Below are 53998 nucleotides of genomic sequence, written 5' to 3'. Positions count from 1 at the left end.
GCAGAGGATGCCGTCATGCTCCCAGACGGGCACGCCGCGCCACTTCCATTCCTCGGTCACATCAGGATCGGCCTGCTTGATCAGTGCTCGCAGCCGCGCCAGCATGTCGCCGCGCCAGTCGGCGAGCTCGGTTATGCGCTTGTCGATCAGCATCGAAGGGGATTCGGTTTCAGCCGTGCTCATGATCTCATCCTGTGTCAGAGGCGCTCGCCGGGAAGCATGCTTGCCTGCCGGATCCAGCCGGAAAGCAACGCTTCATCGAGCGCTTCGCCCTCGTGAATATGAAAATAGCGGGTTTCCGCGGTTTTCGAGGCGACCGGCGGTACCGGATCGAGCGCGGTGCCGCGAAAGAAGGTCAGCTTTATGTATTTCGCAAAACAGTGATAGCTGAGAAACCAGCCGTCGCCCGCCTTGCCATAGAAGGGCGAATTCCACTTCACCGCCTTGGCCACACCGGGCACGGTCTTTTCGACCAGCGCATCCAGCCTGCGGCCGACATCGCTCTTCCAGCCCGGCATTGCGGCGATATAGGCCTGGACCGGCCCGTCGCCATCGCCTTTCGGGATTTGCGGGTTGCCGCCGGATAAAAGCACCGGTTTATCGCTCATCCTTGCCTCCTAGCCGCGTCGTATGCGTGCAATATAGGGCAGGGCGAAGAGATAGAGGCCGCTGACCAGCAAAAGGATCAGCGGAAAGAGCGCCAGAAGGCCGATCCAGATCGGTGGCTGGCCCTGCGTCATCGCCGCGATGTTGACGAGCACGGCAAGCGTGAAGAGGATCGAAATCCAGCGGTGGCACTGACGGATCAGAAGGTTCCAGTTCATCGTGACTACTCCCTATTCCAGTCCCGCCAGAACCCGCTCGAGGTTGGTGAAATGTGCTTCCCAGCCATAGCGGGCGCCGCCGAAGGCCTGTTTCTGTTCCGGACGGAAACCGGTCTGTTCCATGCGCAGGCGCGTGCCCGTCGCCGTCGGCGTGAGCGTGAAGCTGACCACGCTCGTGAGGTTGAAGGCCGGGTCCTCGTGCGGGTGGTCCCAGCGATAGGTCAGCGCCTTGCCGGGCTCGACCGCCAGGACCTCGCAATCGACACCGCCCCAGTCGCCGCTGAGCCGGAACGCGTGGCCGGCGACGGGCTGGAAGTCGTCGTTGCGCATCAGCCATTCCGAAATCAGGTGCGGCTGTGTCAGCGCGCGCCAGAGCTTTTCCGGCGGATGGGCGATATCGCGCTCGACGACGACGGAGCGCGTCACGGATGCAGTGCTCATTGATCCATTCTCCTCAGCAAATTTTCGAGATCGTCGAAGCGCTGCTCCCAGAACCGCGCCATCTGGCTGGTCCAGTCGACCAGCGGGGTGAGCGCGCCGAGCTGCGCGCTGTAATGCGTCTGCCGCCCCTCGTGGCGGTCGCGCACGAGGCCGGCCTGTTTGAGCAGGCCGAGATGTTTGGAGACGACAGGCTGCGACACCCCGGCCTGCGCCGTCAGCGCCCCCACCGTCTTTTCCCCCTCGCGGCACAGGCGCTCGAAGAGCGCGCGCCGCGTCGGATCCGCAAGCGTGCGGAACAACATGTCATGGGCCTCAGCCATTATATCCATACCTCGTTGGCTATGGATTTTATATAGCTGAATGGCTATGAATAAGTCAACATAAAAAAGAGAGGCCACTTACCAGCGCCTCCCTCTCGTATTTCCTATGCCGATAAAGCTATATATCACCCGGCCGGAAGCGGAACGAATTCTTCCTCGTCGCCCGGCACGATGTCGAAGCGGCCGGTGCGCCATTCCTCCTTGGCCTGCTCGATGCGCTCCTTGGAGGAGGAGACGAAGTTCCACCAGATATAGCGCTTGGAGCCAAGCGCCGCGCCGCCGAAGACCATTATGTGACAGCCTTCGGGGCCGGCCTTGAGCGTGATGGCATCGCCGGCACGGAAGACGAGCAGCTGGTCGGCGGCAAAGACGTCGCCCGCCACATCCAGCGTGCCGGACAGCACATAGACCGCGCGCTCTTCCCAGTCCGCGGCGAGCGGTGCGGCAGCACCCGGCGAAAGCATCAGGTCGGTATAGAGCGTATCCGTGGGCACGCTGACCGGCGAGGCGTGGCCTTCATATTTGCCGATGATCGTGCGCCCGGTAATGCCGTCGGCCGAGAAGGCGGGAAGCTCGGCCTTCGTCGTGTGCGAAAAGACCGGCGCCATTTCCTCGTGGCTGTCGGGCAAAGCAAGCCAGGTCTGCAGCCCGGAAATCGACTGCGGCTTGCCGCGCAGGTTTTCCGGCGAGCGCTCGGAATGCACGATGCCGCGCCCTGCCGTCATCAGATTGATGTCGCCGGGCGCGATGACCATTTCGGTGCCGAGGCTGTCACGATGCTTGATCTCGCCGTCGAACAGATAGGTCACGGTGGAAAGCCCGATATGCGGATGCGGCTTGACGTCGATCGCTTCACCCGCTCGCAGCAGCGCCGGCCCCATGCGGTCGAAGAAGATGAACGGCCCGACCAGCCGGCGCTTGGCCGTCGGCAACGCACGCCGCACCTCCAGCCCGCCGATATCGCTGGTGCGCGGAATGATCAGATGTTCCAGCGCATCACACGCCGCCGCATCGCCGGCCTCGGGGTCTTTTCCGGGAAAGAAGCTCATTGCGCCCTCCTGTGATTGGGTTCGTTGGGTGCATGCTAGCGGGCAGGGTGGGGTGTGGATAGGGCGGCTGATGTTGACGGTGTGGTCAATCTTTTCCGGCTCTGGCATTTGACGCGATCCGCACCATATTCGCCGAGAGCAGGGAGACGACAATGAACGGACAGGAACTGGCAGCACTCTATCGCGGCTATATTGCCTGCCTCAACAGGCAGGATTGGGCCAGTCTCGGCAGCTTCGTCCACGAGGAGGCGCACTACAACGGCAAGCGCATCGGCCTTTCAGGCTATCGCACGATGCTGGAGGGCGATTTTCGCGCCATCCCGGACCTGTATTTCGCCATCGATTTCCTGGTGATCGAACCGCCACGCGTGGCGAGCCGCCTGCTGTTCGACTGCACGCCGGTAGGCGAACTCTTCGGCCTGCCGGTCAATGGCCGCAAGGCCTCCTTCACCGAAAACGTCTTCTACGAATTCGAGGATGCGCGCATCCGCAATGTCTGGTCGGTCATCGACAAGGCGGCGATTGCCGCACAGCTCTGAGGTTCACGCCCCGTCGAGCGGCTCCGTGCCCTGCGGCTTGCCGGCGCGGTCGAGGCGGATTTTCTCAATCCGGTTTTCGGCGGCCGAGAGCAGCGTTTCGCAATGCTTCTTTAAGGCCTCGCCGCGCTCGTAGATCTCGATGGAGCGGTCGAGCGGCACGTCGCCGCGTTCCAGCGCGGCAACGATCTTTTCCAGTTCCTCGACGGCCTGTTCGAAGGTGAGGGCGGAAACGTCAGGCCCGGAGGCGGCAGCAGGATTGGTCATGGTCAGCCTCTCATCAGGCGATAGATATGGGTGGCGGCGGATTCGGCCAGGCCCGTGAGGTCGTAGCCGCCTTCCAGCAGGCTGACCACCCGGTTGTTTGCCGATTTTTCGGAAAGTTCCATCAGCTTGGCCGTCGCCCAGTCGAAATCGTCGGCGACGAGGTTGATCTGCGCCAGCGGATCGCGGTGATGCGCATCGAAGCCGGCGGAAATGATGATGACGTCAGGTTTGAAATCCGCGACGCGCGGCAGGACGCGGGATTTGAACGCCTCGCGGAAATGGTCGCTGCCGTCATTGGCCGAGAGCGGCGCGTTGACGATATTGCCGGCCCCCGTCTCGGTCTTGGCGCCGGAGCCGGGATAGAGCGGCATCTGGTGCGTCGAGCAGAACAGCACCGACGGATCGTCGTAGAAAATATCCTGCGTGCCGTTGCCGTGATGCACGTCCCAGTCGACGATGGCGACGCGCTCGGCGCCGTAGGCCTTCTGTGCATGGCGGGCGGCGATGGCGGCATTGTTGAAGAAGCAGAAGCCCATCGCCTTGTAGCGCTCGGCATGGTGGCCTGGCGGGCGGGCAAGCACGAAGGCATTGTCGGCCTTGCCGGTGAAGACCGCATCGACGGCGGCAATCGCCCCGCCGATACCGGTGAGGGCCGCCTGAAAGCTGGCGGGACTCGCATAGGTATCGGCCTCCACCTGCTCGATGCCCTCTTCGGGCATTGCCGACATCACGGCGCGCAGATGGCTTTCCGGATGGGCAAGCAGCACGAAATCCTCGTTGGCCTGCGGCGCCTTCTCGCGCTTGAGCGGCGCAAAGCGCTCGTGTTCCAAGGCGAGATTGATCGCGCGGATGCGGTCGGACCGCTCGGGGTGGCCCTCCGGCGTGTGATGCTCGAGGAAGATCGGGTTCTCTAGGAGACACGTCGTCATGGCCGGAAGCTACCCATTGCAATTGGCGAGGTCCACGGGAAATGGGCCAGCCGCACCGCCTTTTCAACAGTCACGGTGCAAGCAGCAGTTTTCCAGCGCGGGCCGGATCGTCCTGCCGGGCAAGGGCGGAGGGCAGGTCGGAGAGGGCGAAAACCGTGTCGACGGTGGAGGCGAGATACCCCGCACGGATGCCGGCGAAGCTGCGCTCGAATTCGGCGGCGATCTCCGCCTGCGGGGCGGAATGCACCCAATTGCGCAGCCAGAGGAAGGAGAAGGCGATGTCCTCGCGGCGGGCGCTGACAAGCGCGGGATCGAGCTGCGCGCCCGAAAGCGCACCGTATTGCACAAAAGCGCCGCCATGGCGGAGGGTGCGGAAAAGCGCATTGCCCGCCTCGCCGCCGACGGAATCGAGGACGGCATCGAGCGGCGGGGCATTGGCGATGACGATTTCACCGGAAAAGCCCTCGGCCAGCCGTTCGGCCGTCGCGGCGCCGCGCACCAGAGCGACGGGCTGGAAACCGGCCTCGGCCAGAAGCGTGAGCAGCATCCTGCCGATGGCGGATGCGGCGGCTGTCACGCCGATGCGCTGGCCTGTGACCCTGCCGAAGTGCGTTTTCACGGCATCGACCAGCCGGAAGGCGGTCAGCGGATTGACATAGGCCATGGCGGCCTGGTCGTCGGAAAGATCGTCCGGCACGGCAAAACACCATGCCGCCGGGCGCACTAGATGTGCCTGCCAGAACCCGCTCGCGCCGATCGGCAGCACGCGCTGGCCGACGGCAAAACCGCTCACGCCCTCACCGATCCGCACGATTTCCCCCACGCCCTCGAAGCCGGGCACGAAGGGCAGGGCGGTGCGGCTGCGATAAGCGCCGGTGACGGGAATGAGGTCGGAAGGGTTGATGGCGGCGCGGCGGATGCGGATCTCCACCTCGCCGGGGCCGGGGACGGCGCGCTCTACCTCTTCCAAGCCGATCACTTGCCGGGGATCGCCGAAGGCTCTAACAACGGCACGAAGCATGGATTGACCCCGGGATACGACGTGGAACAGGCGGCAGACATCACGGTCAGCGAAGTCAGGATACCGTTCCGCGATATAGACATGCACGGTCATATGCACAATGCGGCCTATTACGCCCATGCGGAAGCGGCCGTCGCCGGCCTCTGGCGCCACCGCCCGGTCGGGCCAAACGATCCCGTCTATTTCGTGCGCAAATCCGGCTGCACCTTCCACAGGGGGCTGCGGCTGGATGATCTCGCCCGCTTCACGGTTTCGGTGACGCGCATCGGCGCGACCTCGCTCAGCTTCGCCGTGGTGATCGCCTGTAATAGTGCCCCAGTAGCGGATCTGGAGATCGTCTGGGTCGCCGTCGATCCCGCAACCCGCCAGCCCGTCAACGTGCCGCAGCCGATCCGCGACTGGCTGAAATCATTCCTCGCCTGAGGCGGTCTCGACGCTGAGCCAGCCCGGCCGGCAATCCTCGAAGGAATGGTATTGCGGCGTGAATGCCGGATCAGTGGGCTCGTCGAAGCCGCCGATCAAGAGCGCCACGACCGGCTCGTCATCGATCGCACCGATGGAGCTGCCGCAGGTGGGGCAGAAGGCGCGGCTGGAATAATCCGACGAGCGCCAGGTCGCGGGTTTTGCACCCGCGCCTGTCCATTGCACGCACTCCGCGGGAAATTCCACCCAGGCGGCGGTCGGTGCGCCGGTATGCTGCTGGCAGAAGCGGCAGGAGCAGGTATGCGGCTTTTCCGCCGGCCCCGTCGCCTCGAAACGAACGGCGCCGCAGAGGCAGCCGCCGTTATAGATCTTTTCGCTCATCCTGTTCCCCCAAGCTTGCGAAACAAAGTCGCGATGCCCATGCCACCGCCGATGCCCATCATGGCGAGCGCTTCGGTTTCCGCATCAGCCTCCCGCATCTGCGCAAAGAGCCGCGTGACGAGGATCGCGCCGGACGCACCGTAGGGATGGCCGAGCGCAAGCGCACCACCCTCGCGGTTGACGATCGCGTGATCGATGCCGAGCGCATCGAGGCTGGCGAGCACCTGGGCGGCGAAGGCCTCGTTGAACTCGATATAGGGGACGGCCGCGGCATCGAGACCGGGATTGCGCGTGACAAGTTTTTCCATCGCCGGAACGGGGCCGAGGCCGAGCAGGTTCGGGTCGACGCCGACCGTGGCGCTGTCGACGAGTTCCAGGAGCATCGTCAGGCCGCGCCGCCGGGCTTCGGCCAGCGAGGTCACCAGCACGACGGCGGCACCGTCATTGACCGGGCAGGCATTGCCCGCCGTCACGGTTCCATCCGGGCGGAAAACCGGTTTCAGCGCCGCAAGCTTTTCCAGCGAAGTGTTTTCGCGCGGGCATTCGTCCTGCGAAACGCGACCGGCTTGTGTGTCGAGCGGCACGATCTCGCCGGCAAAGCGACCGGCCTTCTGTGCGGCTACCGCGCGGCGATGGCTTTCCAGCGCAAAGGCATCCTGCCGTGCGCGGCTGATGCCGGCGTGGTTGGCGACGTTTTCGGCGGCGATGCCCATGTCGGGGTCGCCGATGGCATCGGGCGCCATGCGGGCGCGGCGTACCGGCTCCGGCGCATCGCCGGATGTGAGCGGTGGGCGGAAGCGTAGATGGGCACGGCTGCTGCTCTCGGTGCCGCCGGCGAGATAGAGGCGTCCGGCACCTACCGTCACCAGCCGGGCGGCGAGCGTGATCGCCTCCAGCCCCGAGCCGCATTGCCGGTCGATGGTCAATCCGGGCACGGAAACCGCAAGCCCCGCCTCCAGCGCTGCCAGCCGCGCCAGATTGCCGGCGCTGTTGGCGGCATTGCCGAGGAGGACGTCGTCGACGGCATCCGCGGCGAGGCCGGTGTCCTGAAGGATGCGGCGGATAAGGGGTGCGGCGAGGCTTGCCGGCTCGATGGCCGACAGCGTGCCGTTGACCCGGCCGATCGGCGTGCGGAAGGCGGCGGCGATGACGGGAATACGTTCGGGATCAGCGGAGCGGTTCAAGGACATCGCTCTCCTCCGCCACCCATTGCCGCACGGTTTTCGCCTCCACCTTGCCCGAAGGGGTCGTTGGCATTTTCGCGCAGAGCCAGAGCCGGCGCGGCTGCTTGTAGTGCGGCAGGAGATCGGCCAGCGCCGCCATGAGGGTTTCGGCCGTCAGGCCCGACGCGGCAGGCTCGATCACCGCCACCAGTTCGCTGCCGAGATCAGCATGGTCGCGGCCGAAGACATGGGCGGCGCGCACGAAGGGCAGGCTTTGCAGCGCCGCCTCGACCTCGGAGGGATAGATATTGTTGCCGCCCGACAGGACCATGCCGCCGGCACGCCCGAGCAGATGCAGCGTGCCATCCGTCTCCAGAAAACCGAGATCGCCGACCGTCGCCAGCGCGCCGAACCGCGCCAGCCCCGCACCGTCGCCGGCCCCGAGATAACCGGTGGCGACAAGTGGGCTTTCGACGAAGACGATGCCGGTCTCGCCTGTGGGCAGGGGGGTGCCGGCCGCGTCGAGCACCGAGATCGCAACACCCGGAAAGGCCTTGCCGACGGCGGTGGAGGAGGCGGCATCGTCGGGTGCCGTGACGGTGATGAAGCCGAGCTCCGAAGCGCCGTAATATTCCCGGAGCGCTGCACGAGGGAAATGTCTGCCGCAGAGCGCGTGATCGCCCGCTGTGAGCTTCGCGCCGGCCACGGTGATGGCCGCGACTTCCTCCAGCGGCGCGCGCTCGCAGAGCCGGCGCAGCATGGTGGGCACCAGAACGAGGCGCTGCACGGCGTGCTGCCGGATCGTCTCTTGTGCCGCGTGCGCGTCAAAATGCCGGGTGGAATGGAAGGTGGCGCCGGCCAGCAGGCACTCCGTCATGGCATAGAGCGCAAGCCCATGGGCGAGGGGGCCGGGGGCATAGGTGATGGTCTGTGCCGTAATACCGAAGAACGGCGCGCCGGTGGCGAGGCTGATGCGCCAGGAGCGGCGGTCGCGGATAATCGGTTTCGGATCGGCCGTCGTGCCCGAGGTGAAGACGATGAGGAAAGGCGCATCCGCCTGCCCCTCGGCCAAAGCCGGATCGGTCGCGTGCTCCTGTTCCGCGACGATTTCGGAAATGTCCCGCCTTGGATCGGTGATCCGCAGATCGGCGCCTTCGGCTGTGACGATGAGGTCGGGTGCGATCGTGTCGAGCAGCCGTTGCCGGGTCGCTTCGGGCAGATGCGGGTCGATCAGCGCGGCGCACATATGGCCCGAGGTCGCGGCGGCGAAGGCGGCGGGGAACAGCGCATGGTTGCCGGTGACGAGTGCGATCAGCCGGTTGTCAGGGCCGATGCTGCTTTGGCCGCCCGGCGCCAGGTTCGAAAAAATAGCGTGCAGGCGACGTGCCGTGGCTGCAAGCGCACCGTAGGACAAGACCCGGCTGTCCAGATGAAAGGCCGGGTTTTCGGGGTTTTGGGCGGCGTGCCGTTCGAGGGCGCCGGAAAGCGGCATCGGCTCAGGCGCGCTGCGGCAGCAGCGGATAGCCGGCCAGCACCGCGCGGCCGGCGAGCATCGCGACGAACGCCTTGATGAGGTCGCCCGGCAGGAAGACCAGCGAGGCGGCGGCCGTCTCGAAGAAGGCCTTGCCGCTCATATAGGCGAGCCAAGGCATGCCGAAGAGATAGACGACGGCAATGCCGCCGATGACGGAGGCGGCGAGGAAGGAGAGGTACTGCGACAGTTCCGGCTGCTCTTCGCGCACGAGGCGTTCGGCGACCAGGCCGCAGACGAAAGCGCCGAAGACCCAGCCGACGAGATAGCCCGCCGTCGGGCCGGCGAAGACCGCAAGGCCGCCGCGACCGCCCGAAAGCACCGGCAGGCCAATGGCGACGAGCAGCAGCACGAGCAGCACGGCGCTCGCACCCCGCTTGGCACCGAGGATGCAGCCGGCCAGCATGACGCCGAGCGACTGCGCGGTGATCGGCACCGGAATGAAGCCGAGCGTGATCGGCGGCAGCAGGCCCAGCACCACGATGATCGCGGCGAAGAGGGCGATGAGGACGATGTCTCTGGTGTTCATGGCAGGGCTCCCTGTCGGACAAAAATGGGTCAAATGCTTACTGCCGCCGAAAGCCGCGGGCGTCAATCGCCATGGCGATCGTGTCGGCGTCCTTCAGCGTCAGGATGATGAGCGGCACGAGCGTGGTCAGCGGCCGCACGGGCAGGCCGCGCGCCTTGTGCGCGGCTGCGATCTCGCCGTAGCGCGCAAAAATCTCCGGCACGAAGCGGATGACGAGGCCGACCGCGAGGCTCACATCCGCAGCCCTTACGAAGCCGAACCGCTCCAGTGGTGTGATCAGCCGGGTGATCTCGTCCATGAAGGCGGAAATGCCCGTCGTTGCCGTCACGGCGGCTGCCAGCAGCACCAGGGTCGACAGCCGGCAGAAGACGACCGCGCCCTCGTGCGGCGACTGGAAGAAATAGTTTGCCGCCGCGACGAGCAGCACGGTGAACAGCACGAAGCGGGTGCGCCGCGCCGCCTCGCCAAGACCGATCCCCGTCGAGAGATAGAGCGCCACGGAAAGGGCAAGAGCCGGCACGAGCAGGCGCAGATCGGAAAGCAGGAACAGCACGATGGCGGCGGCAAACAGCACGATCAGCTTGCCGCGCACCGGCATGCGGTGCAGCGGCGAATTGCCCTCGATATCGAGCCCGTTCAGCATGCCGCGATCTCCCGGTAGGCATGGATCGCTTCCGCCGGCCGGCCATCCGCCGCCATCCGCCCGTCGTGGAACACCAGAACGCGGTCGAAATCCTCGATCAAAGCAAGATCATGGGTGATCACCAGCACCTGCTCGGGCAGGCCGGCAAGGGTGCGTGCGATCAGCGCGCGGTTCTTCAGGTCGAGCTGGTTGGTCGGCTCGTCGAGGATCAGAAGCTCCGGGCCGGTGACGAGCACGCTGGCAATGGCGCCGAGCTGCGTCTCGCCGCCGGAAAGTTCGTGCACGCGGCGGCGCGCGAGATGCGAAATGCCGAAACGGGCGAGCACGGCCTCGGTGCGTTCGGCGATCTCCGCCTTGCCGAGCCCGCGGTTCTTCAGGCCGAAGGCGATGTCCTCTGCCAGGATCGGCAGGATCATCTGATGCTGCGGGTTCTGGAAGATGAAGCCGGTTTTGCCGCGTGCGGCCTGTTCGTCTCCCACCGTATCGAGCCCGCCGACCGTGACGGTGCCGGCGGTCGGCTTGACGAGCCCGTTGATCAGCCGCGCCATGGTCGTCTTGCCGGAACCGTTGAGGCCAACGACGCCGATGCGCTGCTCCGAGAGCTGCAAATCCAGCGGCTGGAGCGCCGTGCGGCTGCCATAGGCCACCGTGGCGGCGGAGAAGACGATGTCCAAGAGCAATGTCCCGGTTCGCGGTTGGGTGCAGGACCTATAAGCAATTTGGCGGAAGCTGCGAAGGGTTTTTGCACTGGCTCCCCTGATAATGTTGAACAATCCGCAGAGGGTGTTGAAGCCGCCTTTCCCGTCGTGCGGAAAACGGGTGGAACAAACCAAGAATATATGCCTATCATCGGCTATGACGATTCTTCTTTCGAATACCGAAGCCCGGCGTATCTTCCTCGCCCGCCAGGGGCTCAGTGAACCACCCGGCCGACAGCTCGGCAAGGCGGGGCTGCTGCAGCTCATCCACGATATCGGCTTCGTGCAGGTGGACAGCATCGCCACCGTCGAGCGCGCGCATCACCAGATCCTTTTCTCGCGCAACCAGACCTATCGGCGCGAGCACCTGACGGAGCTTCTCGAAAAGGACGGCGATCTCTTCGAGCACTGGACGCACGACGCCTCGATCATTCCGAGCGCCTTCTTCCGCTATTGGAAACACCGTTTCCGCCGCAAGGAGGCGTCGCTCCTCGAGCGCTGGAGCAAGTGGCAGGGCGAGGGCTTCGACAAGGCGTTCGGCGAGACCTATGAGCGCATCGCATCTGGTGGTGCCGTCCTGTCGCGCGAGCTGAAGACGGACGACCACAAGTCCGGCGGCTGGTGGAACTGGCATCCGAACAAGACGGCGCTGGAATTCCTCTGGCACACCGGGAAACTCTGCATCTCCCGGCGCGAGAATTTCCAGAAGGTCTATGACCTTACCGAACGCGTGGTGCCGCCACATCATCACAAGCCCGCCGTCGAGCACGACGCCTTCGTCGACTGGGCCTGCCGCAGCGCGTTGACCCGGCTGGGTTTTGCCACCCATGGCGAAATCGCCGCCTTCTGGGCGCTGATCTCGCCGGAGGAGGCGAAGACCTGGGTGGACGCGCATCGCGACGAGCTTCGCCCCGTCTCGATCGAAACCGCCGACGGCGGCAAGCCGCGCATCTCCTACGCCTTCGACGGTTTCCCTGATAATCTCAGCGATATTCCCGAGCCGCCCGCCCGCCTGCGCGTCCTCTCGCCCTTCGATCCCTTGATCCGCGACCGCAACCGCACCGAACGCCTCTTCGGCTATTACTACCGTATCGAGGTCTTCGTGCCCGAGCCGAAGCGCCAATACGGCTACTACGTCTTCCCGCTGCTCGAAGGCGACCGCCTCGTCGGCCGCATCGACATGAAGGCCGACCGCAAGGCCGGCACGCTCGACGTCAAACGCCTCTGGTGGGAACCGAAGGTCCGCGCTTCGACGGGACGGCTGGAGAAGCTGGAGGCGGAGTTGGCGAGGCTCGCGAAGTTTACCGGGGTGGAAGGGGTGCGCTATCTGGATGGGTGGCGCGGAGATGACGTTTAGCGTCAGGCTTACGTGTTCTGTCGTTTAAGCAGCAGCAGGAGCGGAGGAGGGACGTCTCGACGTTGCTCGCGAAGTGTCTTCGCAAATTTGATCATCGGTTCCGGTGCGATGCGTGCCAATGCGGAATAGTCAAGCTGACGGGTCAGATCCAGGGTTATCGTGTGTTCCCTGTTCTTCACGACAAGAGAATACGCGTTGTTGCCGCGTCGGCTTTTTGTATGCCGATAGGTGATGCTGGCTTCAGCGAGCGGGATTCTTTTGGAGTATGTTTCTGTCATCTGGCATCCGGTCTCGATGAGGATCGAACCATCCGTTGCAAAACGTGTGATACTTGGCGATGCCGCAGTCGTCCACCCGATGCCGATAAACACGCTTGTTCCAAGAACAATTGCAAGCGGGCTTTTAATCCAACGGTAGTTGGGCTGCTCTTTTCCCCGTATCCAATTCCCTAGCCGATGCAGGTAGGCAAAAAGTATCCCAAGAAGTATAAAACCAATCAGTTTGAAAAGTGGAATCATTACCATTCGGGAGCCGCAAGACAAAACGCTCCAAATGCTTTCTTCCAATACGATCAATGAATGTTCCCTCGATGAATGCGAGAGAACATAAAGGTGAATTGCACAACTTCCGGTAACGGGTTCGATAAAATTTTCTGTGTCTCGCTTGGTTTCAGGCCGTCACCGGCCTCCCGCCGAACGTGCCCTTGGCCTGCTCCGTCAGCGCGCGGAACTTCTCCGAGGCACCCGTCAGCTTGGCGTCCCAGTCCGGGTCCGGCACCTGGCCGCGGATCGTGTCGAAATAGACGGCCATCAGGGCGGCGATCGCGAAGGGTTCGAGCACGGCAGCCTTAAAGGCCCAGGCGAAGACGATGGCGACGATGAAGGTGAGGGCGGTGAGATCGCCGGGGAAGAGGTACACCACTGCGGCGGCCGGTGCCAGCGCCAGGAGGAAGACGACGATGGAGAGGATCCACAGGAAAACAGAGAGCCAGACGGCGTTCTTCACCATCTTCAGGCCGTTCTGTGCATAGAGCACGAGGCCGCGGCGCGAGCTTTCCCAGGCATTGTCGCTGCCGGTGCGGATGTTGTAGCCGAGGATGATCTCATCGACATAGGTCAAGGACAGGCGAATGACGGTGTTGGCGAAGCGCACGATGCCGTCGAGGCCGGGAATGGGCAGAAAGGCCGCGATGCCGCCGAGAAGGCCGGTGATGGCGGCGATCACGCCCTTGATGAGCTGGTCGAGCGCGAAGAGCACGTTCGCCTCGCCGAAGCGGGCGGTGACGACCTCGCGGCCATAGGCGACCTGGCCCTTGCCGTCCGGCAGCGGCTCACCGTCGATCAGCTTGACCATGACGGCGATATGGGCGGCCTTGACCATGTAGAGCAGCCATTCGCGCGCCCAATAGACGGCGGTGCCGACCAGCCCCATGCCGAAGATGCCGCCCCAGACGGCGAAGGATTCCGGGCTGTCGGAGAGCGAGCCGACGCCGTAGCCGATGCCGGCCCCCGTGCCCGTCGCCAGGATGAAGGCGAGCGTGATGACGAAATAGATCACCATCCGCGTGATGATGAAGGGCATGGTCTTCAGCAGAATGCCGATGGTCTTGCCGATGCTGAAGTCCCACATGCCCCGATGTCCCCACAGAAAATCCCGCGATCCGAACCGTCGCGCCAAAGGCAAACGTTTCGGAGCCGCGGGATATTCGGGGTTTAGCAGAGATCCGTCGAGCTGATCTCGATGCCGAAGCCTTCGAGGCCGACATAGTGGCGCTCGCGCGAGGCCATCAGGCGGATCGAGGTGATGCCGAGATCCTTCAGGATCTGTGCGCCGAGGCCGATTTCCAGCCATTCGCTTTCGCGCGCCTGCGCCTCGTCATGGCCTTCGCGGTCATGTTTGCCCTTGCGGGCCGTCGAGGACTGGCCGACGCCGACGGAGCCTTCGCGCAAATAGACGATGACGCCGCGGCCCTCATCGGCGATGCGCTTCATGATCGCATCGATCTGGCGTCCCGCGCCAAAAACGTCGTCGCCGACATTTTCGAGATGCAGGCGCACGGGGATATCGACGCCGTCCCTGATATCGCCGAAGACCACGGCGAGATGCTGCATCGGATCCCAGGGCAGGGTGTAGGTCGAAGCCTTGGCCTTGCCGTAGGGCGTCTCGATGTCGAAGCTGCCGACCTGCTCGATCAGGGTTTCCTTGCGCTGGCGGTAGGCGATGAGATCGGCGACGGAGACCTGCTTCAGGCCGTTCTTCTCTGCGAAGGCCGCGACCTGCGGGCCGCGCATCACCGTGCCGTCGTCGTTGACCAGTTCGCTGATCACGCCGATCGGCGGCAGGCTCGAGAGCTTGCAGAGATCGACGGCCGCTTCGGTGTGGCCCGAGCGCATCAGGACGCCGCCTTCGCGCGACACGAGCGGGAAGATATGGCCGGGGCGCACGAAATCCGCAGCACCGACATTCGGATTGGCGAGGTTGCGCACCGTCAGCGTACGGTCGTCGGCGGAAATGCCCGTCGTCGTGCCGTGCTTGAAATCGACGGAGACGGTGAAGGCGGTGGTGTGGGCCGAATCGTTTTCCGCCACCATGGCATTGAGGTTCAGGCGCTTGGCCTCCTCGCGCGGCATGGGCGTGCAGACGATGCCGGAGGTGTGGCGTACGATGAAGGCCATCTTTTCCGGCGTGCAGTGCACGGCGGCGACGATGAGGTCGCCCTCGTTCTCGCGGCCGTCGTCATCCATCACGACGACGATTTCGCCGGCCTCGAAGGCGCGGATGGCATCGACGACACGCTTCTGGTCGTAGCTCATGGCAAAAATCCTATTTCAGGCGGCCGGTCTGGCCGCGATCGCGGAGATAGTGGTCGGCAACGGCACAGGCGACCATGGCCTCGCCGATCGGCACGGCGCGGATGCCGACGCACGGGTCATGGCGGCCCTTGGTGCGCACATCGACATTGTTGCCGTCGGCGTCGATCGAGCGGCGCTCGGTCAGGATGGACGAGGTCGGCTTGATGGCGAAACGCGCGACGACCGGCTGGCCGGTGGAAATGCCGCCGAGAATACCGCCGGCATGGTTGGACAGGAAGATCGGATTGCCGTCATTGCCCATGCGCATTTCGTCGGCATTGTCCTCGCCGGTGAGCTCGGCCGAGGCAAAGCCTTCGCCGATCTCCACGCCCTTCACGGCATTGATCGACATGAGGAGCGAGGCGATATCCTGGTCAAGCTTGCCGTAGATCGGTGCGCCGATCCCGGCCGGAACGCCCTCGGCGACCACTTCCACGACCGCGCCGATGGACGAGCCGGCCTTGCGGATGCCGTCGAGATACTCTTCCCAGACGGGCACGATGGCCGGATCGGGCGCGAAGAACGGGTTGTTGCTGACCTCGTTCCAGTCCCAGTTGCGGCGGTCGATCTTGTGTTTGCCGATCTGCACGAGGGCGGCGCGGACGGAAAGCCCCGGCACGACCTTGCGAGCGAGGCCCCCGGCGGCAACGCGCGCCGCAGTCTCGCGGGCTGACGAGCGGCCGCCGCCGCGATAGTCGCGGATGCCGTATTTCACGTCATAGGTATAGTCGGCATGGCCGGGGCGGTAGCGCTTGGCGATCTCGCCGTAATCCTTCGAGCGCTGGTCGGTGTTCTCGATCATCATCGAAACGGGTGTGCCCGTCGTGATCATCGTCTCACCGTCCTCGTCCAGCATGACGCCGGAGAGCACCTTCACCAGATCGTCCTCGCGGCGCTGCGTCACGAAGCGCGACTGGCCGGGCTTGCGCTTGTCGAGCCACGCCTGGATTTCGGCGAGCGTGAAGCGGATGCCGGGCGGGCAGCCATCCACCACGCAGCCAAGTGCTATCCCATGGCTTTCGCCCCAGGTGGTGACGCGGAAAAGATGACCGAAACTGTTGTGCGACATGAGCGGACCCGGACCCGATAAACGTTCGCCCCCTCCTTAGTGGAAAAGGCGGGGGCGGGACAAGGGTTTCGCGTCAAGTCGGATCAGGAAGCGAGCTTCCAGCGCATTTCGCTGCCGAAGGCAAAAAAGGCGTCGCGGGAGAGTGGCTTGGCGAAGGCGTAGCCCTGCAGGAGGTCGCAGCCGAGCAGGCCGAGCATTTCGGCGTGGTCCATGGTCTCGACGCCTTCGGCGACGATCTCGATATTGAGCGAGCGGCCGATCTCGATGATCGAGCGCACCAGCGCCTGCTCGTTGTGTGACTTGAGGATCGGCGCCACGAGCTGGCGGTCGATCTTCAGGCGCTTGGGCTTCAGCTTCAAGAGGCTGACGATCGAGGTGTGGCCGGTGCCGAAATCGTCGATTTCGATATCGATGCCGAGCGCCTTGATGCGTTCGAGATTGGAGAGAACGATGTCGTCGCTCTCGTCGAGGAAGATCGATTCCACCAGTTCGAAGGAAATCTGGCCGGGCTGGATGGAGAGGCCGGTCAGGCTGTCGATCAGGCTCTCGTCGCGCAGGCGGCGCGCCGAGACGTTGACCGAGATCTTCGGCATGACCAGACCGCGGGCCGCCCAGCGGGCGCAGTCGATGAGCGCCTTTTCGAGCACGATCCGGTCGAGCGTCGCCATGACGTTGAGGTCTTCGGCGATCTTGAGGAAGCGGTCGGGCGTCAGGAGCCCGTCGCGCGGGTGATTCCAGCGGATCAGCGCCTCCGCACCGGCGAGCTTCAGCGTGCCGGCCTCGATCTGCGGCTGGTAGTAGGGCACGAACTCGTTGTTCTCGATGCCGGCCAGGATGTCGTCGGCGATGCGCTTGTTCGAGATGATCTCGGCCTGCAGCACCTCGGTGAAGAATTCGTGGCGGTTGCGGCCCATGGCCTTAGCCCGGTAGAGCGCGATATCGGCGTTGACGAGCAGCTTTGCCGTGTTGATCGATTGCCCCTCGGCGAGCGCCACGCCGATGCTGACGCCGAAGCGGCACAGATGCCCCTCATAGTCCACCGGCTGCTGCATCAGCGTGATGATGCGGCGCGCCAGCGTGCTGAGATAGGCCTGGTCGGTGGCGTTGGTGACGACCACCACGAATTCGTCGCCGCCGATGCGCGCGACGAGATCGCCCTTGCGGGTGGAGGCGCGCAGCACTTCGGAGGCATGCACGAGCAGCGCATCGCCGGCTGCATGGCCGAGCGTGTCGTTGATCTGCTTGAAGCGGTCGAGGTCGATATGGAGGATGGCGACGCGCACGTCCATCGTCTCGCTGAGCTCGGCGATGCCTGTCAGTTCGTCGTCGAGCATGCGCCGGTTGCCGAGCCCCGTCAGCGGGTCGTGCAGGGCATTGTGCTCGATGCGGTCCTTCGCCTGTTCCAGCTCGACATTCTTTGCGTCGGCCTGTTCCTTGGCGGCCTTGAGGTTCTGCTTGAGGATGACGTCCTCGGTCACGTCGAAGGCAAGGCCGACGAGCTTTCGCGTGCCGCCGTGGCCGTAGTGGATCTTGCCGACGGAGCGGACATAGCGGATGGCCCCGCCCTGCAGGGCGACACGCGCCTCGTGCACATAGGGCAAGTCCTGTTCGATGCAGCGGGCAACATTTTCGACGATCGCATCGCGGTCGTCGGCATGCATGGCGGCTAGCCATGCCTCGTGGGTGACGATGCCGTCGGTGAATGTCAGCCCGTAAAGCTGGTGCATGCGCGGATCCCAGAAGGTCCGGCCGAGATCGAGATCAGCCTCCCAGAGGCCGCACTGGTAGGAATCGAGCGCGAGGTCAAGACGGCGGGTCGTCTGTTCCAGTTCGCTGTTCTGGAGTTCGGAGCGTTCCTTCGCCTCCTTGAGGCGCGCGGTGATGAGCACGTCCTCGGTAACGTCGAAGGCGAGGCCCACCAGCTTGCGCCGTCCGTCCTGCTCGACATGCAGCTTGCCGACGGACTGGACGTGGCGGATCGTACCGTCAGGGTGCACGACGCGAGAGGTGCGCATATAGGGCACGCCTTCCTCTATGGTCGTATCGGCCTTGCGCTGGGCTTCCTCGCGGTCGTCGGGGTGGATCGCATTGACCCAGGTCTCGTTGGTGATGCGCTTGCCGGTGTTCGTCACGCCGTAGAGCTGGTGCATGCGGTCGTCCCACAGCGTCAGCCCGTCTTCGAGATCGGCCTCCCAGAGACCGCACTGATAGGCGTCGAGCGCGAGGTCGAGACGCCGGGTCAGCTTGGCAAGCTCGGCATTCTGGACTTCGGCATGCTCCTTGGCGGTCTTCAGCGCCTCGTTGAGCAGCACGTCCTCGGTCACGTCCCAGCTGATGCCGGTCAGCTTCTCCTCACCGTTCGGGCCGATCAGGCGCGAGCCGACATTGCGGATATGGTGCCAGCTGCCATCGGGCATGCGGACGCGGTATTGCGACTTGTAGTCGTTGCCGCCGGCGCGGATGAGGTCCATCTCGGCCTTGGCGGTGGCAATGTCATCGGGGTGAAGCGCCTCGCGCCAGAGGTCGTCGTTCGGCGTCTCGTCTTCCGGGAAACCGTGCAGCCGGTGCATCTGGGCATCCCAGTTGCGCCCGCCGGTCGAAAGCTCGACTTCCCAGATGCCGATCTTGGAGGCGTCGAGCGCGATATCGAGGCGTTGCGAGAGGGACTGCACCTGCCGCTCGCGCGCCCGCAGCCGCGCAATGTTGCGCTGGCGCTCGCTGACGAGGCCGCCGGTCAGCAGAATCGGAACGATGATCACGAGTGCGGCGGCGAGGATGAACATCCTAACCTGTGTCAGGTTCGCCGGCGGGTGATGCCAGCCCTTCTTGGGAACGGCGGCGAGCTCCCAGCGGCCGCCCGGAAAATCGAGCACCTGCACGACGGGATCGTTCTCGAAGATCTCGGCCGCACCGAAGAATGGATCGATGACGTTGTCCGCCACGCTGACATCGCGGATGGCAAGCTCGATATCGGTCTCGTGCTGGCGCATGTCGCGCAGGGCATGGATATCGGGGCCGATCAGCCCGGCATCGCTAAGCAGCCTGCGCTCGTCGACCAGCCCGTCGATATAGCCCCAGAAATAGTGCCGCGCATCGACGGTTCCAAACACCGGCATGAAGAGGTGGAAGCCGCGCCCGCCCTTGGCGAATTCGACCGGGCCGAGCATGAGCGGGCGCCCGCGCGAGCGGTCTGCCTGGGCGGCGTGGCGGAAGGAGGGAAAGCGATTGAAATCGGTGCCGAGATAATGCTGGTTGCCGTCGAGCGGGAAGGCCTGGGTGACCTTGGCACCCGGTGCCACGCCGACGCGGCGGAAGTGGCTGTTCTGCAAAAGCAGCTTGCGGGCGAAGACGTTGAACTGCAGCGAGGCCTGCTGTGGCGCGACGGCGAACATGTTGGCGACGCTGCGCAAGGCCGCGACATCGCTGTTGACCTCGCTTTGCAGCCGTGCGCCGACGAGTGCGAGATCGCCGGATACATGGGCCTGAAGCTCGTTGCGATAGATCCGCTCGTTCTGCTGTTCGTAGAACACGCCTGCCGTCAGGATCACGACGCCGGCGATCGCGGCCGGCAGGAGCGAGGGGCGCGCCCATTCTGCGATGGACGCCATATGGCGGCGGATGGCGGCAGGCAAAGACAAGACGGCGGTCCCCGATGATGGCAAAACGGTAAGGGGGGCTTCCTTAAGATTGCATTTATAAGCGACTGAAATACTTGTATTTCCGCCTCGAAAGCGGGCGGCATTTCCCGTTTTGGCGCAACCCTGCAACCGGATTTGTCAGACAATCCGGGGGATGACGTTGCGCCCCGCCTTGATTCGTATGATCTTTCCGGCCATCCATTTCGACATTGTGGGCGACGAGGGCGAATTTCGCCATATTTCGGGGGCATCTGACGTGACCAGCAAAAAGACTGATTCATTTCCAGGGGTTCGTACGATGCGGTTGTTGATCGCAGCTTTGATGGCCACGGCCGTCTTCCTTTCGCCACTCGTCGCCTCGGCCGAAAGCGCCGACGTGGAAGCGACGATCACCAATGTGGACACGGGCAATCTCTCGCTGTCGCTCGACGACGGCAAGAAGTATCAGGCGCCGGAAGAGTTCAACTTCGAAGGCCTGGAGCCGGGCGTGAAGGTTCTGGTGTTCTATACCGAAGTCGACGGCAAGCGCGTCATCAACGACCTCGAGATTATTCAGTAAATCAGGGGCTTCGGCCCGTCAGAGCCAGTGCATTCCTGTTTCATCAAGCCGGAGCACGCGGTCCTGGAAGATGGGGATGTTGGCCGCTTCCTCCTCCGCCATGCCGTTCAGACGGAACGCCGCGCGAAAAACGCCGCCGTGGCTGACGCAGACGGTCGGCCGGTCGATCTCGGCGAGAAACGAGCCGATGCGCCAGCAGAGGATTTCGTAGCTTTCGGCTGTCTCGCCCGGCGGAATGAAGTTCCATTTCGAGCGCCGGCGCTCGTCGACCCGAGCGGGTGTCGATGCCTCTAGTTCTTCCAGCGTATGGCCTTCCCAGTCGCCGAAGGAGACTTCGACGAGGCGCTTGTCGGTGCGATAGGTGAGGGGATTAAGACCCATGGCGCGGCGCAGGATTTCCATGGTCTCGCGCGTGCGCCCGAGCGGGCTTGCCACGAAATCGAAATCCGAAACGGCCGCGCCGAGAAGCGCCTTGAGAGTGCGGCCGTTGCCGGCCGCTTGCGCGCGGCCGGTATTGTTGAGCGGAATGTCCTTCTGTCCCTGCAGCCTGCCCTCAGCATTCCACGCGGTCTGGCCGTGTCGGATCATGTAGATGAGCAAGATGCGAGGCTCCGGGTCAGTCCTTGATGACGGAGATGTCGGGCGCGTCGACGGCCTTCATGCCGACGACATGGTAGCCGCTGTCGGCATGATGCGTCTCGCCCGTCACCGAGCGCGACAGGTCCGACAGCATGTAGAGTCCGACATCGCCCACTTCCTCGATGGTGACGGTACGGCGCAGCGGCGCATTGTACTCGTTCCACTTGAGGATATAGCGGAAATCGCCGATGCCGGAGGCGGCCAGCGTCTTGATCGGGCCGGCCGAGATGGCGTTGACGCGTATGTTCTTCGGGCCGAGGTCGACGGCGAGGTATTTCACGCTCGCTTCAAGCGCGGCCTTGGCAACGCCCATGACGTTGTAGTTCGGCATGACCTTTTCCGCGCCGTAATAGGTCAGGGTCAGCATGGAGCCGCCATCGGTCATCAGCTTTTCCGCACGGCGCGCGACCGACGTGAAGGAATAGACCGAGATCTGCATCGTCTTGGCGAAGTTGCCCGGCGTCGTGTCGACGTAGCGGCCGGTCAGTTCGTCCTTGTCGGAGAAGCCGATGGCGTGCACGAGGAAGTCGATCTTGCCCCAGGTCTTCTCGATATTGTCGAAGACGGCGTCGATCGAGGCTTCGTCCGAGACGTCGCAGTCACCGGCCAGCACGGCGCCGATTTCGGCGGCCAGCGGCTCGACGCGCTTCTTCAGCGCCTCGCCCTGATAGGTCAGCGCGATCTCGCCGCCCTGTGCGTGGATAGCCTTGGCGATGCCCCAGGCGATGGAACGGTTGTTGGCGACGCCCATGATGACGCCGCGCTTGCCCTTCATCAGACCAGATGCCTGAACCATGGTTTGCCCCTTTGAAATCTAGAGCAACCCCCGCAAATACGCGAAAAGGCTTTGCGTTCTTGGAGTTGCGTGAATAAGTCGAAATTGCCTATGGCATAGGCGGCAATGCGGTTCAAGCGCGCGCCAGTTCAGGAACTGTTAGCATCCGTAACAATGGGTGCATCTTTCACTGAAAGTTCATAAATCGATTAAAGGTAAAGGCCTTCGCGCAGCGACCGCATCAGGTCGATCATCTTGGCATCAGGTTTTTCCCAGAGCAGCAGCCTGACTTCGGCGATGAGATCGCCGCGCGCGCCGTCTTCCTTGACGAGGCCCTCGTCCGGGATGCGGATCGTCTGGTCGGAGCCGGACCAGGCCGGGACGGTGACGGAAAGCGGGCCGGTCGGCCCGTCGATGGTCATCTCGCAGCCGAGAACGGCGTTCTCGATCGTCACGGGCAGATCGACCCGGAGGTCGAAGCCGTCGGTGCGGAAGCGGCCGGGCGCCACGCGCACGGTGACGACGGCATCGCCGCGGCGCAGGTTCTCGATGCGGTGGCCGGCCTCTTTGAGACGGATCACCTGTCCGTCGGTCGTGCCGGCGCCGACGGGCACGCGAATGGTTTGCCCCTCCGGCGTCTCGATGGTCGGCCGCACGCGGTTGAGGATGTCTTCCACGCTGACGGTGACGTCGGCGACGAGATCCGGCGCCTTTTCCACGGTGGCGCGCGTGCCGCGGATGCGGCGGATGATGGCGGAGATGATGGCGGCGCCCGGCGCGGTGCCGCGGGCGGGCATCGGCTGTTGCTCTGCCGCCGGTTCCTCGGTGGCTTTGCGGGCTTCCTGGGCGGGGGCAGCCGCACTTGCTTGTGCTTGCGCCTGGGGTTGCGGCTGCGGGCGCGGCTTCGCCTCGGCGGGCTGGCCGCGGGAATCGACGCCGAAGATGCGGGCGATCATGTCTTCGGCGGCCTCGCCGGAGACGCGCGGACCGTCCTGCTGGCGGGGGCTTTCGGCCTTCGCCTTGCGGTCGGCCTGCTGCTGGCGCATCTGCTCCATGCGGCGAAGCTCGGCCTCGCGCTGCTGACGGTCGTAGCGGCTGCGCTTGTCGGGATCGCGCAGCAGATCATAGGCGCGGCCGGCCTCGGTGAAGCGCACCGTCGCGTTCGGGTCGTCGTGGTTCTGGTCGGGATGCACGGCTTTCGCCACCGACCGCCACGCCGCCTTGATTTCGTCCTGGCCGGCATTCCGCTTCACGCCGAGAACCGAATAGGGATCACGCATACCTAACCACCCGTTTCGTTTTACCGCTCATGGTAGCGGGCGACGTTCTAACCGCCGGTTACGCGTTAGGGTTTACAGATTGCTAAGATGCGGGTGGGCGGGTTCAACCCTGACGGTCGAAGGCCAAGAGCAGCCATTCGCCGGAATTGCCCAGGCACGTGCGGCCCGAATAGTTGGCGATGCCCTGATAGGAGTGTTTCGTCGTCACGAAATCGCGGCAGGTGCGCCCTGCGGCGTCCTGGTTTTCCGCAATCGTGCTGATGACGCCGGCACTTCCCGAAGCGGAGTTCGCCCAGGGAATGGGCTGGCCCGCGGCCTGCGCCAGATCGGCGGAGGAGACGGCATTGCGCACGGTCGTCTCGTCGGAAAGACGCTCGCCGTTCGCCACGGTGCTGGTGCGGATGGTGCTGTCGACCTTGCTGTCTTCGAAGAGATCGAGGCCGCTCATGCAGCCCGACAGGAACGCGGCCGACGTCGTGACTGCTGCGAGGACGATGCAGCGCGTCCAGTATGGCTTTGTCTCCGGTCGCGACTTTGCTATGACGTTCACCCCAGCTGCCTCATGCAGTCGAAAAGAGCGGCCAAAATCGGCCCAAAAAGATCGGCTTTGAATCGAATATGAGCGAAAATGCGTTAACAAGCGGTGACTTCACCGAGGAAAACGAACCCTATGCCCTGTTCGGAAGCTGGCTGGCGGACGCCGGCAAGAGCGAGCCGAACGACGCCAACGCGCTGGCGCTCGCCACCGTCGACGAGACGGGCCTGCCCAATGTGCGTATGGTTCTCCTGAAGGGTTTCGACGAGCGTGGCTTCGTGTTCTACACGAATTTCGAGAGCCGCAAGGGCCAGGAAATCCTCTCCGCCGGCAAGGCCGCCATGTGTTTCCACTGGAAATCGCTGCGCCGCCAGATCCGCATCCGCGGCGAGATCGAGGTCGTCAGCAATGCCGAGGCCGACGAATATTACGCCTCGCGCCCGCGCGGCAGCCGCATCGGCGCGTGGGCTTCGAAGCAGTCCCGCCCGCTGGAAAGCCGCTTCGCGCTGGAAAAGGCCGTCGCCGAATACACCGCCCGCTACGCGATCGGCGACATCCCCCGCCCGCCGCACTGGTCCGGTTTCCGCCTGAAGCCCGTCTCGATCGAGTTCTGGCACGACCGCCCCTTCCGCCTGCACGACCGTGTGGAATTCCGCCGAGTGGACGACGGCAAGGGCTGGACGAAGGTCAGGATGTATCCGTGAGGAGGCGGGTTTAGCGCCGCATCAGCCGGAAAGGGATGCCGGAGGCGAGTGCCCCGACATATTTCGGTTTCTGGTAAAGCCCGTTCAGCGAAATGCGGGGTAGGGCCGTCGGCGTGTCGAAGGAGCGCGCGGAGAGCGTGCCGGGATCCGTGAGGACGGCCACGCGGAAGCCGAGATCCTTGGCGAGCTGGTGCTCGCGCGGCGACACGGCGGCGCGGTCGCCGTAGGGATAGGCGAAGGTATCCGGGCGGCGGCCGGTGATCGCGGCGATGCGCTCGGCGGATTCGTCCATTTCGCGGCGGGCTTCCGCGTCGGATAGGCGGGCCAGCGCCCGGTGGCTCATTGTATGCGCGCCGATCGAGGCGAGCGGATTGAGCACGAGGCTCTTCAATTCCGGCTCGCGCATGACCAGCCGTTCGGTGAGCATCAGCGGATCGATGCCATGGGCGCGGGCGGCCGCATCGAGCTTTTCGATGGCCGCGTTTTCTTCGGCATGCATGTGAATGAAATGGGCGAAGCGCTCGTAGGCCGTCTGCTTCTGGAAGGGTGTGGCGAGCGGCAGGGTGACGGTGCCGGAACCGAAATCGAAGTCGAGATGCGGCGCGGCGCGCAGAAGCTCCGTCAGTGTTTCCCACCAGATGCCATGCGTCTTGCAGGCAAAGCCGGGAGCCACGAACACCGTGAACGGCACCTTGTGGCGTGTGAAGACGGGCTGTGCATGCACCGCATTGTTGCGATAGCCATCGTCGAGCGTGAAGGCGGCGAAGCGTTCGCCGGGCCGGGCGATGGCAAGTCGCGCCGGCATGTCGGCCAGCGCCACGAACTGATAGCCTTCCTCCGTCAGATGCCCGAGAGCGGCATCGAGAAAGTCCGGCGTGATCTCCAGATGGGCGTTCGGGTCGAAGACCTGCGGTGTCTTCGGCCGCACATGGTGCAGGGTGAAGATCGCGCCCATGCCGCGCGCCGAGGCCATCAGGCCGGCGCGTTCCGCCAGATGCGCGACTTCGAGCCCGCCGGTGATGACGGCGCGTTTGAGCCCCTGTCGCATGACGCTGCGGATCGGCATTCCCGCCTCCTGATCGTTGAACCAGCCGCCTTTATGGGGCTTGCATGGTATCCGAGGCGTTAACACCGCGCATTCTTGCCGGCGGGAATGGGCTCATGCGCCTGTCAGCACCTTTCGGCGTGCGGAAAAAGCTTCGGCTGGGAAACGGCTTGGTTTTGCAGGCCGGAGTGCCGCTCCGCGGTGCGTGCGGGAGCCGCTGCCGGCCGTATGGCGGACGGAAAGCTGCACTCCGCCTCTGCCTCGGGGCAGGGGCGCGGAACGCCTCCCTCGACCCGCTGCGGCTGGAAGGTGAACAGGCGGACGACGTCCGTGAAAATGGTGATGATCGGGATGAGCATGTCATCTCCTCCAGGCAAACTTGAATTGCCCTTATTGTCCGCCCGCTTGCCTCCTTCGCTCAAACGAGTTTATCGTCGATTTCAGATGACTTGAGGTTATGCGATGAAGCGCGGACGGTTGCCTTTGACGGCATTGCGGAGTTTCGAGGCGGCGGGACGGCTCGGCAGCTTCACGCTGGCGGCCGATGAGCTTGCCGTCTCGCAGGCCGCCGTCAGCCGGCAGGTGAAGGAGCTGGAGGCCGAGCTCGGCAAGCCGCTCTTCGAACGGCGCCACCGCGCTGTGCGCCTCACGCCGTCAGGCCATGCGCTGCTCGGCGTGCTCTCGCGCAGCTTCGATGCGATGGATGCGAGCCTTTCGGACATCCGGGGCCGGCGCGGCGGCGGGCTCGTGGAAATCAGCGCCGAACCGTCCTTCGCCGCCTGCTGGCTCGTCTCCCATCTCGACGATTTCCGCGCGGGCCATCCGGAGATCGACGTTGCCGTCGATTCCGACATGCGGCTCATCGAATTCCGTACCCACGAGGCCGAAATCGCCATTCGTCACGGCATGGACGCCAAGGCCTGGCCGCGCACGGAGGTCGATCACCTGATCGATGTCGATATGGTGCCGGTCATCGCGCCCGGCCTGCTGGCGAACGGTCCGCCACTCGAAACGCCGGCCGATCTTCTCGCCCACACGCTGCTGCACGAGGAAAACCGCAGCGTCTGGGAACGCTGGTTCATGGCCGCCGGCCTGCCGGATGCACCGCTCGGCCGCGCGCAGATTTTCGCCGAGGGAAATCTGGTGCTTCAGGCAGTGCTGCGCGGCCATGGCGTGGCATTGGTCGATCGTTTCCTGGCCGCCGAGGACATCGCCGCCGGCCGTCTCGTCCAGCCCTTCGATCTCTCGATCCGCCACGGCGCCTATTGGCTCGTGGCCCGCAGCTTCAAGCGCCTTTCGCCGGAAGCGCAAGCGTTCCGGCAATGGCTGTTGCGGCGTCTGGATGTAGGGGCAGGGGGCGATTAGGTCTTCGTGCCGCCGACCGTGATCTGGTCCATGCGCAGATGCGGCTGGCCGACCCCGACCGGCACCCATTGGCCGGCCTTCCCGCAATTGCCGATGCCGGTGTCGAGCTTGGTGTCGTTGCCGACCATCGAGACGCGGCGCATGGCGTCCGGGCCGTTGCCGATCAGCATGGCGCCCTTGACGGGGGCCGTCACCTTGCCGTTCTCGATCAGGTAGGCCTCCGTGCAGCCGAAGACGAACTTGCCCGAGGTGATATCGACCTGGCCGCCGCCGAAGGAGACGGCATAGATGCCGTTCTTGACGGAGGCGATGATCTCGTCCGGCGTCTTGTCGCCCGAGAGCATGTAGGTGTTGGTCATGCGCGGCATCGGGCGATAGGCATAGCCCTGGCGGCGGCCGTTGCCGGTCGCCTTCATTCCCATCAGCCGGGCATTCTGCCGGTCCTGCATATAGCCGACCAGCTTGCCGTCCTCGATCAGCACATTGTAGGCCGAGGGCGTGCCCTCGTCGTCCACGGTGATCGAGCCGCGGCGGTTGTCGATCGTGCCGTCATCGACGACGGTGACGCCCTTGGCCGCCACCTGCTCGCCCATCAGCCCGGCAAAGGCCGAGGTCTTCTTGCGGTTGAAATCGCCTTCCAGCCCGTGGCCGACCGCCTCGTGCAGCATCACGCCCGGCCAGCCGTTGGAGAGCACGACATCCATGGTCCCCGCCGGGGCCTCGATCGCTTCGAGATTGACCAGCGCCTGACGCAGCGCCTCGTTTGCGCCGGCATGCCAGCTTTCTTCGGTCAGGAAGGCATCGAAGGTCGTGCGCCCGCCGATGCCGTAGCTGCCGGTCTCCTGCCGGTCGCCCTGGCCCACGACGACGGAAATGTTCACACGGGTCATCGGCCTGATGTCGGTGACGCGGTGGCCATCGGCCCGCAGGATGTTGACGACCTGCCAGCTGGCGGCAACGGAGGCCGTGACCTGCCGCACCTTTGGATCTTTTGCGCGCAGATAGGCGTCGATCTCGGTCAGGAGCGCCACTTTCTGCTCGAAGGTCGGCGAGCCGATCGGATTGTCCGGGCTGTAGAGCTGGCGGTTGGTGCCCTGGGGCGCGGCGGAATAGTCGCCGGAATAGCCTCGCGTGACGGCGCCGGCCGAATCGGCCGCGCGCTTCAGCGCCGACAGCGTCATCTCGCCGGAATGCGCATAACCCACTGCCTCGCCCGCCACCGCACGCAGGCCAAAACCCTGGTCGGTGTTGAAGCTGCCGCCCTTCAGGCGGCCGTTGTCGAAGGACAGCGATTCCGCCTGCGCATGTTCGAGAAACAGCTCTCCGTCATCGGCGCTCTCCAAGGTTTCCCGAAGCACCGCCTGCACGGATGCCTCGTCGGCATCGAAAAGGGAGAGGAGGTCGGTGTTCATGGCAGGCTCCGCAGCATTTAAATCACCGGGTTCATGTAAGTCCCCCGATGGCGGGCGGCAAGCCCGCCGGACGCCAAGCTTACGGCAGGGCGTCGTAACCTTCACCAAAACCCTTGAGGTCGACGGGGATGCCGATGCCTTCTTCCGGCGACTGGAAGACGATGAAGGTGGCGGTCGCGCCGGAGCGGAAGGTCTTCAGGAGCTCGTCCTCGAGCACGACCTCGGCATAGCAGCCATCGGCAAAGCAGCGCACGAAATAGGCGCGGCCGATATCCTTGCCGTCGACATTGAGGCCGAGCCCGTTCGGCAGCAGCACGCCGAGCGGCGCGAGCACCCGGAGGATCTTCGCCTTGCGGTCGGCGGTCTTCAGCACGACGACGGACAGGCCGAGTTCCGGGCGGTCTTCGGCCAGCACGTTCTGCATCAGCGCACATTGTTCGCCCGAGGCGCCGGCCGGCTGGTCGCAGACGATGGACCAGGCGCCATGGTTCGATTTCACGGTGCCGGGCTGCTGGGCCGCTGCGAGCGACGGAAGCGCCATGGCGCCGAGCGAGAAGACGGCAAGGCCGAATGCCGCCCGGGACAGCCGGGAAAGGGAAGCAAAACCCATGAAAACCTCGGAATCTCGAATCAGTCGGGGTATCTTTGAAGGGACGGCATGGAAATGAAAAGCCCCGAGCGCTCCTTTCCGATTGATTGAAGGCGGAAATTGGACGCTCGGGGCGGCGCTTTATAATAGGGCGCGGTTTGTGCGTCGCGGGCAGTCCGCACGGTGAGGCCGGAGGCAGCCTTGCCCGTTCGGACGTGCAGGCGGTTTTGGGTGGCGGGTATGGAATACGGCAGGGGAGGGCTTCCGGCAGGGTTCATGCGGTTCGCGCCCATGCCGGCCCGCCATGCGCGAAATGGGTCGCGCCGCCGGCAGGCGGGTGCGCCGAGAGAGGGTCGCGGCGGCCAAACCTTTCATGCTATAGGGAATTGTGTGGAAACTGTGGGGATAGGCGGGAGGCTTTTGCTTTTGCGCAAAAATGCCGCACAGACGCAGCCCCATGGCTGTTGCGGCGAGCATGAAACTGTGGTTTTAAGCACTCAGTATAGCAGGGATTCTGCGCGTCTGTTTGATCCCAATCAAACGCCTTGGGGAGATACGTTGTGAAAAACAAAGCTTTTGCAGTTCTGGCCGCGATCGGCTGTCTGCTCTTTGCTTCGACCGCTTTCGCTGATCAGCCGTTTCCGTGGCAGAAGGGCCTCCAGCCCGCCGCGACCTCGATCATGGAAGAGATCAGCTGGTTCGAGCATTACACACTCTGGTTCATCGTCCCGGTCACGCTGTTCGTCCTCCTCCTGCTTATCATCGTCGTCGTGAAGTTCCGCGAAAGCGCGAACCCGGTTCCGTCGAAGACCAGCCACAACACGCTGATCGAAGTCGTCTGGACGCTCGGCCCGGTCGTTATCCTGCTGTTCCTGGCCGTTCCCTCCTTCCAGCTTCTCACCAAGCAGCTCGCGCCGACGGAAGAGCCGGAACTGACGATCAAGGCCACCGGCTACCAGTGGTACTGGGGCTACGAATACCAGGTCGGCGACAAGCCGGTTTCCTTCGACAGCCTTCTTTTGGCTGATGCCGATCGCGCCGCTGCCGGCAAGGAAGACAAGGCCGTCTATCCGCGCCTGCTCGCCGTCGACAACGAAATCGTCATTCCGGTCGGCAAGCATGTTCGCCTGCTCGTCACGGGTGCGGACGTGATCCACGCCTTCGCGATGCCCTCCTTCGGCGTGAAGATCGACGCCGTGCCGGGCCGTCTCAACGAAACCTGGTTCAAGGCAGACCGTGAAGGCCTGTTCTACGGTCAGTGTTCCGAGCTCTGCGGCAAGGACCATGCGTTCATGCCGATCGCCGTCCGCGTCGTCTCGCAAGAGAAGTACGATACCTGGCTTGCTGCCGCCGCGACGAATGTCGGCGAGGCAAACAAGGCCCTGATGGCGTCTGTCGACGGTGCGGCGAAGGCCGTAGACGTCGCCCAGAACGCCGCGCAGTAATACCTAGGGAGTCTGATCCATGGCCGGAACATCCGCTGCCCACGGCGATCACCACGATCACCACGAACACAAGCCGCTTACCTTCTTTCAGCGTTGGTTTCTTTCGACCAACCACAAGGACATCGGCACGCTTTACCTGATCTTCGCGATCTGCGCGGGCATCATCGGGGGTACGCTCTCGGTGGTGATGCGCATGGAGCTGCAGGAGCCGGGTATCCAGATCTTCCACGGCCTGGCCGCGATGGTCTACGGCTTCGAAGGTGACGCCGCCATCGACGGCGGCAAGCACATGTTCAACGTCTTCACGACGGCGCATGCGCTCATCATGATCTTCTTCATGGTCATGCCCGCCCTCATCGGCGGCTTCGCCAACTGGATGGTTCCGATCATGATCGGCGCGCCTGATATGGCGTTCCCGCGTATGAACAACATCTCGTTCTGGTTGATCATCCCGGCCTTCCTGCTCGTGCTGCTGTCGATGTTCGTCGAAGGCCCGGCAGGCGCATATGGCGCGGGTGGCGGCTGGACGATCTATCCGCCGTTCTCCACCTCGGGCCAGCCCGGTCCGGCGATGGACTTCGTGATCCTCGGCCTTCACATTGCCGGTGCATCCTCGATCCTCGGTGCGATCAACTTCATCACCACGATCCTGAACATGCGCGCTCCGGGCATGACGCTGCACAAGATGCCGCTGTTTGCCTGGTCGGTTCTGATCACCGCCTTCCTGCTTCTGCTCTCGCTGCCGGTTCTGGCAGGCGGCATCACCATGCTGCTCACCGACCGCAACTTCGGCACGGCCTTCTTCGCGCCGGAAAACGGCGGTGACCCGATCCTGTTCCAGCACCTGTTCTGGTTCTTCGGTCACCCGGAAGTGTACATCCTGATCCTGCCCGGCTTCGGCATCGTCAGCCATATTGTGTCGACCTTCTCGCGCAAGCCGATCTTCGGCTATCTCGGCATGGCCTATGCCATGGTCGCCATCGGCGCCGTCGGCTTCATCGTGTGGGCGCATCACATGTACACGGTCGGCATGTCGCTCGACACGCAGCGCTACTTCGTCTTCGCCACGATGGTCATCGCGGTTCCGACGGGCGTGAAGATCTTCTCCTGGATCGCGACGATGTGGGGTGGTTCCATCCGCTTCACGACCCCGATGGTCTGGGCGATCGGCTTCATCTTCCTGTTCACCGTCGGCGGCGTCACGGGCGTCCAGCTCGCAAACGCCGGCCTCGACCGCGCCCTGCACGACACCTACTACGTGGTTGCCCACTTCCACTACGTTCTGTCGCTCGGCGCCGTCTTCGCCATCTTCGCGGCCTGGTACTACTGGTTCCCGAAGATGACCGGCTACATGTATTCCGAGTTCATCGGCAAGCTGCACTTCTGGGTCATGTTCATCGGCGTGAACCTGATCTTCTTCCCGCAGCACTTCCTCGGCCTTGCCGGCATGCCGCGCCGTTACATCGACTATCCGGATGCTTTCGCAGGCTGGAACGCGGTGTCGTCCTACGGCTCGTATATCTCGGCCTTCGCGGTCCTGATCTTCCTCTTCGGCGTCTTCGAAGCCTTCGCCAAGAAGCGCGTCGCCGGCGACAACCCGTGGGGTGAAGGTGCAAACACCCTGGAATGGCAGCTGTCTTCGCCGCCGCCGTTCCACCAGTGGGAACAGCTCCCGAAGATCAAGTAAGATCTCTGTAAACACGAGGCCGCCGGTTACGGCGGCCTCATAAATCAAGGACCGGATGAACCGGTCGAACGCGACGGAATGAACATGGCGGTCATCGAGCATCACGAAACGGTTCCGGGCGGCGGCGAGGTCTACCTCTCCGAAGCGTCGCCGCGTGATTTCTTCGAACTCCTGAAGCCGCGCGTCATGTCGCTCGTCGTCTTCACGGCCTTTGCCGGCCTGGTGGTCGCGCCCGGCACGATCAACCCGTTCATCGGCGCCATCGCCATTCTCTGTATCGCCGTGGGCGCCGGAGCCTCCGGGGCGCTCAACATGTGGTACGACGCCGATATCGATGCGGTCATGACCCGCACGGCCAAGCGTCCGATCCCCTCGGGCCGCATCCGGCCGGAAGAGGCGCTCGCCTTCGGCCTGACGCTCTCGGCCTTCTCGGTCTGTATCCTCGGCCTTGCGGTCAACTGGCTGTCGGCTGGCCTGCTCGCCTTCACCATCTTCTTTTATGCCGTCGTCTATACGATGTGGCTCAAGCGCTCGACGCCGCAGAACATCGTCATCGGCGGTGCCGCCGGCGCCTTCCCGCCGATGATCGGCTGGGCCTGCGTAACGGGCGGCGTCTCCATCGAGAGCGTCGTGCTCTTCCTCATCACCTTCCTTTGGACCCCGGCGCATTTCTGGGCGCTGGCGCTGTTCAAGATGCGCGATTACGAGGCCGTCGGCGTGCCGATGCTGCCGAACGTTTCGGGCGAAGCCACCACGAAGGTGCAGATCGTCATCTATGCGGTCCTGACCGCCGTCATCGCCGTCGTGCCGACCTGGCTCGGCCTTGCCAGCATCGGTTATGGTCTCTTTGCCGCAGCGCTCGGCCTCGGCTTCGTATGGTATTCCATCGGCGTGTTGCGCATGCCGGAGGGCGACCGCGCGATGGTGCCGGCCAAGAAGCTCTTTGCCTTCTCCATCGTCTATCTGTTCGCGATCTTCTCCGGCCTGATGTTCGACCGCCTGATCGCGTCATTCGGATGGGTACTGTAATGGAAACCGTAAATCTCACTGAAAACCAGAAGAAGGCCCGCCGTGGCCGTAACATCGCGCTCGGCGCGGTGCTTCTGGGCCTCGTCGTCGTGTTCTATGTCGTGACGCTGATCAAGTTCGGCGGCGGAATGGCAGGCTGATGATGAGCGATACGAAACAGACCGAACAGAAAAAGACGGGCAACGGCGCCGTTGTCGCCATGTGCTGTTCCTTCGTCATCGGCATGGGCGCCATGGCTTACGCCGCCGTGCCGCTCTACGAGATGTTCTGCAAGGCCACCGGCTACGGCGGCACGACGCAGCGCGTCGAGCAGGCCTCCGACGTCATTCTCGACCAAACGATCAAGGTGCGCTTCGACGCCAATACCGGCCCGGGCCTGCCCTGGACCTTCGAGCCGGTGCAGCGCGAAGTCGAGCTGAAGATCGGCGAGACCGTGCAGATCCTCTACAAGGCGCGCAACAATTCGTCCAAGGCGACGACCGGACAGGCGACGTTCAACGTCACCCCGGAACAGACCGGCGCCTATTTCAACAAGGTCCAGTGCTTCTGCTTCACCGAAACGACGCTGAAGCCCGGCGAAGAACTGGAAATGCCCGTCGTCTTCTTCGTCGATCCGGAGATCGTCAAGGCGGTGGAGACGAAGGGCATCCATACGATCACGCTGTCCTACACCTTCTATCCGCATGAGGCGTCGAAGCCGGTGGCTTCGGCTGCGGATAACAAGGCGGGCGACGTAAACAAGCTTTGAAAGACATGCGTTTCCGGCTATGCCGGAGACAGAACGCGATACATTCGGGGACAATCACATGGCCGATGCGCACCAGAAGAAACACGACTACCACATCATCGACCCCAGCCCGTGGCCGCTTCTCGCCTCCATCGGCGCGTTCGTCATGGCGCTCGGCGGCATCGGCTATATGCGTTACATCTCGGGCGGCGCCTTCCACCTGTTCGGCGTCAATCTCGCCACGCCGTGGATCTTCTTCATCGGCCTCTTGATCGTGCTCTACACGATGTATGCCTGGTGGGCGGACACGGTGAAGGAAGCCCATGAGGGCCACCATACCCGCGTCGTCTCGCTGCACCTGCGCTACGGCATGATCATGTTCATCGCTTCGGAAGTGATGTTCTTCGTTGCCTGGTTCTGGGCCTTCTTCGACGCCAGCCTGTTTGCCGCCGAACCCATCCAGGCCGCGCGCGCCGCCTATACCGGTGGCGTCTGGCCGCCGAAGGGCATCGAGGTTCTCGATCCTTGGCACCTGCCGCTCTACAACACCGTCATTCTGCTGCTCTCGGGCACCTGCGTGACCTGGGCGCACCACGCGCTGCTGCACAACGACCGCAAGGGCCTCATCAACGGCCTGACGCTGACTGTTCTGCTCGGCCTGCTGTTCTCCTTCGTGCAGGGGTATGAATACGCGCACGCTCCGTTCGCCTTCAAGGACTCGATCTACGGCGCGACCTTCTTCATGGCGACCGGCTTCCACGGCTTCCACGTTCTGGTCGGCACGATCTTCCTGATCGTCTGCCTGGTGCGCGCACTGCGTGGCGATTTCACCCCCAAGCAGCACTTCGGTTTCGAAGCCGCCGCTTGGTACTGGCACTTCGTCGACGTCGTCTGGCTCTTCCTCTTCTTCTCCATCTACATCTGGGGTGGCTGGGGCGCGCCGATCGCGCACATGTAAGCCGCTACGGCAAAACTGTTTCGAACGGCCGCAGCGATGCGGCCGTTTGCGTTTGAGGCGACCGGCCGCTTTGTCGCAGCTTTTGCGTTGGACGCGCGGGCAGGGCGGCGTTACCTATCGACATCGGCCCCAAGGGCCAGCGACCTCTTTGACTGGAATGGCATAATGGACGAGGACAAGGCACTCTATCCCCCGGTCGATCCCATCAGCGCGGGGCTGCGCGCCTGCTGCCCGCGCTGCGGTCAGGGCAAGCTGTTCGATGGCCTGCTGACGGTGAAACCGGCCTGCGCCAATTGCGGCCTCGACTATTCCTTCGCCGATTCCGGTGATGGCCCGGTCGTCTTCGTGATCCTGATCGTCGGCTTCATCGTCGTCGGCGCGGCGCTGTGGATGGAGGTGAACTACAATCCGCCGCTCTGGGTGCATTTCATGCTGTGGATACCCCTGGTCATCGTGCTCGGCCTTGCGCTGACGCGCGTCCTCAAGGGCCTGCTCATCACCCTGCAATACCGCAACAACGCCCGCCCCGGCGAGATCGACCGTGGCTGAGGTTCCGGCAAGCCATCGTCCGCGGCCGACTGCGGGCCGGGGAAAGGTGATCCTGACGGGCATCGCCTTCTTCATCGCGCTCGCCATCCTGCTGTCGCTCGGCACCTGGCAGGTCCAGCGTCTGCACTGGAAGGAGAAGCTGCTCGCCGACATTGCCGAGCGCCGGGTCGCTGCACCTGTGAGCCTTGCCGACATCGAGGCGATGGCCGCCAAGGGCGAGGATATCGAATATCGTCCCGTCACCGTCTCCGGCGTCTTCGCCAACAACCGCGAACGCCACTTCTTCGCCACCTGGAACGGCCAGACCGGCTATTACATCTATACGCCACTCCAGCTCGCCGACGGCCGCTTCCTCTTCATCAACAGGGGTTTCGTGCCCTTCGAGGCGAAGGAGCCGGAAATGCGCAAGCAGGGCCAGCTCACCGGTGAGCAGACCGTGACCGGCCTCGCCCGTGCGCGCCTTGCCGAAAAGCCGTCCTCCATCGTGCCGGACAATGATGTCGCCAAGAACATCTTCTACTGGAAGGACCTCGGCGTGATGGCGTCCAGCACCGGCATTGCCGCCGACAGGCTGGTGCCGTTCTTCGTCGATGCCGGCGATGCCCTGAACCCGAAGGGCCTGCCGATCGGCGGCGTCACGCAGTTCGACCTGCCGAACAACCACCTGCAATATGCCGTCACCTGGTATGGCCTCGCGGCCGCCCTCGTCGGCGTCGGCCTCTACGCGCTGTTCCGGGCAAAAGGCGATCGCCCGGGATCCTGAAATGCCGTAGGAATGGCGAGGATCGAGCAACCCCCCTCATCCGCCTGCCGGCACCTTCTCCCCGCGGGGAGAAGGGAAGGATGCGAGGTTTCGTCTGTCTCCTTCTCCCCGGTGGGGAGAAGGTGCCCGAAGGGCGGATGAAGGGGCTTTCGCAACCGAAGAGGAAGGAACGGGACAATGCAGACACTCGCAGCCATACTCGTCGCGATCATCGCGCTCGAACATGTCTATATCCTCATCCTCGAAATGTTTTTCTGGACGACACCGCGCGGCCAAAAAGCCTTCGGCATGACACCGGCACAGGCGCAAGCCACGAAGGTGCTCGCCGCCAACCAGGGGCTCTATAACGGCTTCCTCGCCGCCGGCCTCTTCTGGTCGCTTGTCCATCCCGATCCGGCCTTCGCCTTCCAGATCAAATTGTTTTTCCTTGGCTGTGTGCTGGTCGCCGGCCTATATGGGGGCGCAACGGCCGTGCGGAAAATTTTCGTCATTCAGGCGCTTCCCGCAGCCATCGCCCTTGTTGCCGTCCTCATTGCCGGATAACCGAGACGCATGAACGAGAACCGACCGGATTTGACCATCAGGCTGTGCGGCCCGCGCGGCTTCTGCGCCGGCGTCGACCGCGCCATCCAGATCGTCGTGCTGGCGCTGAAGGCCTATGGCGCGCCCGTCTATGTGCGTCACGAGATCGTGCACAACCGCTATGTCGTGGAAGGGCTGGAGGCCAAGGGCGCGATCTTCGTCGAGGAACTCGACGAGATCCCCGAGGAGCACCGCAAGCAGCCCGTCGTCTTCTCCGCCCATGGCGTGCCGAAGTCGGTTCCGGCCGATGCGGAAAACCGCAACCTGTTCTATCTGGACGCGACCTGCCCGCTGGTCTCCAAGGTGCACAAGCAGGCGATGCGCCACCAGCGCCTCGGCCGCCATGTCGTGCTGATCGGCCATGCCGGCCACCCGGAAGTCATCGGCACGATGGGCCAGCTGCCGGAGGGTTCCGTCTCGCTGATCGAAACCGTCGAGGATGCCGACAGGTACACGCCGCCGGATCCGGACAATCTCGGCTTCGTGACGCAGACGACGCTGTCGGTGGACGACACGGCCGGCGTGATCAAGCGCCTGCACGAGCGCTTCCCGAACCTCACGGCACCCGCTGCCGATTCAATCTGCTACGCCACGACCAACCGGCAGGAGGCCGTCAAGCAGGCCGCTCCGGGCTGCGATCTCTTCCTCATCGTCGGTGCGCCGAATTCGTCGAACTCCAAGCGCCTCGTCGAAGTGGCGCTGCGCGCCGGCGCGACCAAGTCGGTGCTCGTGCAGCGCGCGTCGGAAATCGACTGGGAGACGATCGGCGATATCAGGACCGTCGGCCTGTCGGCCGGCGCATCGGCGCCCGAGGTGATCGTCAACGAGATCATCGAGGCTTTCCGCATGCGCTATAACGCCGTCGTGGAACTGGCTGATACGGTCGAGGAAAACGAACATTTCCTCGTTAATCGCGAGCTGCGCGCCATCGAGCTCACCTCCGCCGACATGGCCTTCGTCAATGGCGAGTGAGGCCGCGAGCCACCGCTTTCCCTTATCCAACCCGCAAGTCTGAGACCCGCCGTGGCCGTCTATACCGATATCACCGAAGACGATCTCTCCAGCTTCCTCACCGCCTATGACGCGGGCACATTGCTCTCCTACAAGGGCATTGCCGAGGGCGTCGAGAACACCAATTTCCTGCTGCACACCACCAAGGGCGCCTTCATCCTGACGCTCTATGAAAAGCGCGTGGATCGCAACGACCTGCCGTTCTTCCTCGGCCTGATGCACCATCTGGCGGAAAACGGCCTGTCCTGCCCCTTGCCGCTGCCGCGCAACGACGGCGCGCTGCTCGGCGAACTCTCCGGCCGCCCCGCCGCCATGATCTCTTTCCTCGAAGGCATGTGGCTGCGCAAGCCGGCGGCGAAACATTGCCGCGAGGTCGGCCGGGCGCTGGCCAAGATGCATGTGGCCGGCGAAGGTTTTGCAATCACCCGCGAAAACGCGCTTTCCGTCGGCGGCTGGCGGCCGCTGTGGGAGAAGTCGGTGGATCGCGTCGATGAGGTCGAGAAAGGTCTTCAGGACGAAATCGCCGATGAACTTGCAAGCCTGGAAGCCAACTGGCCCAACGGTCTGCCATCGGGCGTCATCCATGCCGATCTCTTCCCTGACAACGTCTTCTTCCTCGGCGACGATCTCTCCGGCCTCATCGATTTCTATTTCGCCTGCAACGACCTGCTCGCCTATGACGTCGCCATTTGCCTGAATGCCTGGTGCTTCGAGAAGGACGGCGCGTTCAATCTGACCAAGGGCATGGCGCTGCTGGACGGCTATGAAAGCGTGCGCCCGCTTTCCGAGGAGGAGGCTGCCGCCCTGCCGCTGCTCGCGCGCGGCTCGGCCCTGCGCTTCTTCCTGACGCGCCTCTACGACTGGCTGATGACCCCGCCCGGCGCGCTGGTCGTCAAGAAGGATCCGCTGGAATATCTGCGCAAGCTGCGCTTCCACCGGCAGGTTCAAAACCCCGCGGAATACGGACTTTCCCGATGAAGCATGTCGATATTTTCACCGACGGCGCCTGCTCGGGCAATCCCGGCCCCGGCGGCTGGGGCGCGGTGCTGCGTTATGGTGACGTCGAGAAGGAACTCTCCGGCGGCGAGGCCGACACCACCAACAACCGCATGGAGCTGACGGCGGCGATGACCGCGCTGACGGCGCTGAAGACGCCCTGCGAGGTCGATCTCTATACCGACTCGAAATACGTCATGGACGGCATTTCGAAATGGATCTTCGGCTGGAAGAAGAACGGCTGGAAGACCGCCGACAAGAAGCCGGTGAAGAACGGCGATCTCTGGCAGGCGCTCGATGCGGCGCGGCTGAAGCACAAGGTCGAATGGCACTGGGTCAAGGGCCACGCCGGCCACCCGGAAAACGAACGCGCCGACGAACTCGCCCGCAAGGGCATGGCGCCTTTTAAAGGCAGTAGGAGTTAGGCAGTAGGAATTAGGGAAAAGGGATATTCTCCCTACTGCCTACTGCCTCTTCAAAGCTGCTCAATCATCGCGGCAGCACCCGAGACGGTCGCCTGTCCCGGGCTTTCCTCGACATTGAGCGTCTTCACCACGCCGTCCTCGACGAGCATGGAATAACGCTTGGAGCGCACACCGAGCGTGCCGGCGGAGAGATCGACATCCATGCCGAGCGCCTTGGTGAAGGCGGCGTCCCAGTCGGCGAGGAAGCGCAGCTTGCCCGCACCACCGGTGGAATTGGCCCAGGCGCCCATGACGTGATGGTCGTTGACGGCGACGACGGCGATGTCGTCCACGCCCTTGCCGAGAATGGCGTCGCGATTTTCCAGGTAGCCCGGCAGGTGGTTCAGCGAGCAGGTGGGCGTAAACGCGCCGGGCACGGCGAAGAGCACGACGCGCTTACCCTTGAAGAGGTCTTCGGTCGAAACCTCGGCGGGACCATCCGGCGTGCGTTCCTTGATCTTGAGGTCGGGCAGCTTGTCTCCAACGGCAATGGTCACGGCGTGTCTCCTGTCAGGTCGATATCATCTGGGGCGCGCGGCCGGAAAAGGCCGGGGAGGGGACTATAGGCGACGATCACTCGATGGCAAGCGGGCTTTCCATCGTCTTTTCGCCGGCCCTGACCGTGAGCTTGATCGGGTTCTTGGAGAGGTCGAAGACCTTCGGCTTGTGCAGTACGGGCACGTCGGCGACGAAGACACCGCCATCGCGGCGCACGGGGCCGGCCGCGCCGAATTCGAAGGTCGATGTACCCGAGAGGAACACGTCCGGCAGCGCGCCTTCCGCAGGCGCTTCGAAGCGCACGGTAATGCTCTTGCTGTCGGCGGCCCATTGCCCCGAGAGCGGCTTGAAGCCATCGCCCGCACCATGCGGCAGCGTCGCATCGGCGTCCGAGATCGCCATTTCCTCCAGCGGATTGGCGAAGCTCTCGGCGCTCGCATCCGCCGTCAGTTCCGCCTGCACGGGGATGCAGATGTCCTTGCAGACGCCGAGAAAGACGGTTGCAGTGATCGCGCCGCCCTCGGGCTTGGCGAGCGTCAGCGGCAGGCGGACGGGCGCGTCATAGCCGATATAGTGGTTGGTCTGGTCGCCGAGGCGTTTTGGCGCGGGGAAACCGACGGCGGTCAACTCCGCGCCGCTGATGGCGACCGAAGGCGGAATACCGCTGCCGCCGGGATCGCGCCAATAGGTCTTCCAGCCGTCATGCAGCCGGATGTCGAGCATGGCGCGCACCGTGCCGTCGGCATTGGCCGGCAGCGCGACGAGGCGCACGTCGCCGCCCGGCGTCTCGACCCAAGACGAGGTCGCGGCGACGGCGGGGGAACAGGCGAAAAGCAGCGCGAAAGCAGCGGTTTCCAAGCGTTTCATGGACAAATATCTAGCGCCGCCGGCGCCCGCTTTCCAGCGGCAAACGCTGAGGACGTCATCATAAATGCTTGATCGGCCGTGAACGAGCCATAGCTTGTTTGTGAGGGCTGGCATGCCGCACCAGTCAAAAAGAATGCTTTTCATTTGGCGGCGAATTGATAGGCTATCCCGCATCATGGCTATCTCGGTTCTAAAAAACAAACGAGAACGTGGCTTCCTTGACGGTCAGTTCCTGATCGCCATGCCGGGGATGGCCGATGCCAATTTTGCCCGCACCGTCGTCTATATCTGTGCGCATTCCGAAGACGGCGCCATGGGCTTCGTCATCAACCGGCCGCAGCAGCTGAGCTTTTCCGACGTGCTGCTGCACCTCGATCTCGTGGGCGAGGACGAGGTGATCCGCCTGCCGGGCTCGACGCTCGATTTCCCAATTCGCTGCGGCGGCCCGGTCGAGAGCGGCCGCGGCTTCGTGCTGCATTCGGATGACTATCTGTCGGAATCCTCCATTCCCGTCAGCGACGACATCTGCATGACGGCGACGCTCGATATCGTGCGCGCCATTTCGCGCGGGCGCGGGCCGCAGCGTGGCCTGATGATGCTCGGCTATGCCGGCTGGGGGGCGGGGCAGATTGAAAACGAGATCGGCAACAATGGCTGGCTGAGTTGCCCGGCGCAGGAAGAGCTGATCTTCGACACCAATCTCGACAGCAAATACGAGCGGGCGCTGGGCCTCATGGGCATCTCGCCGGCCATGCTGTCGGCACAAGCCGGCCACGCCTGAGATCGGTGGCAATTCATTTTTCGTCGGAACTTGTGCGGCTCTGCGCCGTTGTGTCGCCGCGTGAAGAAACACGCCTCGAACAACAGGAGTACGACGGTGGGTAGCACGAGCGACAAGATCAAAGGTACGGCAAACGAACTGGCCGGCAAGGCCAAGCAGGCCGCCGGCAAGGCGACCGACAATCCCAAGCTGCGCGCCGAAGGTGCGGGCCAGGAAGCCAAGGGCAAGACCCAGAAGGCTGTCGGCAAGGCCAAGGATGCCGTCAAGGGCGCGGTCGACCGCCTCTGATAAGCGAGGGATGGCCGAACGGTTTTCCGCCATCCCGCTATACTGACTGAACAATACCCGTATCGTCCTTGGACGGTGCGGGTATTTTGCACGAGGCATCCTGCCTGAACGGGGGCGTCATGAAATTGTTTACCTGCAACCGCTGCGGCCAGACCATCCATTTCGATAACAGCCTTTGCGTGCGCTGCGGCTCCGCGCTCGGCTTCCTCGCCGAGGACGTAACGCTGCATGCGCTGGTGCCGGAAGGTGAGGGGTTGTGGAAGATCGCGCCGAACGAAGGCCTCTACCGCTACTGCGACAATGCGGCGCTCGATGTCTGCAACTGGCTGCTGCCGGCCGATAGTCCGCACGCCTTTTGCCCGGCCTGCCGGCACAACCGCATCGTGCCGACGACGGACCCGCACGGGCTGGAGCGCTGGCGGCGCATCGGCCTGGCGCAGCGCCATCTCTTTTACTCCATCCTGCGCTGGCGCCTGCCGCATCCGACCCGCGAGGAGGACCCCGTTAGCGGCCTCGTCTTCGATTTCCTGGCGGACGAGCTGGATGCCAATGGCAATGTCGTCAATGCCGCGATGACCGGCCACGAAGCGGGCCTCATCAGCCTTCGCGCCGCAGAGGCCGACGACGAGGTGCGCGAAAGCGTGCGTGTTGCGATGGGCGAGCCCTATCGCTCGCTGCTCGGCCACTTCCGCCACGAGATCGGCCATTTCTACTGGTCGCAGTTGGTGCGCGACGAAGCGACGCTGGAAGAGGCGCGCCGCCTCTTCGGCGACGAGCGGGAGGACTATGCTGCCGCCCTCCAGCGCAATTACGAGCAGGGACCGCCCGCCGACTGGTCGCTCAATTTCATCAGCACCTATGCCAGCGCCCATCCGGCGGAGGATTTCGCCGAGTGCTGGGCGCATTTCCTCCACATCGTCGATACGCTGGAAACGGCGCGCGCCTTCGGCCTCAACACCGATCCGAAGGGCCACGAGGAGCTGGAAGCCGAAATCACCTTCGATCCCTACCGCGCCCCGAACGCCGGCCGTTTGGTCGAAAGCTGGATCCCGCTCTCCGTCGCGCTGAACGCCATCCAGCGCTCCATGGGCCAGCCCGACAGTTACCCCTTCGTGCTGCCGCCGCCGGTCGTGGAAAAGCTGGAGTTCATCAACCGGCTGGTGAAGGCGGTAGGCAGCAGGAATTAGGCAGCAGGGAAATTCCCTATTGCCTACTGCCTAACCCCTATTGCCTGCCTACGCCCGCTTCATCAGCGGAAATCGCTCCTTCAGCAGCCGCTGCACCGAATCGTAGCCGATCGGCGGGCCGAAGAGGTAGCTCTGGCCGAATTCGCAGCCCATATTGCCGAGTTCGATCGCGTCCTCTTCGGACTCGATGCCCTCCGCCACCACCTGCATCTCCAGTTCCCGCGCCATCGAGATGACGGAGCGCAACAGCACCCCGCGCTTGTCCGAGCCGTCGCGCACCAGCGCCTTGTCGATCTTGATCGTGTCGAAGGGGAAGCGGGTGAGGTAGGAGAGCGAGGAATGGCCCGTGCCGAAATCGTCGAGCGCAAGGCCAATCCCGATATCCTTCAGCTTGGCGAGGATGAGGCGGGCCTGTTCCGGGTTTTCCATGACGATGGATTCGGTGAGTTCCAGCTTCAGTTTCTGCGGCTCGCAACGGGTCTTGGCGAGTGCGGCGCGCACGTCGTTGTAGAGTTCGTTGTTGAGGAGCTGGGCGCTCGACAGGTTGACCGAGACGAAGATCGGCAGGTCGCCGGTCTGGAGTTGCCAGTCCATCAGGTCGCTCGCCGCCTTGTCGAAGGCGAAGAGGCCGAGCTGGTTGATCAGGTCCGACGTTTCCGCGATCGGGATGAATTCGGCCGGCGAGATGTTGCCGCGCTTGGGGTGATCCCAGCGCATCAGCGCCTCGAAGCCGGCGATCTCGGCATCCTTGAGACGCACGATGGGCTGATAGACGAGCGACAGTTCCTTGCGCTCGATGGCGCGGCGCAGGTCCGTCTCGATCTGCAGGCGATCGGCGCCGAAGGTGCGGAAGGCGGGGCGGAACGGCTCGACGCGGTTGCCGCCGGCCTTTTTCGCCCGGTACATGGCAAGCTCGGCGTCGTTGAGCAGGCCCGCTGCGTCCTCCTGCTGGTCGACCCAGGATACAAGGCCGATGGAGGCCGTGAGGATGATCTCGCGGCCACCGAAATTGATCGGCACCATGATCGCCTTGCTGACGGCATCGGCGAAATCGGCGACCTTGGCCGGATCGCGCTCCGACATCAGGATGAGGCCGAACTGGTCGCCGGAGAGGCGCGCCAAAGTGTCCTGCGGCTTCAGGAGGCGGCGCAGGCGGCGGGTCAGCGCGATCAGGATATTGTCGCCGGCAGCGATACCCAGCGCATCGTTGACCTGCTTGTAGCGGTCGATGTCGATGGTCAGCACGGTCGGGCGCACATTGTCGGAGCTGCCGGTCAGCGACAGGATCGACTGGAGGCGGTCGAGGAAGACCTGGCGGTTCGGCAGGCCCGTCAGGTTGTCGTGCAGGGCGTCCTGCAAGAGGCGGTCGACGGAGTTGCGCTGCTCGGTGATGTCGATGATCGTGCCGACGCAGCGGATGATCTCGCCATTGGCGCCGAGCACGGGCCGCGCGCGGATGGAGAGCCAGTGATAGTGGCCATCCTCGGCGCGCACGCGGAACTGATGGTTGAGCCGGCCCTTGCGGTGTTCCAGGAGCACGTCGAGCGTCGCGCGGAACCGGTCGCGGTCGTCGGGGTGCAGGCGCGGCAGCCAGTTGCGCGCGGGGCCATGCATGACGCCGGGCGCAAGGCCGAGCTGGATGGAGATGTCGGGAATGGTGACGACGCGGTCGCGCGCCACGTCCCAATCCCAGACCGTATCGCCCGAGCCGGTCAGCGCCAGCGACTGGCGCTCCAGATCGGAAAACAGGCCCTGGCTATAGGCGCCGCCGGCAAAGGCGTGCTGCATCACCGTGAAGCCGATGAGCAGCACGATCAGCACGAGGCCGCCGCCGAGTGCCGGCTGGATGATATCGTTGTTGAGCTGGCCCGTCACCGTCAGCCAGGCGCCGAACAGCCAGACGAGGATCAGCGCCCAGGCGGGCACCAGCAGGATGGCGCGGTCGTAGCGGTTGAAGCCGAGATAGGCGATCAGGATGATGCCGACCGTGCCGGTCAGTGCAAACGAGAGACGGGCAATGCCCGCCGCGATCGGCGGATCATAGATCGCCACGCCGAAGAGCAGGCCGAGGCCCAGAATCCAGGCGAGCGTCGCATAGGACAGATGCGCGTGCCAGCGGTTGAGGTTGAGATAGGTGAAGAGGAAGACCACGAGGCCCGCCGCCAGGAACACTTCCGTTCCCGCGCGCCATATTCGCTCGTCGCCGGCCGTGATGCTGATGAGTTTCGACAGGAAGCCGAAATCCACGCAGATATAGCCGAGCACCGCCCAGGCGAGTGCGGCCGTCGCCGGCAGCATCGAGGTGCCCTTCACCACGAAGAGGATGGTGAGGAACACCGCAAGCAGGCCGGCAATGCCGAGCACGATGCCGCGATAGAGCGTGAAGGCGTTGACCGTGTCCTTGTAGGCGTCCGGTTCCCAGAGATAGATCTGCGGCAGATCGGGCGTAGCGAGTTCCGCCACGAAGGTGACGACCGTGCCGGGATTGAGCGTGATGCGGAAAACGTCGGCTTCCTCGCTCTGCTGGCGGTCGAGCGCAAAACCTTCGCTCGGGGTGATCGAGATGATGCGCTTGGCGCCGAGATCCGGCCAGAACAGTTTCGACTGCACGAGGCGGAAGTGGGGCGCGACGATCAGGCGGTCGATCTGCTCTTCCGAGACATTGGCGAGCGCGAAGACCGCCCAGTCGCCCTGATGTTCGTCGGAGGTGGCGCGCACCTCGATGCGGCGCACGATGCCGTCGGTGCCGGGCGCGGTGGACACCTGGAAGGCCTCGCCGCGGCCGGTATAGATCTCGGTGGTGGCCGTCAGATCCAGCGCCGTGTCGTCACGGGAAATCTTGACCGGCTCGACAGCGAAGGCGCGACCGGTCAGCATGCCGGCGAAGAGCATTGTTGTCAGAAGGATTAGGGCGAGCAACCGGCTGGCACGCAGCGTTTGCGGCACGGAGGAAGATGTCATTGAAAGCGCATTGTCCTTAGGTAACTGCCCAGTCCTGCCGCGCCCTCATGTCGCTCACGACGGCCTGTCGGCCGCCAGAAGCGAAAACATCACGTGGTCGCGCCACTCCCCGTTTATCTTCAGATACTCCCGAAGGTAGCCTTCCTGCTGAAAGCCGGCCTTTTCAAGGAGACGGATGCTTCTTGTATTGTCTGGAATACAGGCTGCCTCGATACGGTGCAACTGAAGGCTGGAAAAGATATAGGGTATGACCAGTTTCAAGGCACCGAACATGTGCCCCTGGCCGGCATGGCGTTCGCCCATCCAGTAGCCGATCATGCAGCATTGCGCAGCACCCCGCCTGATATAGCCGACGGTGAGGCCGCCCAGCAGCGTCTTTTCCGCCCGCGTAAAGACGAAGAGCGGCACGGCCTGGCCGGACGAAAATTCCTGTTCATTTCTGAGAACGCGCGCCCGAAACGAACTTTCCGTCAGCTCGTCGCCACGCCAGGTCGGCTCCCACGGCTCGAGAAAGCGACGGCTTTCGGAGCGAAGCTGGTACCATTGCCGGTAATCGTGGAAGCGCGGAAGGCGAAGCAGATGCCGGTCGTCGGCAAGTTCCACGGTGTCGGACTGCCGGGACAGAAACCGAAAAACCGATCGTGTCATTCAGCCCACTCCGCGCGCCGCCCCTTTGGCAAGCCTTTCGAGCCAAGAGTATGCCGAGAGGCTTGCCGCCGTCAAATGGCCGGCATGGCTTGCGCGGTCAGGCCTGCCGCTTATGTTGTGAGATACAAGAGAAATCGAAAGGAACCGCCGTGCAGAAAACCGTCACCGTGCTCGACCGGGCGCAATGGGAGAAGCGGCCCGACGTGTGGCATGGCGAATTCGAGGGCAAGCTCTTCGGCACGAACGCCTCCGTGATGTTCTACACGACGGACGAGATCGGCCGCGGGCCGCCGCTGCACCGCCACCCCTATGACGAGGTCTTCATCGTCCGACAGGGGCGGGCGCTCTTCACGGTGGGCGAGACGCAGCTGGAGGCCGCGGCGGGGCAGGTCGTGTTCGGGCCGGCCAATGTGCCGCATAAATTCGTCAATCTCGGCCCTGGCCGGCTGGAAACGACGGACATCCATCTCACGGAGGTCTTCGTGCAGGAGGATCTGGAATAGGCCGGCAGGCGGCCACCATCGCGGGAAAATGGTCTTGTTTTGGTGCTATGCAAAAGCCGCATGCCTGCGGTGTAAGCATATGCATTTTCTCTAAGCAGGGGATCGACTATCTATTGATCAACGCAAGAGACAAACACGAAACAAACCCAAAGGATCAAACAAATGAACATCTTCGCAAAGCTCAAGAAGAATGTTGCCGAACGCCGCGCCGTCCGTGAACTCGGCGCCCTCGATGACCGCGCCCTGCAGGATCTCGGCATCACCCGCTCGAACATCCAGGCTGCCGTCAAAGGCATGGTCGTTTTCGGCTGATATGGCTCCGGGGCAGATGCCCCGCGCCAGGAGGGATGACATCGGCGCGCCCGATGCGGCAGCGCCGGCCCGGTCATCCTTGATACCCGATCGGGATTTCTCCTCCCAGGTCCCGACCAAGCAACCCGCCGCAAGGCGGGTTTTGTTTTTGGGGCTCTCTTCGATCCGTCGGGATGGCATGCGCCGACGGCGCATGCGCATGCGTTGGATCAGCTCGCCGCGCGATCGATCGTGCCGCGCGACAGCGAGCGTGCGATGTCGCCGGTCGGAACGAGGTGTTCCAGCGGGCCGATGGCGGAGATCGTCGGGACCGTGTCGAAGAACAGGCGGCCGGCGAGGTCGGTCAGGCGCTCGACGGTGATGCCCTCGAGGCGTTCCATCAGTTCCTCGTTGGGGATCGGGCGGCCGTAGAGCATCATCTGGCGGGCGATCTGGCCGGCGCGGGCGGCCGGGCTTTCCTGGCCCATCAGAAGCTGGGCGCGGATCTGGGCGCGCGCGCGCTCGATTTCCTGCTGGTGGATCGTTTCCGACGACTTCTTCAGTTCGTCGAAGATGACCGGCATCAGCTCGGGCAGGTTCTCGCCGCCGGTCGCGGCATGGATGCCGAAGATGCCGGTATCGGAAAAGCCCCAATGGAAGGCGTAGATCGAGTAGCACAGGCCGCGATGTTCGCGCACTTCCTGGAAGAGGCGCGAGGACATGCCGCCGCCGAGGATGTTGGCGAGGATTTGCGAACAGTAGAAATCGCGCGCGTGGTAGGCCTTACCCTCGAAGCCGAGCAACACCTGCGCGTCCATCAGATCGCGCGTCTCGCGCACGTCGCCGCCGGTATAGCGGGCGGGCTCGAAGACCGGCGAGATTTTCGGCGCGGTCGGCAGGCTGGAGAAGCGCTCCTCGACCTGGCGGACGAATTCGTCATGCTTCACCGCACCGGCCGCGACGACGAACATGCGGTCCGTCGTGTAGTTGCGGTCGAGATAGCTGCGGATTTCACCGGGCGAGAAGGAGAGCACGGTGTCCGGCGTGCCGAGAATGGCGCGGCCGATGATCTGGTCGCGATAGGCGACCTCGGAGAACTTGTCGAAGACGACGTCGTCGGGCGTATCGTTGGCCGCGCCGATCTCCTGCAGGATGACGTGCTTTTCGCGGCGAAGCTCTTCCTCGTCGAAGACGGATTCCGTCAGGATGTCGGCGAGGATATCGACGGCGAGCGGCACATGGTCCTTCAAAACGCGGGCATAGTAGGAGGTGGTTTCCGTCGAGGTGGCGGCGTTGACTTCGCCGCCGACATTTTCGATTTCCTCGGCGATCTGGCGGGCGGAGCGGCGCTCGGTGCCCTTGAAGGCCATGTGTTCGAGAAGGTGGGCGATGCCGTGCTCGTCCGCGGTTTCGTTTCGCGACCCCGACTTGATCCATACGCCGAGAGCGACGCTCTCGAGATGGGGCATGTTTTCGGTCACCACGGTCAACCCGGATTGAAGCCGGGTGCACTCAACTTTCATCATGCGCACTTTCTGCGTTTTTAGCCTTTCCGCCGCCCGCGGGAAATCGGAAAGGCCCTCCCTATAAAACACGCAATGCCGGGTGCAGCCGCTCCCGGCCTCGCCCTAGCCCCGGATTCGCGAATGGTTGCCGATGAAGGCTTCCACGACGTCGAGCTCAGCGCTCAGCACGTCAAAACGCTCCTCCCTTTGCATCAGGTCAGCAAGCCACGATGGAAGCGCCGGGTCAATACCGCAGGCCGATTTTACTGCGGCGGGGAATTTTGCCGGATGCGCGGTGGCGAGCGTCACCATGGGAGCGCCCGGCTTCTCGTGTTTTGCGGCGACGAAGACGCCGATCGCCGAATGCGGATCGAGCAGGTAACCGGTCTCGGCAAGCGTCGTCTTGATGGTCTTGGCGACGTCTTTCTCCGAGGCGCGGCCGGCGCGGAATTCCTTGCGGATAGCCTTCAGCGCCTTTTCCTCGATCTCGAAGGCACCGGATTGCTTGAGGCTGTCCATCGCGCGGCGCACCGCACCGGCATCGCGGCCATGGGCCTCGAACAGCAGGCGTTCGAAATTGGAGGAGATTTGGATGTCCATCGACGGCGAGGTGGTGGCCTTGACGCCCTTCATCTCGTAGCGGCCTGTTTTCATCGTGCGGGCGAGAATGTCGTTCTCGTTGGTGGCGATAACCAGCTTGTCGATCGGCAGACCCATGCGCTTGGCGCCGTAGCCGGCGAAGATATCGCCGAAATTGCCTGTCGGCACGGTAAAGGAGACTTTGCGGTCCGGCGCGCCGAGGGCCACCGCCGTCGTGAAGTAATAGACGATCTGGGCCATGATACGTGCCCAGTTGATCGAGTTGACGCCCGAGAGCTTCATGCCGTCACGGAACTTCGTGTCGTTGAACATCGCCTTCACGAGGTTCTGGCAGTCGTCGAAATTGCCCTTGATGGCCAGCGCGTGGACGTTCTTTTCCTTCGAGGTCGTCATCTGGCGCTGCTGCACCGGCGAGACCTTGCCCTCCGGGAAGAGGATGAAGATATCGGTGCGCTCGCGGCCGGCAAAGGCGTCGATGGCGGCACCCCCGGTGTCGCCCGAGGTCGCGCCGACGATGGTGGCGCGCTCGCCGCGCACGGAAAGCGCATGGTCCATCAGGCGGGCGAGCAGCTGCATTGCCACGTCCTTGAAGGCGAGCGTCGTGCCGTGGAACAGCTCCATGACGAAGGAGTTCGGGCCGGTCTGCACGAGCGGCGCAATCGCCGGATGGCGGAATGTGGCATAGGCCTCGTCGATCATCGCGCGGAATTTGTCGGCGGGAATATCGCCTTCGACGAAGGGCGAGAGAACCGTGAAGGCGATCTCCTCATAGGATTTGCCGCGCAGCGCCCGGATCTCCTTCTTGGAGAAGGTCGGCCATTCGCGCGGCACATAGAGGCCGCCATCGCGGGCAAGCCCGGCGAGAAGCGCATCGGAGAAGCCGAGGGAAGGGGCCTCGCCCCGCGTCGAAACATAATCCACGTTCACAGGTCCTTGGAATGGTTGGGGGGCGCGGACGGGATCGTCCACCGGTCGTTCGGTCGCTGTGCTGCCATCGTCCTTCCGACCTTACCCGAAAGGCCACGCCTGCTGCAGGTCTCTTTGCGGCAGATCGTGGCAATGCCGTTGCATGCGGCCCGTCGAAACGGGCCTTTCCGAAATTCTGCGGGCGGTTTCATTCGAGCAATCGATTTTTCGCCGCGTCGCTGCTATAGACCATCGCCTGGGGTCGTGAAAAGGCCCGTGAAACGAGTTCCGAAAGGCTTGGTCGCCGGGGGCGGGGCCTGATCGCAGGGGTAAAAGTAACGTGTTTGCAATGACGATCCGCCGCTTTCTCGGCATCTCCCTTCTCGCCATCGTGGCCGGCTGCAACCAGACGGACAAGCCCGCCGACCTCGGCGTTTCCAGCGATACGGCGGGTGCCGGCACGCAAGCCACCGCCAATGCGCAGCAGACGCAGGGCGCTGCCGTGATCCAGGGCGCCTGCCCGCAGGTCTATCTGCGCGACGGCACGTCCGTGCTGCGCCGCTACGCCAAGGGCGCCAAGGACGATCCGTCGAAGCTGCTCTATCAGGTCACGCTCGCCGAAACGACGCGCCGTTGCGTGATCAACGAGAGCCAGCTCGTCATGACGGTCATGGTCCAGGGCCGCATCGTCACCGGCCCGGCAGGCAGCGCCGGCACTTCCGTCAACGTGCCGATCCGCGTGGCCGCCGCCGATGGCGACAACACGCTCTATTCCGATCTCGTGCAGTTCCCGGTCAACATTCCGGCCGAAGGCACGGCGCAGTTCGTGTTCACCAAGGACAACGTCACCGTTCCCGGCGGCTCGGGCGGTTTCGTGCGCGCTTTCGTCGGCTTCGACGAAGGCCCGTACAACACGAAATAACGGCCTGAAGGCCATCCAGCAAAAAGGCCGCGGAAGATGCTTCCGCGGCCTTTTCGTTTTCAGCGCTTGAAAAAGATCAGATCGCGTCCTGCCATTCCGCAAGCGCGGCGATGACGTCCGGCAGGTCGGTCATGCGCGAGATCACGGTCTCGGCGCCGGCCTCCGTGAGCCGGTCGGCGTGCGAGGGATAGGTGTGCGAGGCGCCGGTGAAGCCGACGACGCGCATGCCGGCAGCGCGGGCACCGGCAATGCCGTGCACCGAATCCTCGACGACCAGCGTGCGGGCCGGATCGGCTTTGAACTGCTTTGCGCCATGCAGGAAGATATCCGGCTTCGGCTTGACGCGATCCGGGCCGAGATCCTTGGCCGAATAGATATGCGGGGCGAAGACCTGCTTGAGGCCGACCTTCGAGAGCATCATGTCGAGGCGGTGCGAGGCGGAGTTCGAGCAGATGCAATAGGGCTTGCGGATGCGCGACAGCATCGACTTGACGCCGTCGATGACCTTCACCTCGGCGGCAAGGCGTGCATCGAGCAGCTTTTCGGACTTGTCGAGCAGCGAGGCCGAGAGCGGGATGGCGGCTTCACGCTCGATCGTCAGCAGGATGTTCTGCCAGGTCATGCCGGCAAAGCGTTCGCCCATTTCTTCGGCGCCGATCGGATAGCCGGCCTCCGTCAGAAGCCGGGACTCGACCTCCGCCGCGATGATTTCCGAATCGACCAGAACACCGTCGCAGTCGAAAATGATGAGGTCGAAACCGTCCATGTCGTCGTCTTTCCTTTGGGAGCACCGATACGCCCGGCAAGCGCGGCTTCCCTACACCAAAGGGCCGGAGGCGACAATTGCCAGATTGGCAGGGCTGTTGTGCTTCGGCCCTATGTCGGGGTTTTGCGAGGGAGCGCTGTTTTCTTCTCGCGCGCTGTTCCCAGGGGAACACGGATGTCGTGGGCGCGCCCTATAGTGCAGCCATTGTCAGCACCAGTTCTACCAGGAGATCGAAATGGCAAGAGATCCGAATGGCAAGATCACAGGCACCAGCGGTAATGACCTCCTTTGGGGCACGGCGCGTGTTCTGGGCGACGGGACTTACGACAACTACTCGGACGCCGACAGCGCCTTCGTCAAAGGGGCGATCCGCGGTTACGGCGGCAACGACACCATCTTCGGCGACATCTATCAGAATCCCCTTGAGAATACCGAGGGCGACGTCGCCTATGGCGGTGATGGCGACGACCGTATCTTCGGCGATACCGGCACCGACGAGCCTGATTGGCAATACAACGCCCGCGGCGGCTCAGACACGCTTTACGGTGACGCCGGCAATGACAGGATCTACGGGCAGGGCGGCCATGACCAGCTTTATGGCGGCACGGGCAACGACCTGCTGGTCGGGGGCATCGGCGGCGATTCCCTGCATGGCGATGCGGGCGACGACATTCTCTGGGCCGATATCGAGGGCAAGACCTACAGCGCGCAGTCGATGAACCGCCTGTTCGGCGGCACCGGCAACGATACGCTGCACGGCGGGTCCGGTGTCGATGAACTCTACGGCGAAGCCGGAACCGATACGCTCCGTGGCGGTGCCGGCGACGACGACATGGAAGGCGGCGACGGCAACGACATTCTCTATGGCGGCGCGGGCAACGACATGATGAACGGCGCCGATCTCGACGCCAAGGCCGACGGCGCCGACCGCCTCTATGGCGAGGCCGGCAATGACGACATGAAGGGCGGTGCCGGCAATGACACTCTCTCCGGCGGCTCGGGCAACGACTATATGGATGGCGGCGTCGGCAACGACTATCTCGATGGCGGCACCGGTGCCGATACCTTCGTCTGCGGATCCGGCAATGATACCTATGTCATCGACAACAGGAGCGATGCCTTCCGTTTCGACTATGCCGATTCCGGCATCGATACGGTCCGATCTTCGGTCAGCTGGACACTCGGCCAGTATCAGGAAAACCTGACGCTGACCGGTACCGGCGCGATCTCCGGCGTCGGGAACGACACGCGCAACATCATGCGTGGCAACGATGCCGCCAATGTGCTGAGCGGCAAGGGCGGCAACGACGCCATTGCCGGTGGTGCGGGCCAGGACAAGATCTATGGCGGGCTGGGCGCGGATAGCCTCACCGGCGGGGCGGGCAACGATACCTTCGTCTTCAAGTCGATCAAGGAGACGACCGTTGCCTCCACGGGGCGCGACACGATCTTCGACTTCGTGAAGGGCGATCGCATCGATCTCTCGGTCATCGATGCCAATTCAAAATCCGACGGCAACCAGGCTTTCAGCTTCGTCGCCAACGAGGGCGGTTTCACCGGAAAGGCCGGGCAGCTGATCTACGACAAGACGGCCTCGGATACCTTTGTCTACGGCGATGTGAATGGCGACAGGACGGCGGATTTCGCCATCCGCCTCGACGACGCCGTGACCCTGCTGAAGGGCGATTTCATCCTGTAGCCAGGTCTCGCGTTACAGGAGGATTTGAGGGGCGGCTTTCGGGCCGCCCTTCGTCTTTTATGGAAACAGCGCCGTGAACCGCCGCTCGCCCTCGGGCGTGAAGCGGATGGCGCGGCTATCCGTCTCGCGCCTTGCCCAGCCATCGGCGATGAAGCGGGTAAGCAGCGCTTCGCCGAGCGAGCCGGCAAGATGCGAGCGCCGCTCGCTCCAGTCGAGGCAGGTGCGGCAGACCGGGCGGCGCTGGGCTTTGAGCGACGGCACGTCGATGCCAAGCGCGGCGATGCGGGCCTCGCCGCTTTGCGTCAGGTCCGCATCGTCGCCGTCGAGCATCACGTCGCCATCGGCCACCAGCCGGTCCAGCATGCGCACGCCGAAATCGCCGGCAAGGTGGTTGTAGCAGATGCGCGCCTTGCGCAGCGCCGGGTCCTTCGGGCCGGGGCGGGTGCGCATGAGGCCGCGATTGGCGGCAAAGCCCATGATGTTTTCGAGAAGCAGGCCCACCTCGTCATCGGCCAGCGCGAAATAGCGGTGCCGTCCCTGCTTGCGCTGGGCAACGAGGCCGCCGGTCTCGAGCTTCGACAGGTGGGAACTGGCGGTCTGCAGCGTAATGCCGGCCGCGCCCGCAAGCTCGGTCGCCGTCAGCGCCTGCCCGCCCATCAGCGCGGTCAGCATGTTGGCGCGGGCGGGATCGCCGATCAGCGCGCCGATCTGGGAAATGTCCGGTCCTTCTTTCATACTTCGATGGTAGCCGAAGCATTCGCGCATGGCAATGTGGGAGAAGGGGACATCGT

61 protein-coding genes (1 of these 61 cut by a window edge) are annotated in these 53998 nt (G+C 63.9%); 25 read left to right on the top strand and 36 right to left on the bottom strand.

The features are described from left to right. The 6 genes from ACOZK4_RS10085 to ACOZK4_RS10060 form a co-directional block, all read right to left on the bottom strand. Positions 1–183, bottom strand: partial view of a DUF1801 domain-containing protein gene (locus tag ACOZK4_RS10085; protein ID WP_421591779.1) — the 5' portion only. The gene continues 216 nt to the left of window position 1, outside the view; only the first 183 of its 399 coding nucleotides appear in the window; it begins with the start codon at positions 181–183; the stop codon falls past the left edge of the window. Positions 184–197: 14 nt separating this feature from the next. Continuing rightward, positions 198–608: a DUF1801 domain-containing protein gene (locus tag ACOZK4_RS10080; protein WP_421591778.1), complete on the bottom strand. Its 411-nt coding sequence runs from the start codon at positions 606–608 to the stop codon at positions 198–200. A gap of 9 nt (positions 609–617) precedes the next feature. Beyond that, the gene (locus ACOZK4_RS10075) at positions 618–824 is read right to left on the bottom strand and encodes a hypothetical protein (protein ID WP_421591777.1); all 207 of its coding nucleotides are present in this window, start codon (positions 822–824) and stop codon (positions 618–620) included. Positions 825–836: 12 nt separating this feature from the next. Beyond that, positions 837–1265 carry an SRPBCC family protein gene (locus ACOZK4_RS10070; protein WP_421591776.1) on the bottom strand — a complete coding sequence of 143 codons (429 nt, stop codon included), beginning with the start codon at positions 1263–1265 and terminating at the stop codon, positions 837–839. After that, entirely contained in the window at positions 1262–1585 is a 324-nt protein-coding gene (locus ACOZK4_RS10065) for an ArsR/SmtB family transcription factor (protein ID WP_117368742.1), read from the bottom strand. Before ACOZK4_RS10065 ends, ACOZK4_RS10070 begins: the two co-directional genes overlap by 4 nt. A 125-nt stretch (positions 1586–1710) precedes the next feature. Beyond that, the gene (locus tag ACOZK4_RS10060; RefSeq protein ID WP_421591775.1) at positions 1711–2634 is read right to left on the bottom strand and encodes a pirin family protein; all 924 of its coding nucleotides are present in this window, start codon (positions 2632–2634) and stop codon (positions 1711–1713) included. Positions 2635–2786: 152 nt separating this feature from the next. Between ACOZK4_RS10060 and ACOZK4_RS10055 the strand changes: the two genes are divergently transcribed. After that, positions 2787–3173 carry an ester cyclase gene (locus tag ACOZK4_RS10055; protein WP_421591774.1) on the top strand — a complete coding sequence of 129 codons (387 nt, stop codon included), beginning with the start codon at positions 2787–2789 and terminating at the stop codon, positions 3171–3173. A gap of 3 nt (positions 3174–3176) precedes the next feature. Here the strand turns inward: ACOZK4_RS10055 and ACOZK4_RS10050 are convergent, their stop codons facing one another. The 3 genes from ACOZK4_RS10050 to ACOZK4_RS10040 form a co-directional block, all read right to left on the bottom strand. Then, complete coding sequence (locus ACOZK4_RS10050; protein ID WP_313524888.1) at positions 3177–3437, bottom strand: exodeoxyribonuclease VII small subunit; 261 nt, start codon at positions 3435–3437, stop codon at positions 3177–3179. A gap of 2 nt (positions 3438–3439) precedes the next feature. Then, positions 3440–4366 (bottom strand): histone deacetylase family protein, encoded by a 927-nt coding sequence (locus tag ACOZK4_RS10045; protein ID WP_421591773.1) that lies wholly within the window; start codon positions 4364–4366, stop codon positions 3440–3442. A gap of 70 nt (positions 4367–4436) precedes the next feature. Continuing rightward, positions 4437–5387: a zinc-dependent alcohol dehydrogenase family protein gene (locus ACOZK4_RS10040; RefSeq protein ID WP_421591772.1), complete on the bottom strand. Its 951-nt coding sequence runs from the start codon at positions 5385–5387 to the stop codon at positions 4437–4439. 21 nt (positions 5388–5408) lie between these two features. On the opposite strand from ACOZK4_RS10040, the gene ACOZK4_RS10035 reads away from it, so the two are divergent. Then, positions 5409–5810, top strand: a complete 402-nt coding sequence (locus ACOZK4_RS10035; RefSeq protein WP_421591771.1) for an acyl-CoA thioesterase — start codon at positions 5409–5411, stop codon at positions 5808–5810. Here ACOZK4_RS10035 and ACOZK4_RS10030 read toward each other — a convergent pair. Genes ACOZK4_RS10030 through ACOZK4_RS10005 form a run of 6 tightly spaced genes read right to left on the bottom strand, consistent with a single transcriptional unit; the run spans position 5796 to position 10731 of the window. Continuing rightward, positions 5796–6191, bottom strand: a complete 396-nt coding sequence (locus tag ACOZK4_RS10030; RefSeq protein WP_421591770.1) for a GFA family protein — start codon at positions 6189–6191, stop codon at positions 5796–5798. The genes ACOZK4_RS10035 and ACOZK4_RS10030 overlap by 15 nt on opposite strands. Then, positions 6188–7375: a thiolase family protein gene (locus ACOZK4_RS10025; protein ID WP_421591769.1), complete on the bottom strand. Its 1188-nt coding sequence runs from the start codon at positions 7373–7375 to the stop codon at positions 6188–6190. Before ACOZK4_RS10025 ends, ACOZK4_RS10030 begins: the two co-directional genes overlap by 4 nt. Continuing rightward, positions 7359–8846 carry a class I adenylate-forming enzyme family protein gene (locus tag ACOZK4_RS10020; RefSeq protein WP_421591768.1) on the bottom strand — a complete coding sequence of 496 codons (1488 nt, stop codon included), beginning with the start codon at positions 8844–8846 and terminating at the stop codon, positions 7359–7361. The genes ACOZK4_RS10025 and ACOZK4_RS10020 overlap by 17 nt, the downstream gene beginning before the upstream one ends. A gap of 4 nt (positions 8847–8850) precedes the next feature. Beyond that, positions 8851–9414 (bottom strand): biotin transporter BioY, encoded by a 564-nt coding sequence (locus ACOZK4_RS10015; protein WP_421591767.1) that lies wholly within the window; start codon positions 9412–9414, stop codon positions 8851–8853. A 37-nt stretch (positions 9415–9451) separates the two neighbouring features. Beyond that, the gene (locus tag ACOZK4_RS10010) at positions 9452–10057 is read right to left on the bottom strand and encodes an energy-coupling factor transporter transmembrane component T family protein (protein WP_421591766.1); all 606 of its coding nucleotides are present in this window, start codon (positions 10055–10057) and stop codon (positions 9452–9454) included. After that, on the bottom strand, positions 10051–10731 hold the full coding sequence (locus ACOZK4_RS10005) for an energy-coupling factor ABC transporter ATP-binding protein (protein ID WP_421591765.1): 681 nt from the start codon (positions 10729–10731) through the stop codon (positions 10051–10053). Before ACOZK4_RS10005 ends, ACOZK4_RS10010 begins: the two co-directional genes overlap by 7 nt. Before the next feature lie 181 nt (positions 10732–10912). On the opposite strand from ACOZK4_RS10005, the gene ACOZK4_RS10000 reads away from it, so the two are divergent. Next, entirely contained in the window at positions 10913–12112 is a 1200-nt protein-coding gene (locus ACOZK4_RS10000; RefSeq protein WP_421591764.1) for a winged helix-turn-helix domain-containing protein, read from the top strand. Between the two features lie 8 nt (positions 12113–12120). On the opposite strand, the gene ACOZK4_RS09995 is transcribed toward ACOZK4_RS10000, so the two are convergent. The 5 genes from ACOZK4_RS09995 to ACOZK4_RS09975 all read right to left on the bottom strand — a co-directional run bounded on the left by ACOZK4_RS09995 (position 12121) and on the right by ACOZK4_RS09975 (position 19671). Next, positions 12121–12687, bottom strand: coding sequence for a hypothetical protein (locus tag ACOZK4_RS09995; protein WP_421591763.1), 567 nt, complete (start codon positions 12685–12687; stop codon positions 12121–12123). 94 nt (positions 12688–12781) lie between these two features. Beyond that, positions 12782–13741: a hypothetical protein gene (locus ACOZK4_RS09990; protein ID WP_421591762.1), complete on the bottom strand. Its 960-nt coding sequence runs from the start codon at positions 13739–13741 to the stop codon at positions 12782–12784. Positions 13742–13824: 83 nt separating this feature from the next. After that, positions 13825–14925 (bottom strand): 3,4-dihydroxy-2-butanone-4-phosphate synthase, encoded by a 1101-nt coding sequence (gene ribB, locus ACOZK4_RS09985; RefSeq protein WP_421591761.1) that lies wholly within the window; start codon positions 14923–14925, stop codon positions 13825–13827. A 10-nt stretch (positions 14926–14935) separates the two neighbouring features. Next, positions 14936–16033 (bottom strand): chorismate synthase, encoded by a 1098-nt coding sequence (aroC, locus tag ACOZK4_RS09980; RefSeq protein WP_421591760.1) that lies wholly within the window; start codon positions 16031–16033, stop codon positions 14936–14938. Positions 16034–16116: 83 nt separating this feature from the next. Beyond that, positions 16117–19671, bottom strand: a complete 3555-nt coding sequence (locus ACOZK4_RS09975; protein ID WP_421591759.1) for a bifunctional diguanylate cyclase/phosphodiesterase — start codon at positions 19669–19671, stop codon at positions 16117–16119. Between the two features lie 298 nt (positions 19672–19969). On the opposite strand from ACOZK4_RS09975, the gene ACOZK4_RS09970 reads away from it, so the two are divergent. Beyond that, complete coding sequence (locus ACOZK4_RS09970; RefSeq protein ID WP_298097000.1) at positions 19970–20230, top strand: DUF1344 domain-containing protein; 261 nt, start codon at positions 19970–19972, stop codon at positions 20228–20230. 18 nt (positions 20231–20248) lie between these two features. Here ACOZK4_RS09970 and ACOZK4_RS09965 read toward each other — a convergent pair whose 3' ends face one another. The 4 genes from ACOZK4_RS09965 to ACOZK4_RS09950 all read right to left on the bottom strand — a co-directional run bounded on the left by ACOZK4_RS09965 (position 20249) and on the right by ACOZK4_RS09950 (position 23474). Further along, positions 20249–20830, bottom strand: coding sequence for a histidine phosphatase family protein (locus tag ACOZK4_RS09965; protein ID WP_421591758.1), 582 nt, complete (start codon positions 20828–20830; stop codon positions 20249–20251). Positions 20831–20846: 16 nt separating this feature from the next. After that, complete coding sequence (gene fabI, locus ACOZK4_RS09960; protein WP_421591757.1) at positions 20847–21665, bottom strand: enoyl-ACP reductase FabI; 819 nt, start codon at positions 21663–21665, stop codon at positions 20847–20849. 188 nt (positions 21666–21853) lie between these two features. Continuing rightward, the gene (locus ACOZK4_RS09955) at positions 21854–22924 is read right to left on the bottom strand and encodes a DnaJ C-terminal domain-containing protein (protein WP_421591756.1); all 1071 of its coding nucleotides are present in this window, start codon (positions 22922–22924) and stop codon (positions 21854–21856) included. 103 nt (positions 22925–23027) lie between these two features. Then, positions 23028–23474: an RT0821/Lpp0805 family surface protein gene (locus ACOZK4_RS09950; RefSeq protein WP_421591755.1), complete on the bottom strand. Its 447-nt coding sequence runs from the start codon at positions 23472–23474 to the stop codon at positions 23028–23030. 68 nt (positions 23475–23542) lie between these two features. On the opposite strand from ACOZK4_RS09950, the gene pdxH reads away from it, so the two are divergent. Then, positions 23543–24163 carry a pyridoxamine 5'-phosphate oxidase gene (pdxH, locus tag ACOZK4_RS09945; RefSeq protein WP_421591754.1) on the top strand — a complete coding sequence of 207 codons (621 nt, stop codon included), beginning with the start codon at positions 23543–23545 and terminating at the stop codon, positions 24161–24163. A 10-nt stretch (positions 24164–24173) separates the two neighbouring features. On the opposite strand, the gene ACOZK4_RS09940 is transcribed toward pdxH, so the two are convergent. Both ACOZK4_RS09940 and ACOZK4_RS09935 read right to left on the bottom strand, forming a co-directional pair. Further along, on the bottom strand, positions 24174–25229 hold the full coding sequence (locus ACOZK4_RS09940) for a polysaccharide deacetylase family protein (protein ID WP_421591753.1): 1056 nt from the start codon (positions 25227–25229) through the stop codon (positions 24174–24176). A gap of 104 nt (positions 25230–25333) precedes the next feature. Continuing rightward, positions 25334–25567 (bottom strand): hypothetical protein, encoded by a 234-nt coding sequence (locus tag ACOZK4_RS09935; RefSeq protein ID WP_421591752.1) that lies wholly within the window; start codon positions 25565–25567, stop codon positions 25334–25336. Between the two features lie 103 nt (positions 25568–25670). On the opposite strand from ACOZK4_RS09935, the gene ACOZK4_RS09930 reads away from it, so the two are divergent. Next, positions 25671–26573, top strand: a complete 903-nt coding sequence (locus ACOZK4_RS09930) for a LysR substrate-binding domain-containing protein (protein WP_421591751.1) — start codon at positions 25671–25673, stop codon at positions 26571–26573. Here ACOZK4_RS09930 and tldD read toward each other — a convergent pair. Together tldD and ACOZK4_RS09920 are read right to left on the bottom strand one after the other, a co-directional pair. Further along, positions 26570–27985: a metalloprotease TldD gene (gene tldD / locus ACOZK4_RS09925; RefSeq protein WP_421591750.1), complete on the bottom strand. Its 1416-nt coding sequence runs from the start codon at positions 27983–27985 to the stop codon at positions 26570–26572. The two genes, ACOZK4_RS09930 and tldD, sit on opposite strands and share 4 nt — an antisense overlap. Positions 27986–28064: 79 nt before the next feature. Next, on the bottom strand, positions 28065–28595 hold the full coding sequence (locus ACOZK4_RS09920) for an invasion associated locus B family protein (RefSeq protein ID WP_257947858.1): 531 nt from the start codon (positions 28593–28595) through the stop codon (positions 28065–28067). A gap of 539 nt (positions 28596–29134) precedes the next feature. Here ACOZK4_RS09920 and coxB point away from each other — a divergent pair. From coxB to rnhA, 12 genes are all read left to right on the top strand, one after another. Continuing rightward, positions 29135–30019 carry a cytochrome c oxidase subunit II gene (coxB, locus tag ACOZK4_RS09915; RefSeq protein ID WP_313524814.1) on the top strand — a complete coding sequence of 295 codons (885 nt, stop codon included), beginning with the start codon at positions 29135–29137 and terminating at the stop codon, positions 30017–30019. Between the two features lie 19 nt (positions 30020–30038). Continuing rightward, the gene (ctaD, locus tag ACOZK4_RS09910; RefSeq protein ID WP_313524811.1) at positions 30039–31706 is read left to right on the top strand and encodes a cytochrome c oxidase subunit I; all 1668 of its coding nucleotides are present in this window, start codon (positions 30039–30041) and stop codon (positions 31704–31706) included. An 84-nt stretch (positions 31707–31790) separates the two neighbouring features. Beyond that, complete coding sequence (locus ACOZK4_RS09905) at positions 31791–32735, top strand: heme o synthase (protein ID WP_313524809.1); 945 nt, start codon at positions 31791–31793, stop codon at positions 32733–32735. After that, positions 32735–32875, top strand: coding sequence for a hypothetical protein (locus ACOZK4_RS09900; RefSeq protein ID WP_313524807.1), 141 nt, complete (start codon positions 32735–32737; stop codon positions 32873–32875). The genes ACOZK4_RS09905 and ACOZK4_RS09900 overlap by 1 nt, the downstream gene beginning before the upstream one ends. Before the next feature lie 2 nt (positions 32876–32877). Then, the gene (locus ACOZK4_RS09895) at positions 32878–33483 is read left to right on the top strand and encodes a cytochrome c oxidase assembly protein (RefSeq protein ID WP_421591749.1); all 606 of its coding nucleotides are present in this window, start codon (positions 32878–32880) and stop codon (positions 33481–33483) included. A gap of 58 nt (positions 33484–33541) precedes the next feature. Beyond that, entirely contained in the window at positions 33542–34420 is an 879-nt protein-coding gene (locus tag ACOZK4_RS09890; protein ID WP_313524801.1) for a cytochrome c oxidase subunit 3, read from the top strand. 165 nt (positions 34421–34585) lie between these two features. Beyond that, entirely contained in the window at positions 34586–34969 is a 384-nt protein-coding gene (locus ACOZK4_RS09885) for a DUF983 domain-containing protein (protein ID WP_421591748.1), read from the top strand. Beyond that, positions 34962–35732 carry an SURF1 family protein gene (locus tag ACOZK4_RS09880; protein WP_421591747.1) on the top strand — a complete coding sequence of 257 codons (771 nt, stop codon included), beginning with the start codon at positions 34962–34964 and terminating at the stop codon, positions 35730–35732. Before ACOZK4_RS09885 ends, ACOZK4_RS09880 begins: the two co-directional genes overlap by 8 nt. Positions 35733–35909: 177 nt before the next feature. Beyond that, complete coding sequence (locus tag ACOZK4_RS09875; RefSeq protein ID WP_421591746.1) at positions 35910–36275, top strand: DUF1304 domain-containing protein; 366 nt, start codon at positions 35910–35912, stop codon at positions 36273–36275. 9 nt (positions 36276–36284) lie between these two features. Continuing rightward, complete coding sequence (ispH, locus tag ACOZK4_RS09870) at positions 36285–37286, top strand: 4-hydroxy-3-methylbut-2-enyl diphosphate reductase (protein WP_421591745.1); 1002 nt, start codon at positions 36285–36287, stop codon at positions 37284–37286. Between the two features lie 51 nt (positions 37287–37337). Further along, positions 37338–38303 (top strand): homoserine kinase, encoded by a 966-nt coding sequence (locus ACOZK4_RS09865; RefSeq protein ID WP_421591744.1) that lies wholly within the window; start codon positions 37338–37340, stop codon positions 38301–38303. Continuing rightward, positions 38300–38746, top strand: a complete 447-nt coding sequence (gene rnhA, locus ACOZK4_RS09860; RefSeq protein ID WP_421591743.1) for a ribonuclease HI — start codon at positions 38300–38302, stop codon at positions 38744–38746. The genes ACOZK4_RS09865 and rnhA overlap by 4 nt, the downstream gene beginning before the upstream one ends. Positions 38747–38796: 50 nt before the next feature. On the opposite strand, the gene ACOZK4_RS09855 is transcribed toward rnhA, so the two are convergent. Beyond that, on the bottom strand, positions 38797–39282 hold the full coding sequence (locus ACOZK4_RS09855; RefSeq protein WP_421591742.1) for a peroxiredoxin: 486 nt from the start codon (positions 39280–39282) through the stop codon (positions 38797–38799). Between the two features lie 76 nt (positions 39283–39358). Then, entirely contained in the window at positions 39359–40150 is a 792-nt protein-coding gene (locus ACOZK4_RS09850; protein ID WP_421591741.1) for a protein-disulfide reductase DsbD domain-containing protein, read from the bottom strand. Between the two features lie 175 nt (positions 40151–40325). Here ACOZK4_RS09850 and ACOZK4_RS09845 point away from each other — a divergent pair, with 175 nt between their 5' ends. The 3 genes from ACOZK4_RS09845 to ACOZK4_RS09835 all read left to right on the top strand — a co-directional run bounded on the left by ACOZK4_RS09845 (position 40326) and on the right by ACOZK4_RS09835 (position 42406). Then, entirely contained in the window at positions 40326–40931 is a 606-nt protein-coding gene (locus tag ACOZK4_RS09845; protein ID WP_421591740.1) for a YqgE/AlgH family protein, read from the top strand. 96 nt (positions 40932–41027) lie between these two features. Next, positions 41028–41219, top strand: a complete 192-nt coding sequence (locus ACOZK4_RS09840; protein ID WP_069059549.1) for a CsbD family protein — start codon at positions 41028–41030, stop codon at positions 41217–41219. A 119-nt stretch (positions 41220–41338) separates the two neighbouring features. Further along, positions 41339–42406 (top strand): zinc-binding metallopeptidase family protein, encoded by a 1068-nt coding sequence (locus tag ACOZK4_RS09835; protein WP_421591739.1) that lies wholly within the window; start codon positions 41339–41341, stop codon positions 42404–42406. Positions 42407–42454: 48 nt separating this feature from the next. Here ACOZK4_RS09835 and ACOZK4_RS09830 read toward each other — a convergent pair whose 3' ends face one another. Both ACOZK4_RS09830 and ACOZK4_RS09825 read right to left on the bottom strand, forming a co-directional pair. Next, positions 42455–45298: an EAL domain-containing protein gene (locus tag ACOZK4_RS09830; protein ID WP_313524945.1), complete on the bottom strand. Its 2844-nt coding sequence runs from the start codon at positions 45296–45298 to the stop codon at positions 42455–42457. 123 nt (positions 45299–45421) lie between these two features. Next, positions 45422–46015, bottom strand: a complete 594-nt coding sequence (locus ACOZK4_RS09825) for a GNAT family protein (RefSeq protein WP_313524774.1) — start codon at positions 46013–46015, stop codon at positions 45422–45424. A gap of 149 nt (positions 46016–46164) precedes the next feature. Here ACOZK4_RS09825 and ACOZK4_RS09820 point away from each other — a divergent pair, with 149 nt between their 5' ends. Beyond that, positions 46165–46518, top strand: a complete 354-nt coding sequence (locus ACOZK4_RS09820; protein ID WP_421591738.1) for a cupin domain-containing protein — start codon at positions 46165–46167, stop codon at positions 46516–46518. A gap of 162 nt (positions 46519–46680) precedes the next feature. Beyond that, positions 46681–46830 carry a DUF1127 domain-containing protein gene (locus ACOZK4_RS09815; protein ID WP_313524768.1) on the top strand — a complete coding sequence of 50 codons (150 nt, stop codon included), beginning with the start codon at positions 46681–46683 and terminating at the stop codon, positions 46828–46830. Positions 46831–47039: 209 nt separating this feature from the next. On the opposite strand, the gene ACOZK4_RS09810 is transcribed toward ACOZK4_RS09815, so the two are convergent. Next, complete coding sequence (locus tag ACOZK4_RS09810) at positions 47040–48335, bottom strand: M16 family metallopeptidase (protein WP_421591737.1); 1296 nt, start codon at positions 48333–48335, stop codon at positions 47040–47042. Between the two features lie 102 nt (positions 48336–48437). Next, on the bottom strand, positions 48438–49835 hold the full coding sequence (gene thrC, locus ACOZK4_RS09805) for a threonine synthase (protein ID WP_421591736.1): 1398 nt from the start codon (positions 49833–49835) through the stop codon (positions 48438–48440). Between the two features lie 334 nt (positions 49836–50169). On the opposite strand from thrC, the gene ACOZK4_RS09800 reads away from it, so the two are divergent. After that, a complete protein-coding gene (locus tag ACOZK4_RS09800; RefSeq protein WP_421591735.1) occupies positions 50170–50742 on the top strand; it encodes a hypothetical protein in 573 nt (190 codons plus the stop codon). A 76-nt stretch (positions 50743–50818) separates the two neighbouring features. Here the strand turns inward: ACOZK4_RS09800 and ACOZK4_RS09795 are convergent, their stop codons facing one another. Then, positions 50819–51508 (bottom strand): HAD family hydrolase, encoded by a 690-nt coding sequence (locus ACOZK4_RS09795; protein ID WP_313524756.1) that lies wholly within the window; start codon positions 51506–51508, stop codon positions 50819–50821. A gap of 235 nt (positions 51509–51743) precedes the next feature. Here ACOZK4_RS09795 and ACOZK4_RS09790 point away from each other — a divergent pair, with 235 nt between their 5' ends. Then, a complete protein-coding gene (locus ACOZK4_RS09790; RefSeq protein WP_421591734.1) occupies positions 51744–53207 on the top strand; it encodes a calcium-binding protein in 1464 nt (487 codons plus the stop codon). 57 nt (positions 53208–53264) lie between these two features. On the opposite strand, the gene ACOZK4_RS09785 is transcribed toward ACOZK4_RS09790, so the two are convergent. Further along, positions 53265–53942 (bottom strand): ArsR/SmtB family transcription factor, encoded by a 678-nt coding sequence (locus ACOZK4_RS09785; protein WP_421591902.1) that lies wholly within the window; start codon positions 53940–53942, stop codon positions 53265–53267. Positions 53943–53998: the final 56 nt, after the last annotated feature.

Source organism: Shinella sp. M27, assembly GCF_049199905.1.
Classification (GTDB): domain Bacteria; phylum Pseudomonadota; class Alphaproteobacteria; order Rhizobiales; family Rhizobiaceae; genus Shinella.
The sequence above is the reverse complement of the archived record's forward strand: the minus strand, read 5'-3'. Positions and strand labels throughout refer to the sequence as shown.

Excerpts from the sequence above, each read along its gene's own strand:
- ACOZK4_RS10080 (WP_421591778.1), bottom strand. The coding sequence starts at position 608 with ATGAGCGATAAACCGGTGCTTTTATCCGGCGGCAACCCGCAAATCCCG.
- ACOZK4_RS10075 (WP_421591777.1), bottom strand. The coding sequence starts at position 824 with ATGAACTGGAACCTTCTGATCCGTCAGTGCCACCGCTGGATTTCGATC.
- ACOZK4_RS10070 (WP_421591776.1), bottom strand. The coding sequence starts at position 1,265 with ATGAGCACTGCATCCGTGACGCGCTCCGTCGTCGTCGAGCGCGATATC.
- ACOZK4_RS10065 (WP_117368742.1), bottom strand. The coding sequence starts at position 1,585 with ATGGCTGAGGCCCATGACATGTTGTTCCGCACGCTTGCGGATCCGACG.
- ACOZK4_RS10060 (WP_421591775.1), bottom strand. The coding sequence starts at position 2,634 with ATGAGCTTCTTTCCCGGAAAAGACCCCGAGGCCGGCGATGCGGCGGCG.
- ACOZK4_RS10055 (WP_421591774.1), top strand. The coding sequence starts at position 2,787 with ATGAACGGACAGGAACTGGCAGCACTCTATCGCGGCTATATTGCCTGC.
- ACOZK4_RS10050 (WP_313524888.1), bottom strand. The coding sequence starts at position 3,437 with ATGACCAATCCTGCTGCCGCCTCCGGGCCTGACGTTTCCGCCCTCACC.
- ACOZK4_RS10045 (WP_421591773.1), bottom strand. The coding sequence starts at position 4,366 with ATGACGACGTGTCTCCTAGAGAACCCGATCTTCCTCGAGCATCACACG.
- ACOZK4_RS10040 (WP_421591772.1), bottom strand. The coding sequence starts at position 5,387 with ATGCTTCGTGCCGTTGTTAGAGCCTTCGGCGATCCCCGGCAAGTGATC.
- ACOZK4_RS10030 (WP_421591770.1), bottom strand. The coding sequence starts at position 6,191 with ATGAGCGAAAAGATCTATAACGGCGGCTGCCTCTGCGGCGCCGTTCGT.
- ACOZK4_RS10020 (WP_421591768.1), bottom strand. The coding sequence starts at position 8,846 with ATGCCGCTTTCCGGCGCCCTCGAACGGCACGCCGCCCAAAACCCCGAA.
- ACOZK4_RS10015 (WP_421591767.1), bottom strand. The coding sequence starts at position 9,414 with ATGAACACCAGAGACATCGTCCTCATCGCCCTCTTCGCCGCGATCATC.
- ACOZK4_RS10010 (WP_421591766.1), bottom strand. The coding sequence starts at position 10,057 with ATGCTGAACGGGCTCGATATCGAGGGCAATTCGCCGCTGCACCGCATG.
- ACOZK4_RS10000 (WP_421591764.1), top strand. The coding sequence starts at position 10,913 with ATGACGATTCTTCTTTCGAATACCGAAGCCCGGCGTATCTTCCTCGCC.
- ACOZK4_RS09990 (WP_421591762.1), bottom strand. The coding sequence starts at position 13,741 with ATGTGGGACTTCAGCATCGGCAAGACCATCGGCATTCTGCTGAAGACC.
- ribB (WP_421591761.1), bottom strand. The coding sequence starts at position 14,925 with ATGAGCTACGACCAGAAGCGTGTCGTCGATGCCATCCGCGCCTTCGAG.
- aroC (WP_421591760.1), bottom strand. The coding sequence starts at position 16,033 with ATGTCGCACAACAGTTTCGGTCATCTTTTCCGCGTCACCACCTGGGGC.
- ACOZK4_RS09970 (WP_298097000.1), top strand. The coding sequence starts at position 19,970 with ATGCGGTTGTTGATCGCAGCTTTGATGGCCACGGCCGTCTTCCTTTCG.
- fabI (WP_421591757.1), bottom strand. The coding sequence starts at position 21,665 with ATGGTTCAGGCATCTGGTCTGATGAAGGGCAAGCGCGGCGTCATCATG.
- ACOZK4_RS09955 (WP_421591756.1), bottom strand. The coding sequence starts at position 22,924 with ATGCGTGATCCCTATTCGGTTCTCGGCGTGAAGCGGAATGCCGGCCAG.
- pdxH (WP_421591754.1), top strand. The coding sequence starts at position 23,543 with ATGAGCGAAAATGCGTTAACAAGCGGTGACTTCACCGAGGAAAACGAA.
- ACOZK4_RS09940 (WP_421591753.1), bottom strand. The coding sequence starts at position 25,229 with ATGCCGATCCGCAGCGTCATGCGACAGGGGCTCAAACGCGCCGTCATC.
- ACOZK4_RS09935 (WP_421591752.1), bottom strand. The coding sequence starts at position 25,567 with ATGCTCATCCCGATCATCACCATTTTCACGGACGTCGTCCGCCTGTTC.
- ACOZK4_RS09930 (WP_421591751.1), top strand. The coding sequence starts at position 25,671 with ATGAAGCGCGGACGGTTGCCTTTGACGGCATTGCGGAGTTTCGAGGCG.
- tldD (WP_421591750.1), bottom strand. The coding sequence starts at position 27,985 with ATGAACACCGACCTCCTCTCCCTTTTCGATGCCGACGAGGCATCCGTG.
- ACOZK4_RS09920 (WP_257947858.1), bottom strand. The coding sequence starts at position 28,595 with ATGGGTTTTGCTTCCCTTTCCCGGCTGTCCCGGGCGGCATTCGGCCTT.
- ctaD (WP_313524811.1), top strand. The coding sequence starts at position 30,039 with ATGGCCGGAACATCCGCTGCCCACGGCGATCACCACGATCACCACGAA.
- ACOZK4_RS09905 (WP_313524809.1), top strand. The coding sequence starts at position 31,791 with ATGGCGGTCATCGAGCATCACGAAACGGTTCCGGGCGGCGGCGAGGTC.
- ACOZK4_RS09900 (WP_313524807.1), top strand. The coding sequence starts at position 32,735 with ATGGAAACCGTAAATCTCACTGAAAACCAGAAGAAGGCCCGCCGTGGC.
- ACOZK4_RS09895 (WP_421591749.1), top strand. The coding sequence starts at position 32,878 with ATGAGCGATACGAAACAGACCGAACAGAAAAAGACGGGCAACGGCGCC.
- ACOZK4_RS09890 (WP_313524801.1), top strand. The coding sequence starts at position 33,542 with ATGGCCGATGCGCACCAGAAGAAACACGACTACCACATCATCGACCCC.
- ACOZK4_RS09885 (WP_421591748.1), top strand. The coding sequence starts at position 34,586 with ATGGACGAGGACAAGGCACTCTATCCCCCGGTCGATCCCATCAGCGCG.
- ACOZK4_RS09875 (WP_421591746.1), top strand. The coding sequence starts at position 35,910 with ATGCAGACACTCGCAGCCATACTCGTCGCGATCATCGCGCTCGAACAT.
- ispH (WP_421591745.1), top strand. The coding sequence starts at position 36,285 with ATGAACGAGAACCGACCGGATTTGACCATCAGGCTGTGCGGCCCGCGC.
- rnhA (WP_421591743.1), top strand. The coding sequence starts at position 38,300 with ATGAAGCATGTCGATATTTTCACCGACGGCGCCTGCTCGGGCAATCCC.
- ACOZK4_RS09850 (WP_421591741.1), bottom strand. The coding sequence starts at position 40,150 with ATGAAACGCTTGGAAACCGCTGCTTTCGCGCTGCTTTTCGCCTGTTCC.
- ACOZK4_RS09845 (WP_421591740.1), top strand. The coding sequence starts at position 40,326 with ATGGCTATCTCGGTTCTAAAAAACAAACGAGAACGTGGCTTCCTTGAC.
- ACOZK4_RS09835 (WP_421591739.1), top strand. The coding sequence starts at position 41,339 with ATGAAATTGTTTACCTGCAACCGCTGCGGCCAGACCATCCATTTCGAT.
- ACOZK4_RS09830 (WP_313524945.1), bottom strand. The coding sequence starts at position 45,298 with ATGCTCTTCGCCGGCATGCTGACCGGTCGCGCCTTCGCTGTCGAGCCG.
- ACOZK4_RS09825 (WP_313524774.1), bottom strand. The coding sequence starts at position 46,015 with ATGACACGATCGGTTTTTCGGTTTCTGTCCCGGCAGTCCGACACCGTG.
- ACOZK4_RS09815 (WP_313524768.1), top strand. The coding sequence starts at position 46,681 with ATGAACATCTTCGCAAAGCTCAAGAAGAATGTTGCCGAACGCCGCGCC.
- ACOZK4_RS09810 (WP_421591737.1), bottom strand. The coding sequence starts at position 48,335 with ATGATGAAAGTTGAGTGCACCCGGCTTCAATCCGGGTTGACCGTGGTG.
- ACOZK4_RS09800 (WP_421591735.1), top strand. The coding sequence starts at position 50,170 with ATGACGATCCGCCGCTTTCTCGGCATCTCCCTTCTCGCCATCGTGGCC.
- ACOZK4_RS09795 (WP_313524756.1), bottom strand. The coding sequence starts at position 51,508 with ATGGACGGTTTCGACCTCATCATTTTCGACTGCGACGGTGTTCTGGTC.
- ACOZK4_RS09790 (WP_421591734.1), top strand. The coding sequence starts at position 51,744 with ATGGCAAGAGATCCGAATGGCAAGATCACAGGCACCAGCGGTAATGAC.
- ACOZK4_RS09785 (WP_421591902.1), bottom strand. The coding sequence starts at position 53,942 with ATGAAAGAAGGACCGGACATTTCCCAGATCGGCGCGCTGATCGGCGAT.